Consider the following 57,671-nt stretch of genomic DNA (forward strand, 5'->3'; position numbering starts at 1 on the left):
GCGGGCTTCGCTCGCAAAACTTAGCCTATGCTTCCGATGCAGTTTTGCTTTCCTCGCCGGATTCCCGGCCGCGGGCTTCGCTCGCAAAACTTTTAGGAGGTTAAACGTGCCTAACGTATGGACCCATATGATATTCGGGCAGCGCTGCCTGCAGGCGCTCGGCGAAGAAGCGCTGATCGCGCAGCCGGAGCGGAGGCGCATGTTCAATATGGGCTGCCAAGGACCTGATTTTCTGTTCTATCATCATTTTCTGCCTTGGCAGAAAGACAGAACGATAAACAATTTGGGCAGCGCCATGCACGAACGGCATTGCGGACCCGCGTTGATGGACATGCTGGAGGCGGTCGACCATACGCCGGACTCGGATCCGTCCAAAGGCGCGGCGCTCGTTTATGCGCTGGGATTTCTGCTTCATCATCTATTGGACCGCGTCATGCATCCCTACGTATTCAGCCGTTCGGGCTTTCGCAAATGGGACCATCAGCGCTTTGAAGTCATGCTGGATACGCTTCTCGTTCGGAAGCTGCTGGGCGTAGAGACTTGGAAAACGGAGGTATGGCGCGAGATCGATATTGGGGGCGACCTGCCGGAGCCGATCGTGGACGCGTTCGAGCAAATTGCGGCGGTGCATTATCCGGAGACGGCGCCGCATATCCGTCGCGAGCAATGGGGAAGCGCGATGCGCGACATGATCCGGGCGCAGCGGTTGTTTCATGATCCTACCGGGATAAAGCGGGCATTGACGTTCAAGCAGATCGAGCCGTTCGTGTATAAACGCCAGCTGCCGAAGCTGGATATCTTGAACGAAGCGCGCCGCCCTTGGCTTGACCCGGCGGACGGCCGGACCAGGCACGACGACGACGTGTGGATGCTGTGGGACAAAGCGATGGAAGAAAGCGCGTCCGTCGTGAAAGCCGTCCTGCACTGGCTTCGCAGCGAAGAAGCGGAGCCGCAGGAGCCGGGCGGTGACGGCGCGCTTTCCAAGCATCGGCTTCGGGAAGCCGCGGAGCGCTTGATCGGCAACCGTTCCTACGAAACCGGACGGAGCTGCGACAGCGGCGCGTCCATCCGGTTCGAGGATCCGATTTGGGCGATCTGATCAGGAGACCCGATTGCCCCCGGCCCGGCGGTAACGAAGCCGGATCAACCGCAGGCGGTCGTAGAGCAGATCGAGCGAGGCGCCCTTTCCCTTCTCCGCTTCTTCGCCGTATACCTGATGCAGCACGGGTCGCAAATACCGGTCGCCGATCGCGTGCATCGCGTCCCATACCTGCTGCTGCTCGGCAGCCGGCATCTGCGCCAGCTCCTTCTCGATCAACGGCTCCAAATCGTAGCCTTCCGTGTCCAGCTTCTCGATTCGCTCCATCAAGTCCCGGCGCGGCAGGTCGATCTGCGCTTGAAGCTCCTCGATCGACTTCCCTTCTGCGATCGCGCGGAGCAGCTCCCGCTTCTCCTGCTGGCGATCCAGCAAGGCTTTGTATTTCATTTCCTTTTGTTTGAACATCCACTTCGTGTACGTCTTCGCGTCGAGCGTGTCGGCTACCCAATCGAGCGGAAATTGCGTTTCCCGTGCAAAGGCCGCCGTAATCGCCAGCACCTCCTCGCCGTAGGCCGTCTGCTTGGATTCGCCCCAGCCCGGAATCTGCAGCAGCTCCTCCGGCAGCCGGGGCACGAACGCGCTGATCATCCACAGCATCCGGTTCGTCGCGACCAGGTACGCCGATTTCTTGATGGCGACCGCCTTGGCGCGCCTCCAATCGCGAAGCGCGTTGAACAAATCCGCATCGCCGTTCATCTCTCCGTAGCACTGGACCATGGAATACAGCGTGCCGCTTCCTTCCGCGCTTTTGCGCTCCTCGAGCATCCCGTCGATCAGCGGCGAGAAGCCGTCTCCCATGTGGACGGCGATGCCGTGCCGGAACGCCGTCATCATCTCTTCCCAGGATCCTCCCTCGTACCAAACCGCCTGATCGCCGTCCCGGTTCCCCTCGGAATCCGTCCAGATGACCGACCAAACGCCGTTCTGTTCGCAAATCGACAGCTGCGCTTCGCGCGCCGCGCCGTCCTCCCCGCCCGCTTTCTCGAACGTGTTCAAAAATACGACCTGCATGCAGGCACCTCCATCGCATGTAATGATCAAACCCGAGCGCCGCGCGTACGCCGACTAGCGGCAACGGCGCGCGAACGCAAAAAAAGCACCCGCTTGACGCCAACGAATGGCGAAAAGAGGTGCTTCCTCACGTGCAACGATTTGATTGCTCACATCATAGCACAGCGCTTTCATGATGGCAATAGCCAAACGGACGGGTTCCTTCCGTCGCGCTTGTTGCCCGGTCCTCGAACCGGATGCTATGATAGACGAAATAAAGGAGGAACGCCCGCATGCAGCTGCCTGATTACGATTTTATGTCGGATACGACCGAACAAACGACGACGCGCTTCGTCACGTTCATCACCCCGAATTTGAAGCGCTTCGACTTGGCCATCATGACGACGAACCGCTTCTACGGCAAGAAGCTCATTACCGATCTGCAAAGCGGCCGCACCGCGATCATGGGCCAGGACGATCTGGACCAGGAAGGGTACTTGGAATTCACGTACAAGCTGAACGAAGAGGAAGCGGCGGATCTTCGCCAGTTTCTTGAATTCGTGGTCGGAACGGTGAATTTTACCGACTGATCGGGGTACACTGAAACGGGGACAACTACGATAAAACGCTGCCCTGGCGGGCGGCGGAGCGCGCTCCGCCGCCCGCACAAACAGAAGTAAGGCAGGGACGGCGGCCGATCGCTTGCTTGTATCGTAGGATCCCAAATCCGTTTCAGGAGGCAGCCGACTTGTTCAAAAAAGAAGATCGTCAATCGTATACGGATTTCAAATCAGTCGAATCCCAGCGCAACGACCTTGTCGCGGAAGAATTTCCCGAAGGCCCGTACGGTTCCGAAATCCAGTCTGCTTCGCTTGGAAAAAGCACGCCTTGGCGGATGGACATGCGCTCGCCGAACCGGTTCGATTACGAGAACCGCGAGCTGCACGAGGGGATCGGACGCGACTATCCCGGAGAAGACAGCTACCCGGATGCCATAGATGAGCCTTAATTGACCGCATGAAGTAACAGCCCGCTCGGAAAGGATGCCCGCTAACGGACATCCTTTGCCGAACGGGCTTTTTTGTCGGCCGACGACGCGCGGCATCAGTAGCGGAGCTGCTTGCCGAACAGCAGGGCGTTGCTGAGCGCCCGGCCCGGCTGCGTCACGGTACGTCCCTGGAACAACATGCCCGACGAAGCGCCTCCGTCGAGATTCATCGCCTGGCCGGCGCCGAGCTGAAGCATGATCTCCGCCCACTGCTTCATCGTCGCGCCGGGCACCGTCGCGATCAGAATCGACCCGTCCCTGCGAATGGCGATGCCGCTGCGCGCCCCGCCGCCGGTCAAGATCTTGGGATCGCGAAATCCCTCGGCCGCGGCATCGAGCGCGACTTTCCCGTCCGCGACGAGGCGCGGACCCGCGCCGACCGCGGTATGCACGCCGCTCCAATCGACGGAGGCGCCGATCAGATTCGTCGTGCGAAGCGTGTACGAGACGCTCGCGCCGACGCTGAAACGCTCGGCTTGCCCGGCCTCGCCGCCTTGATAGACGATCACGAATCCATCCGCCGGAATCGCGGCGTCTGCGCCGTGACGGATCGCGGTTACGACGCCGCGCTGCACGACGACGGCATTCTCGGCCGCGAAGCCGAGCGTCTTGCCGCGCTGCGGCGTGAAGAGGGTCGCGGCCGATTGGCCCGTCGGGAGCCGGTTCATGAAGTACGCGTACCATGAACGCGTTCTTCCGTCCGCCGCCGAGACCGTGCCGTTAATGCTCAGCCGCAGCGTATCCATGACGGCGCCGCCGTCCCATTTGAACCCGATCGTCGTGCCCGTGTTGCCGATATGCGCCGGTTGGCCGCCGCTGATGAGCATGCCGTACGGGTCCGGGATGCCGCTGTAGGAATCGAAGAAGGCGCCGTTGATCGCAATATCGGCCTGATAAGCCGATGCGATGCCCGCCAGCGACTGCGTCGTGCCGATTCTGCGGTTGGCGTAGCCCGCCGTGACCGGCATGCCCTTGGGAATCGTCACGGTTCGCACGGCGAAGCTTCTGCCGGCAATCTTGACCGTGCGGGCCTCGAGCTTCGGCTCGAACGCCAATTTGACCGGCATGGCCGGCTTGGCGACCGTAACCGGCAGCTTCAGCGCGCCCGCGTAGCCGGCGGATGCCGGGGAGACGCTGATCGTAAGCGTCGTCCGGCCCGGCGCGACCGGCGTCAGAACGCCGGCGGCATTAACCTTCGCGACCGCCGGGTTTCCCGTCGCGTAAAGCACTTGCACCGGCGCGGACAGCTTCAGCTTCCGCCCGGCCGGGAGCTGGACGCCCATTGACAGATCGATGGCGGCGGCGGGATAGGTCAGTTGGACGGTTTGTTGCTGCCCGGCCGAAGCGCCGCTTCCGGTCACGGCCTCAGCCGGCCGCGCCGATGGCGACACCGCCAGCATCGCCGCGAGCAGAGCTGCGGCCGCTATAGTCTTGCTATTCGTTCTCTTCATGCTGCGCGTAACTCCCTTGTTCGTGAATTTCGGCGAGTCCGGCGAACGCGGACGGCCGGATCATGGTGCTCCTTTCCTATTTGTCGGCCAATCGGGGGAAAATTTGAACGCAAGCGCGATTGTTTACAGGCCTTCCATCAACGTCGTTTCCTCCATCGTCCGGCCGCTTGGCGAGACGCGGTACGTCTTCACCTCGAAGGGCCTCAGCGACACGCGGCTTGCCATGCCGAGCGCCGGCAGGCATACTTCCGTCTCGCGCGCGATGCCCGTCGGCTCGTAGAGACGAAGCAGGTAATCGTCGCCTTGTTCCATCGCTTTGAAGGCGCCGAGCTGGACGGCATCGTCCTTCAGCTCGATCAACGGCAGCGCTCTGGCGCCGCGTCCCGACGGGAAGAACGACAGCGCGTACGGCGCCTCGCCGAGCTGGGTCGCTTCGCGGTCGACGCGCGCGAGCCGTTCCCGCGCCGTTCCGGCATTCAGCCAGAATCTGAATTCCCGCTCGCCTTGATCGATGCGCGGCGAGAAGCGGTCCTGCACGATCAGCGGGCGGTCCATGATCGGATGCGTCGTATACCCCGGACTGCGGAGCAGCGTCGGACGGATGACGCCTTCGCGAAAATCGGAGCCGTACGTGCCGTCGTTGATCAGCGTCACCGCCCCTCCGTCCGCGCGGGAGCAGGCGGCCGTCCATTTCTGCGCGACCGTTTCCTGGCCGTCCGCGTTCAGCTCCTGCACGCCGTAGACGGTCTGGCCGCAATAGCCCGGTTCCGCGAGCGTCGTCGGAATCGCCAGCTTCAGCAGCTTGTCTTTCTCGTTCCAGAAGACGCGCGCATGCACCTCGAGCTGGCTGCCCTGCTTCGGCAGCTTGTAGGTCAGCACCAGCTTCGATTGATTGTAGGCGAGCACGGCTTCGACGACCGTGCGCACCTCTCCGTCTTCGACGACGCGCACGGACGGGAGCAGCGCATGGCGCAAACCGGAGAAGTCCGAGCCCGCTCCGCGGTCCATCAGCTGGAACGAACCGATATCCGGCTCGAAGCGGTTCGCGTCCATTCGCCAGGGATCCTCGTTGTCCGCGACGACGACCGGCCGAAACGCGCCCGCCTGCAAATACGGAACGCCGTTCACGGCATACGCGTCCAATAACCCGGTGTGCGCGTTGATAACGGCTTCCAGCGTTCCGTTGGCGAAGACGATGCGCCCGTTCTCGATCAAAGACTTCGGCGCCGGACGTACCGGCAGCATCTCGATCCGGCAGTCGAAGCGGTTCATGGAAGACGGCGCCAGCTCCGCCCGGAACACGACGCGTTTGCGCCAGTCGAGGTTGATGTTGCTGTGCTCCTTCTCCGACTGGGAGGGAATGCGCATGCCGTCCCGGTATACGACCGGATTCGAGAATTCCGGCTTCCAGTTCTGATCGGCCAGCATGAATTCGCAGGCGAATTCCCCCGTAACCGGAAACGGATGCGGATTATAGACGAGAATCGGATATTCGCCCTCGGCGGCTTGGCGTTCGCCCGCTGCCAGCGCGAAGAACGCGCGCGCCTTTAGCCTGGAAACGGTTTCAAGACCATGGCCGAGCAGCCGCAGCGAGGCGTCTTCCGCCGGCTGGACGGAGGAGCCCGGCAGAATGTCGTGGAATTGTGCCGTCATCAGATCGTAAGCAGCCTCGCGAAGCTCGGCTTTCGGATAGGTCAGCTTGCCGGCGATGGCGGCGGACGAGAGCATTTTCTCCGTCGCGTACAGCTCGTTCTCGAGAAGACGATGCTTCTGCTTGATCCGGATCATGGAGGTGTAGCAGCCGACGAACCGCGGATTCAGGTCGCCCTCGTGCCCCGGCAGTTCGGCACCCCGCTCCAGCTCCGCGAAGTACGCCTCCGGTGTCGAGTGCGCGATTTCCACGGCGTCGCGCTCTTGGATCAGCTCTCCGATATCGTCCAGATCCCGCCTCGAAGGACCGCCGCCGTGATTGCCTACGCCCCAGAGAAAAACGCCCAGCTCTTTGCCGGCATTCGCGTCCAGCCACTTCTCGATCGCCTGGCGCGCTTGCCCCATCTGCGTGTTGTAGAAATGCGTCTGATGCGCCAGCACTTCCGAGCCGTCGAAGCCGATCCAGCGAAAGTCGCGGTCAGGTCCGGCGGTGCGGTCGTCCGGTCGCATGAACAGATAGGAATCGTAGCCCGCCTTAGCCATCAGCTGCACCAAGCCGCGCGAATGGCCGAACGAATCGAAGTTGATCGCCGTCGTCGGCCTCGCCCCGAACTTCTCGCCGAAATACGCGCGGCCGTGGAGCATTTGCCGGACGATGGATTCTCCCGAGGGCATGTTGCAGTCCGGCTGCAGGTACCAGCCGCCCATGATATGCCAGCGGCCCTGCGCGACGAGCGCCTGAATGGCCCTGAACAGCTCCGGCTCGTATTCCTCGATCCACCGGTACAGGATCACTTCGTTATGGTTGAACACATAGCCGTCATACTCCCTGCAAAACTCCGCCGCCGCGCGAAACGTCGATACCGCCGCAGCCGCTCCTTCCTCCCATTCCCACTGCCACACGGGATCCAAATGCGCGTTGCTGAGCAAATGAAGCTTTGCCATCGGAACAGCCCTCCCGAACACGATATGTTTGTTGCGAACAAATATTGTTCCTTTTAAACATACAATACCGTATCCATTATCCGCTGTCGATAGGGAAGTTCGCGTGTTTAACGCAGGAGCGTTCCGTCAACCGACCCATGTAAAATTATGGAACTTCCTTCTTGCAGCCCCGTATGAACCAATCAACGAAACGAAAAGGAGGAAGGCGGCATCATGGACGCTTCGACGGGTTTTTCGATCGTTTCTTCATTGGGCATCATCTTGTTTATCGTGTACGGGTTGTTTATTCTGCTCGGTTTATACGCGCTCTACCTGCTCATCAAGTTCTTGCTGCGCGGGATCGAAGCGCTGGATATCTATCTGAACGAGAAACGGAACCGGCGTCTCTAGCCGTCCGCAAGGAGATCGCTAATGGTGAACGGCGCGCCGTTTAACAGGTTGTCCTGCCTCGGCGGCCGCAAGACCGTTAACGGTCGTGCCGCATAAGGAACGGAGGGATGTCGATGCGCAAATTCCAGCTTATTTTCGCCGCGGGAATCGTGCTTCTGATCGGGCAAATCATCGTTCCTGCTACCGCTGCGTCCCCGCACCGGTCCCGTCGGCGAGCCGCACGGACTGGATTGGGAAGGGCTTGTTCAAGGCCTGTGCACCGTATTCATGGTCATCGGCGTGGGGTTTTTCGGATGGATGAACGAGCGGGATAAATAACAGGAGCCAAACCAGATGACGAAAAACATACACGACTTCAGGAGGCCGCCCGGCACTGCCTCCTATTCGCGCGCATAGGGGACGGGAAATTGTCGCCGCTTCAATGTCTGATTCAAGCAATCGCGCGCTAGCTTAACGACCGCGTAAACTGGCGCTACTACCTTCACGGACAAAAGCCTGTCAGCTCTACCGCTAACAGGCCACGGTGATTTGCCGTTCGAAATGTCTGCCGCATAGGCGGTTACCGGTACAGCGATCGCGATCGCCAGCGCCGCGCCTGCGAGTTTCCAATTTCTCTTCATCGATGAATCCCTTCCTTATTTCAGATTGCCTTCCCTACTTTCGAAGGCTGCATGGTTTAAGATACGGGAACATTCTGAAATGAATCTGAAACGCTCGGAAGAGTTATACGAAAAGTCGTCCCGATCTGCGGCTCGCTCCACACTTCGATCTTCGCGCGGTGCGCATCCGCAATTTGTTTGGCAATTGCAAGCCCGAGGCCGGTGCCTTCCGATCGGCGCGTCCGGGCTTTATCCATTCGGTAAAATCGTTCGAAAATACGTGGCAGATGTTCCTTCTCCATGCCGATACCGGTATCGGTTACGGTGAAGGACGTTTTCTGCGGCGTCGTTTCCAAAGAAGCGATGACTTTACCGCCCTCCCGGTTGTATTGGACGGCATTCTCGATCAAGATCAGGATGAGCTGCCGTATGCGGACCTCGTCCGCTTCGATGATCGCTTCAATCTCGTCATGGGCGTCCTTTCGGTTTCCCCATTCCAGTTGCACCTGCTTCGACTTCGCAATCGGTTCCAGTTGCTCCAGTACGTGACGAATCGCGGAGCTCAAAGAGAATCGCGAGACGACCAACTCCATTCGTCCGCTATCGCTCCGTGCAAGCACAAGAAGATTGTCGACAAGCCGGCTCATATGATGAATCTCCCTGCCTGACTTTGTCAGTACGTTGCGGTGGAAGTCAGGCAGCTTATCGCTCTGCTCGCCTAGTACTTCATAAGCGGATTTCAAAATACTAAGCGGCGTCCGCAGTTCATGTGAAGCATCTGACGTGAACTGCTCCTGCCTACGGAAGGCTTGCGCAATCGGCCCCATCGCTCGTCCCGCCAAAAAAAATCCCGCTGCTCCGCCGGCAGCAAGCAAGAGCAATGCGAACCCTGCAAAAGCCCATCGCAGTCGTGTCATGAGCGCGATATCGCTCGTCGCTTCTTGCGCTACGATAATCCGGAAGTCTTTGATTTCTCCCGCTGGGATGACAATCCCGCCCATTCGAAATGTTCTACCCTCCGCACGAACATTATGGAACTTATTGTCGACCGGTTTTGCAAAGAGGCTTGGCAAGAGCGCCGTGAATGGAAAGGTCTCCCCCGATGCAAGCTTGCTTTCCTGCGCATCGCTCTCCGGTATCGATTGGAAAATAATCTCCCCTTTCGGATCGAGCAGCCACGCCATTTGGTTCAATTGTAAGCCCGTCGGTGCAAAGACGTTATTGGGCTTCGTTTTATCGACCGAGGCGTCGAACAACGATTGCCCTTTTGGTGATTCGACCAGTTTCTGCAGCTCTGTTTCATATTGCTTGCTTAATGACAGGAGTTGATTGTCCTCGGTCGTCGTCAGCATATGCTGCACCATCCATAAGGAGAAGACTGCGGAGATGATGAGAATTATACCCACGGTCAACGAGAATTCTCGCGTCAACCGGGTTCGCGTTTGTTTGAACATGACTTCACTTCCCACCCGTTGTAAGTCGGTAGCCTGCGCCGTAGACACTTTGGATGCATTTTGCCTCATGAGGCCCATCCACTTTTTTACGAAGCAATTTGATCGTGGCATCGACGACGTTCAGCGTCACGTCCGAACCAAGCCCCCATACCTGATCGAGCAGTTGTTCGCGGGAAAGCACTTGTCCCGCATGCCGCATCAAGCAGACAAGCAATTGAAACTCGCGCCTTGTCAGGGCGATTGTCTCGCCTCTCCTTGCGACTTCGAATCGGTTCAAATGGGCCGTTAACTCACCCAGACAAAGCGTATCCGACGATCGGTAGCTTCGATCCTGCCTCCGGAACAAAGCGAACAACCGCGCTTCCAGCTCTTCGAATGCAAAAGGCTTAATCATATAATCATCAGCCCCTGCGCGAAGTCCTTCCACCCTGTCCTGCACGGCGTCTCTTGCCGTCAGCAGCAGGATAGGGGTATGGTTCTCCTTGCCGCGGATCTCCCGCACGAGTTCAAGACCCGTTATCTCGGGCAGCATCCAATCGAGCACGTATACGTCATATTCGCCAGCAGCGATGGCCTCTTTTACCTGCAGGCCGTCCTTCATCCAATCTACGACATGATATTGCCGCTTCAGTTGATGCTCGGTTAACTCCCCAAGCGTCTCATCGTCCTCAGCCAGCAGAATACGCATGATCCCCTTACCTCCTGTGTCGATTTTCATAGCACTTAAATATATCAATTAAATCTGAAATGAACATGAAAAAAGGCCACCTTGTCGCAGGTAACCTTTTCGCCGCAAATCGCATTTCATATCCTTTTGCTTTGGCCTAACCGCTCGCAAGTTCGCTCCCGTTAACTGATCATCTTCAATAACGAACTTAACCGATACTTATCGAATACAGTCGTCGCTGCTTCCAAGTCGACTTGCCACAAGCACTCTTCGAGGTTGCATTCGATAGGCACCTCGACGTTAATTCGAGCAAGCGTTCTTGAAAGATGCAGCATCTCCAAATCGGATTCTATCTTTGCTTTAATGCTTTTCGATAAATTGTCCAAGTTACTGAGAATGCCATCAATGGACTCGTATTCAATCAGCAGCTTTAGCGCCGTTTTCTCGCCGATCCCCCGAACGCCCGGATAATTATCGCTCGTGTCGCCGGTAAGTCCTTTCATCTCGATGACTTGGAACGGATGGATGCCCTTATCGACTTTCAGGAAATCCAAATCATAGACGGCATAGTTGCCTCTGCCTTTCTTCATGATCACGACATGAACACGGTCCGTAACCAATTGAAGCATATCGTGGTCACCGGTCAGGATATAAACGTGGCCCAGCTGACTTAGCTTTTGCGATACCGTCCCGATGCAATCGTCGGCTTCATAGCCTTCGAGGCCAATGTTAGGGATCTCAAGAGCCGCTACGATATCCTTAACAAGCGAAAATTGCGGTGCCAGGTCCATTGGCGCTTCGGGTCTGTTCGCTTTGTAGTTAGAGTAAAGGTCCGTTCGGAACGTCTTGCTTCCCATATCCCAGCAGCAGAGCACATGCGTCGGTTCAAACCGGTTCACGGCATCGAACAAGTATTGCATGAAACCGTAGACGGCGTTCGTGGGCGTGCCGTCCGCCATTCTCCGCGCGTCGTACGACTGGGCGAAAAACGCTCTGAACAGCAGCGCCATGCCGTCGACGATCAAAATCTTGTTTTCGTTCATCGGTGCGTCCATCCTATTCTCTCAAAATATACTACCATCATAGAATAGAAGGCTCCTTGCCGCAATGCTATCGCCGGATTGGATGCATTTACAAGGCTTCGCCGCCGTCCAGGACGCGGTCCGCGATTCTCTCGAAATAGAGCGCCGAGTCGGGCCGGTTCATCCGCGCTTCCCAAGCGGCCGCCCATTTGGATAAGCTTCCGATCAGCTCCTCGATATCGGTGCGGCAATCGACGAACCATTGATCGTAGATGCCGGTCATGAACGGTTCCGTGCCGATCTTCGGCAGCAGCGCTTTGACCGCTTCATACTTGGCGTATTCGTCTTCGATGAACAAGCTGCGCTTGAGCTCCTCCGCGTAGTCCAGCAAATCGCAGGAGACCGTCGCTTGCAGGCCAATGCGTTTCCCGCTGATCTGCAAGATCGAACCTCCGTCCGGCAGCTCCAGCAGTTTCTTCAAATGCCCCAGATATACCCTCAAATTATTCAAGGCGTTCGGCAGGTGCTGCTCCGGAAAAAGCGCGTCGCACAGCTCTTCCCGCGTACAGGACGCATGCATGCCCAAGTACGCCAGAATATTCTTCGCGTACCGTTTGTCCCAGCCGGCCGAGAGAGGAACGCCGTTCAGGCGAACCTCGAACGAATGGAACAACGAGATGGTCAATATCGGATTGGAACGCGGTTTAACCGGCGCTCCGCCTTGCACCGCGGAACGGATCACGGAGGGCAGGTGGCCGGACAAGCTCGACTTCGTCCGCGGAGACCGCTCCGACACCGAAGCCTTCCGAAGAAAATCCATGATCCATTGCGCCGTCAGCTCGGGTTGGTCGATGAAGATCGCGTTGGCGGCATTCGGCACGACCAGGAAGGTCCCGTTCTGAAAATAGCCGGCCGTGATCGATTGCAGCGTCGGCAAGTAGAGCTCGTCCCGCTCCCCCGCGAGCAGCAGCGTAGGGCAAGCGGCTTTATGCGTTCCGTCGATCGGACGATGATGCATCTGCATGATGAACAAGCTCAAGTAGAACTGTTCGTTCATCTCGTCGTAGGCGCGTCTGACCGCCTCGAAGAGCGCTCCTTCGCGATGAAGGGTCAGGAACGGAAGCAGCTCGCGGCGGGCGACCGTCTTCAGTCCTTCCCGCGCGACCAGATTCAAGTAATAGTCGAGCAACTGCTCGCCCTCGATCGCGGGATAGAAGACGACCATCGACAATAGCACGAGCGTCTTGACGCGCTCCGGATACCGATCGGCAAAAGAGGTTGCCAGAGAGCCGCCGAAGCTGCCCGATAATATGCACGTCCTTGATAGATAGCGCATCGAGCGCGCCGGCAAGCATGCCGCAGAGCAGATCCCACGACAGAAGCGATTCTTGCGAATTGCCGCCGTCGTCCGTATGCTCGTCCGGCCGCATATCCATGAGCAGCAGGTGATAGCTTTCGCTCAAACGGTCTTCCAGCTCTCCCCAAAGCGAGCTGTTGAAGCCGTTTCCATGCAGCAGCATGATCGTCTCCGCCGAAGGCTGATTCGACTGCCTAAGGCGATAAGTAATCATCGGTTTGGGGACGCGCTGGTCAGACAAGCTCAAGCCTCCTAATCGGAACGATTTCCAGGGCAGCCCCATGGAAAAGTTAGTTGTCGATCCGTCATTTGTAACGATTATGTAACGTACGATTTACTATTATTTTAGCATAAGGCGCAGCTTTTTCGACACATATAACATTATTTGGAAAACTAACCGCAGCTACCTTTTCTGAATCATGCCATGTCGATCGGCATTATGTTACGCGGGAGGAAACCATGGATACGAATACTAGGAATGATAACCCGGACGGACTGCGCGAACCGACCTGTACGGCGGAAGAATTCCACGCACTGCTCCAGACGATCGCCGCGAAAATATCGGAAGCGCAGGCGTTCGTCGAACAGGAACGATTCAAGGAACGTCCCCGTTATCCCGGAAGCCCGACGAAGCTTTAATGGAGCCCGCCCATATGACCATATGGCAGGTTCCTTTTTCGTTTCCGGTAAAGAAATATACGTCGATGACGCGAAGGCGTTCCATGTTCGTCGGCATTACGTTTTTCGGTGGATACGGAGAATGCTTCGGTCGATACGAAAAAGCCGATACGTCTCGAACCGTTCGGCATGGACGGCGATCTGCGATCAGCTTCGACCGCCGCGAAGCGAATCGTTGTCTTCCGAACTTGGCCCGTGAGTTCGCCGATCAAGGATGCCAACCTAAAAAAACCGTCCGACCTCATCTGTTTCCGGATGCAGTCTGACGGTTCATGCATGCTTTCTCGTTACCCATGTTCGTTATTCATGTTCTTGCTCATGCCAGGTCATTCAAGATGCGGCCGGCAATTAGAAGCGAATCATCGTTCGCCGCGAATAAACTCGCCGATGCGTATCGCAGCCTCCCGGAGCCGCTCTTCGCTTTCCACGAGCGCGATCCGGACATAGCCTTCGCCTTCCGCCCCGAACGCATCGCCGGGAATAACGGCGACGCCTGCTCTTTCGAGCATTTCCCGGGAAATTCGACGCGAATTCCAAGGATCGGCCAGCTCCCAGCGCATATCGGGCAATTTGGCCCATAGGAACATCGTCGCCTTCGGGCTGCCGACCGTCCAGCCTTGCTCCCGGAGCGCCTGGATGAACGCGTCCCTGCGCTTCTCGTATATAGGTCCGACTACTGGACCCGTTCCTCTCATATCTTCTGCCAGCGCGACAATTCCCGCTTCCTGTACGGGTAGAAACACGCCGTAATCGATATTGGCCTTCAGCTCGCGCATCGCCGCAACCGCCTCGCGGTTGCCGGCAAGGAAACCGATCCGCGCGCCGGCCATATTGAAGCTTTTGGACAGGGAATGAAATTCGACCGCGGCATCGATCGCGCCCTCTGCCTGAAGGATGCTCGGCGGCCGATAACCGTCGAAGGCCATTTCCGAATAAGCCAAATCATGCACGATGAGGACGCCGTGCCGCGAGGCAATCTCGACCGCATGCTTGAAGAAGGCCAAGTCCGCCACCGCCGATACCGGATTGCTCGGATAATTGAGCAGCATGAATTTGGCGCGAGCCCATACCTCCGCCGGTATGGCGGAGAAATCCGGCAAATAGCCGTTCTCCGCCCGCAGCGGCATCAGGTATGGCTCGATTCCCGCCAGCGCCAGGCCGGCCGCGTAGACCGGATAACCCGGATCCGGCAGCAGCGCGATATCGCCGGGGTTGCACAGCGCAAGCGCCAGATGCCCCAGGCCGTCCTGCGAGCCCATCAAGGAAACAAGCTCCTGCTCGGGATCGATCGCGATGCCGAACCGGAACGCCAGCCATTCGGCCGCCTGCTGGAGAAAAGCCGGCGTTCCCTTCGAGCCGGGATAGCCGTAGGCATCCTCCCGCAGCGCAGCCTGGCCGAGCGCGCGCCGGATCGCCGGCGAAGGCGGAAGATCGGGGCTGCCGATGCTGAGATCGATGACGTCCAGTCCCCTTGCGGCCGCGTTCCGCTTCCACTCCGCTACCTCCGCGAAGATCGACGATCCCAGCCGCGACAGCCGGTCCGCGCGCCAAGATTTCGTAGTCAACCGCTTCTCCCCCTCGTTTCAGCTCCAAATGCGGTCAAAATCTTCTTCTTTGAAACCGACCGTCACCTTGGTGCCGTCCGTCACGACGGGCCGCTTGATCAACCGTCCGTTGGATGCCAGCAGGGCGATCTTCTCCCCGTCCGTCAGGCCTGGAAGCTTGTCCTTCAAGCCCATTTCCTTATACGCTTCGCCGGAGGTGTTGAAAAACTTCTTCGCTTCCAGACCGCTCTTCTTCACAAGCTCCGTCAGCACCTCCACGGGCGGCGCGGCCTCGAAGACGTTGTGCGCCTCCAGCTCGTACCCTTTGCTCTTCAGCGATTTGATCGCCATGCGGCAGGTTCCGCATTTGGGATATTCATAGATCGTTAGCTTCTTCATCGTGATGCGTGCTCCTATCGTTTGGTTTCGATCATGACGAACGAGGCGCTTGCGTCAAGCCAACCGGTATGTCCCGCCGTCCGTGCGCCTCCTTCAGCGCAATGCTTAAAGCCGTTCGAGCTCGGACTCCAGCCGGCGCAGGTCATCCGGCAGCGAGGCCTCGAACGTCATCCGCTCCCGCGTGACGGGATGCGTGAACGACAGGATCGCCGCGTGAAGCGCCTGACGGTCCACGCCAGCCTCCAGCCGGCCCGAGGCCGCGGGCGCGGATCGGTCTGTGCCGGCATGCTCTGTCACGCGTGCCGCAGCCCCTTCCTCGGCTGCGGCGCCGGTCGCCGGTCTGTTGGCGTCCATCCCGTCCCCGGCCGCCGCGCCGGCGTAGCCGTACAGCTTATCCCCGATGAGCGGACAGCCGATATGCTTCATATGGACGCGGATCTGATGCGTCCGCCCCGTCTCGAGCTTCAAATTCACCTTCGCCGCCGCGCCGTTGCCGTAGATATTCTCCACCGCGTAATGCGTAACGGAAGGATACCCGTCCGGCGTCACGACCCGCAGATGCGGATTGTCCGTATCGCGGTCGATCGGCTCGTTCACCGTGGCCGCCGGCTCCGCGGGACAGCCGTACACGTAAGCCCGGTAGCGCTTGTCGACTTCGCCGCTCTGCAGCTGTTCCGACAACTGCTGGTGGACATAGGCGGTTTTCGCGATGGCCACCAGCCCCGACGTTTCTTCGTCCAGCCGATGGATCGGCCGGAACCGCACCCGTTCGCCGCGTTCCTTCCAGTGGCGAACGACGCCGTTCGCCAGCGTCCCCGTATAGTGGCCATGCGTCGGATGCACGATGAGGCCGGGCGGCTTGTTCACGACGAGCAGGTCGTCGTCCTCGTACACGATGTCGAGCGCCATCGGCTCCGGCAATATATCGTCCGACTCCTCCTGCTCCATCCGAAGCTCGAGCAGATCATCCTTCGCGACCCGGTCGTTCGTATAGACGCGCCGGCCGTTGACCGTAATGCCGTGCTCCGTCAGCTTCAGCCGCGACAGCAGCTTGCGCGAGACGCCGAGCCGGCGCTCCAGCACGGCGCGCACCGTTTTGCCGTCGTCCTCCTCGGCCACGCGCACCGCGAGCGGAGTATAATACAATGTCTCCACGCTCATGAATCGCGCTTCCGGAACACTTCCGCGCTGCGGACGTATTCCGTATCCTGCACGCCTAGCTTCGCGTTGGCCGCGCGCGCCGCCGCGAAGAAGTAATCCGACAGCCGATTCAAGTACATCATGACCGGCTCATGCACCGCGATGTCGGCGCTCAGCGTCACGGCGCGGCGTTCCGCCCTGCGGCACACCGTCCGGCATACGTGCAGCAGCGCCGATACTTCGCTCCCCCCCGGCAAGATAAACCGGGTAATCTCCGGCGCCGCCGCGCCATGCGCGTCGATCCAGCCTTCCAGGCGCGTCGAAGCTTCCGCCGTCAGCTTGAATTCCCGGCCGGCCGGATCGCGGAACGCCAGGTCGGACCCGCAGTCGAACAGCTCCTGCTGAATCTCCGCCAGCTCCGCGACCATTTCCCCCAGCCCTTCGCGCGCCGCCGCGGCTGCCGCTTGGCCGACGAAGCTGTTCAGTTCGTCGATGGTCCCGTACGCTTCGACCCGGCTGTCGTCCTTGCGCACGCGCCCGCCCTTGACCGACGTTTGCCCGCCGTCTCCCGTTCGCGTATATAGTTTCATTGGCGAATTCTCCTCCCGCAGCCTTGTAGTCTCGTTAAAACTACGTCCACTATAGCATAAAAAACCGGCGCGAGGCACAGCTCGGGCCGCTGCGCCATCTCCCGTCTCCGTTCGCTATGATCGCCACGGGACATGCCGCCCCGCGGCGCTTCGCATTACACCGAACGGCTGCCGCTCATCTTACCCTGCGCATGCCCCTTCCGATAGACGGCCAGCAGGACGAGACTGAACAAAAACGCGGCAAGCGACATGCCGGACAGGAGCAGATAGAAGCCATGGCCTTCGAGCCGCTGGTAGAGCCAGCCGCCGCCGTACGAAGCGACGATGCCCGACACGCCGAAGAATACGAGCGCCAGCACCGTCTGCCCCGTCGCCTTCCATTCGTCCGGCACGATCCGGTACAAATATTGAATCGCCGCCGAATAGAGAATCGGGAACGTGAACACCTGCAGCAGCTGCAAATACGTCATGGCATGGGGATCCGTGATCCAGGCCGACAGGAAAAACCGCAGGAAGTAGAAAAAGCTGGCGAAGGCGATAAGCGCCATCTCCCGCCCGCCGCGCATCCACCAGAAGCTTAGCGCGAAGACGAGAATCTCGCTGCCCGCGGCGAGAAACCAGGCTTGGCCGACAAGCTCGGATCCGCCTCCGAGCGCATGCAGGTGGACGCCCAGGTATGTATCATTCATCCGTGAGGGCACGGCCGCAACGAAGACGAGCACGAGAAACAGCAGCGTTTCGCGATGGCCCAGAAATCTGCCCAGGCTCTTGAACGAGACCGGCTTGCTCGCCGCCGGCGCGTCGCGCAGCATCAGGCAGACGACGAAGCTCACCGCGCCGAAGCCCGCGAACAGGAGACCGAGGCTGCTTTTCCCGAAATAAAGCATGACATAGCCGACGATCAGCGACATCACGGCGTAGCCCAGCGCGCCGAAGGTCCGTATCGAGCCGTAGCTGACCCGGGCCGCCTGCGAAGTCTGGAAGTTCAAGCTTTCCGTCAGCGGATCCATCGGCATCAGGAAGAAGAACAGCAGCATCGTGAAGAGCACGAGCACGAAGAAGCTCTCCGACGTGTAGAGAAAATACCCGACGACGGTCGAGCAGGCGATCAGCAGCAGCAGCACGCCCCGGATCGTCTTGGCCCGGTCGCTGATCATGCCCCAAAACGGCGAGGAGAAGATCGAGACGAAGCCGCCCGATCCGACGATGATGCCGATCCGCACGGCCGACAGCCCTTGGGCGTCCAGATAGACGGGGAGAAACGAGATGAAAATCGCCAACAAGGCAAAAAACAAAAAATTGTACGCGCGCAAGCCTGCAATGGCATTCATAATGATCGATAAGTTCCCTTCTATAACGGAGGCGCGAGGACAAAAGAAAAGAAGTCCCTGAAAGGACCTCTTCGCGAAAGGCTCTGCTCTTATGTTCAGCTCGACGTCGATGCGCCGCCCATCCTTCTTCGAAAACGCATGTATTCGTTGATCTTGGTATCCAGCATCCGGCTGAGGCCGATGACTTTCTCGGAACTGAACGTCGCTTCTTCCACGTAAGATTGTTCCATCTTCAAACGCAGCGCATAGATTTCGTCTTCCAATCGACGTATAGACGATGAGGACTTCAGCGTAAGACCCGTTTTAGCACAAGTCATTGCCATCCCTCCTGTCATCAATCAATGCCACCAACGACGCTTGTGCTCAGCGCGGGTTAAAGTTTTGATAAAGATTTCATAATTATAACAAAGAAACCCAAAAAAGAATATCGCTTTTTCAGTCTCCCTTTAACTTCCTGACGTACAGCCCCATCCGTTCGATCGCTTCCGTCAATTGGCTGACGGAGGTGGCGTAGGAGCAGCGCAGATGCCCTTCGCCGCCGAGGCCGAACACGTCGCCGGGCACGGCCGCGACCTTCTGCTCGTTGAGCAGCCCCGTCGCGAATTCCTCCGAGGTCAGCCCGAGTCCCGCGATGGACGGGAACGCGTAAAACGCGCCCTGCGGCTCGTGGCAGGCCAGACCGATCTCGCGGAAGCCCTTCACGACGAGCCTGCGGCGCTGGTTGTAGGACTCCACCATCCGGTTCTTCTCTTCCATGCCGTTGCGAAGCGCTTCGAGCGCCGCCACCTGCGCCATGTTGGAGGCGCACATGACCGTGTATTGATGAATCTTGAGCATCGCGGCGATCAGCTCCGGATGCCCGCAGGCGTAGCCGATCCGCCAGCCCGTCATCGCGAACGACTTGGAGAAGCCGCTGACGAGAATCGTGCGGTCCTTCATGCCCGGCATGGCCGCGAAGCTGACGTGCTTCGTGCCGTAAGTCAGCTCCGCGTAGATCTCGTCGGAGATGACGATCAGGTCGTGCTCTTCCACGACCTTCGCGATCGGCAGCCAATCCTCGGCCGTCATGATGCCGCCGGTCGGATTGCTCGGGTAACAGAGAATGAGCACCTTGGACTTCGGCGTGATGGCCGCGCGCAGCGATTCCGCCGTCAGCTTGAAGTCATCCTTCGCGAAGGTCTCGACGCCGACCGGCACGCCCCCGCTCAGCGACGTGATCGGGGAATACGAGATATAGCAAGGCTCCGGCACGAGAATCTCGTCGCCGGGCGCGATCAAGGCGCGAAGCGCCAGATCGATCGCCTCGCTGCCGCCGACCGTGACGAGCACTTCCTTGGCCGGGTCGTACGCGACGCTGAATTGATTGTGCAGGTAGTATGCGATCTCTTCGCGCAGCTCGGGCGTGCCCGCATTGGACGTATACTGCGTCTTGCCCATCTCGAGCGCGTAGACGCAGGCTTCGCGGACATGCCAAGGCGTGACGAAATCGGGCTCGCCGACGCCGAGCGTGATGATGTCCTTGCGTCCGCTCGCCAGGTCGAAGAACCGCCGGATGCCGGACGGCTTGATGGCTCTGACCGAAGGCGACAGGTACTCCTCCATCGACGCGCGCTTCGAAGGCGCGCTCCGTTGTTTCTCGTCGATAATCATCCGGAATGCACCCCTTACGGCGAGACGAGAAGACGGTGGTCGTCCTCATGCTCTTCGAATATAATGCCGTCCTGCTTGTATTTTTTGAGAATGAAAAAGGTCTTGGTGGAAAGAACGGCATCGATCGGCGACAGCTTGTTGGAGACGAAGGAAGCCACGTCCTTCAGCGTCTTGCCCTGCACTTCGACGAGCAGATCGTACGCGCCGGACATCAGATAGACCGATTTCACCTCGGGGTATAAATAAATCCGCTCCGCGATGCCTTCGAAACCGCGGCCGCGTTCCGGCGTGATCTGCACTTCGATAAGCGCCGTGACCTTCTCGTCTTCGACCTTGCTCCAGTTCACGACGGTCGCGTATTTGACGATGATATGATCCTGCTCCATTTCCGCAATGGCCTGTTTCACTTCATCCGCGGGCGCGTCGATCATCGTCGCGATCAGGTCCGCGGAGCGCCTTGCATCTTCCTTCAGCAGTTCGAGTATTTGCATTTTCCGTCCATCCATCGCCAAACCCTCCTGATCATAACTATAAAGACTATATTACAACGAATCCAAGCTTCCTGCAAAGCATTAAAGCGCTCGGGCTCGCCCTATCGGGACGCGCGATCGGCAGGAAGGCCCGCATGAAAAAAGACCCCGTAGGGTCTTTGCGCGGCGTTACATATACGGCTGGTTCTGGCCCGGCATATGCTGCTGGTTGCCTTGCTGCTGATACTGCGGAGGCATCTGGTTTTGCGGCTGGTGCATATGCTGCTGCATGTGCTGCTGATTTCTGAATCCGGACTGGCCGAGGCCGAGCTGCTGCAGGAACTGGTCCGTCTTCTGCTCCGTTTGCTGGTTCTGCTGCAGCTGCTTCTGGATCTCTTGGCGAAGCACCGGGGACGCCGCGCTGTACATATTGTTCTGTTCCATGATCTTGTAGAGATGACCCTGCATCTGCAAGGTGCTGTTCAGCAGGTTCGTGAAGAGCTGCCGCACCTGCTGGCAGCTGGACTCCGTCGCCGCGGTGGCGTATTCGCCCACGACGCGCTTCAAGTCCGACAGCACCGTATATGCCAAATCCTCGTCGGACAGAAGAGGGTGGCCTTGTCCTTGTTGTTGGTACATGTTCGTATGATCCTCCCGCTCGTAAAATGGCTTCGTTAATGCGACTGCGGCTGCGTAGGGGCGAGCTGCTGGTGTTGGGCGATGGCGTTAAGCAGCATTTGCGCGTGCTGCTGGTGCGTGTTAATCATTTGCATGCCGGCCTGCTTCAGCGCGGAATTGCTGGCGGAAGCCGCCATCACCGCGTTTTGCTTGATCAGCAGATCCTCGTTCGATATCGAATCCACCAGGTATTCCAGTTCTTTGGACGTCAACGGTTGCATCAAGGCAAACCCTCCTTTTTCCATGGATTTTAATCCTCGGATAGTATGCCCCCGTCGTCCTTTTCCTATGTAGCGCTTCTTCCCCGCAGGGAAGAAAACGAGGCGATTCGCCGGTTACGGAAGATGCACCGTCTTCACGTGGTCGAAGTGCAGATAGACGGAGTTTCCTCCCGCGGTCGACAGTTCGATGATGTTTTGGTCGATGCTTTTGAGCACGCCGATTTTGTTCGGGTTCTCGCCCAGGTCCAGGATGACGAATTCGCCGATCAGCTTGCGCAGCTGCTGGTCGAAGGTGCGGGCGAGCGTGATGGGAGACGGCTTCAGCGGAAATTGCTCCGGCGTCAAGGTATACGGCGTCACGTTCGGGTTGTACGGAATGAGAAATTTCAAATGCTGGAGCGATACGATCACCGAGTGGTACACGGGCGAGTAAAAGACGAAGAAATCGTTCATGACGCTCGTGAGATAGCCGTGGATGGATTGGTTGCCGGTGATGTAAATTTCGGAAAACATGCCCTTGGCGTTCATGAGCACCTTGCGGTAGGAGATGGGATCGTTCTGCGGTTCGAAGGGAAGATCCGGCACTTGGATTTCCTGTGTATCGGCTTTCGACAATCGAAGCTGCTGTACATGGATGAGGGGAATGTAGAGGAACTGCGTGCCGTTATGAATAACGAGTATGTCTTGGCCCATATCGATCAGCTTGCCTTGGATCGTAATCGACTTGCCTGAAATGTCCAGCTCGACGTAGCGGTCTAATAAAGGGTGGCGATGTTTCAATGAAATCGACCTCCTTTCATCCAGTTATTTGCGTCCAGGCAATTGGAGACTGAGCAGACTGGCCGGCTGCATGGCAATGAACGGAGCTGATTCGATATCGGTCAGCGACAATGTCCCGGCCGAGAGGACATAAGCATGCATGAAGGTTGGACATGATCGTACAGCAGCCCGCCGAAGGCGTCTACAATCACATAGATACCGAACGCAAACTTGAGGATAGCCGGGGTGTCGCCGCCGGGAATCTCCAGCGCGCCGCTGGGCCCGCATGCATGCGGGTCCGTTCGACGCTTCGATGCCCGCGGAAGTCCAGTCAGCCGGCGCCCGAAGGCCGGATTCGCTTGGAACCCGGCCCGGGCCGCCGCTGCGATAAGCGTTGCGCGGTGCCGGCAGCGGGGAAAAGCGGGCCGCCGGACGCTCTTGCTTGCATTCAGCCTTTTTTGCCCCGCGTGGAACCGGAAGTGCTGGAGGTTTTGCCGCTTTTTTTGCTGCTTTGGTTGCGGTTGTTCGCGCTGCGGTTGCCGCCGGAGGAAGATTTGTTGCCGGAGGATTTGCTGCCGCCGGAAGAGTTGGATTTGTTGTTATTGTTATTGTTGTTCTTGTTGTTATTGTTGCTGTTGTTGCCGCTGCTGCCTTGGCTGCCTTTGCTGGCGTAGATGCCTGCGGTTTTGACGGTTTTGATGTGGTAGAGCGGGATTTGCACCAGTTCGGGACCGACGACGAGCAGCAGCGATTCGTTGCCGACTTGCGCGATGAAGCCTTCGATCTTTTCAGGGCCGCCCCAGTTGATTTGCACGAATTTTTGCGTTAGCGCGCGGAGAACGCCCACGAAGCCGTTTGCCATGATGTATTGGCGCGTGCCGCGGGAACCGTGCGAGCCGCCGGATCCGGGAAGGTCGGTGACGCTTTTGACGTGGCTCGTGTTGACATAGACGTAACCGCCGGATACTTTAAGCACGAGATAGCCGGATTGTACGCCGATCAGCTTGCCTTGGAGCGATTCCGGACCGCCGCGGTTGATGCGGACGTTCATGCCGATTTGATTGCTCAAGAAGTTGGTTCCTCCTCCGTTGCCGCCGCTATGGTGACTTTTGTGGCTTTTGTGATCCTTGCAGCAGTGCGAGCCTTGATTGCCCATGCCTTGGTTGCCCATGCCTTGGTTGCCCAGCATGCCGTACGGTTTGTAGCTGATTGCATCGTTGCCCATGTTTCCCCAGTAAGAATTCATACCAAAATCCCTCCGTAGTCAATAGATTCTAACCTGCCCCATGAAAGACCAAAGGGTGCAAACACGATCCGATACCTGCTTACATAATAACGGTTCATCCTACTCGCTTCGGCATTCATCCCTCCATTGCTTGCCCCTGTGAAATCTATCATGGGAGACAATTTATAATGTATTTATATGTATCCTGTATCCATAGGGTACTAGATTGTTATCTATTTCTAATAAGTTGAGTCAATGACCCGGTGCGATTGATAGATTCGCGACATAGCCTGTATAGAATCTATGAAAAGGAGATGAAGCACATTGCCTAAACAAACACAGAGATCCAATAACGGACAAAAAGAAGGCACGCAAGGATCCCAAGGTTCCCGCGGTCAAGGTACGCGCGGCTCCAAAGGCTCCCGAGGCGAAGGTACTCGCGGCGAAGGTACTCGCGGTTCCCAAGGTTCCCGGGGCGAAAACAGCTCCCCGGGACAAGGCTCCAAAGGTTCCCGCGGCGAAGGTACGCGCGGCTCCAAAGGTTCCCGGGGCGAAAACAGCTCGCCTGGACAAGGCTCCAAAGGCTCCCGCGGCGAAGGTACGCGCGGCTCCAAAGGTTCCCGCGGTGAAAACAGCTCCCCGGGACAAGGCTCCAAAGGCTCCCGCGGCGAAGGTACGCGCGGTTCCCAAGGTTCCCGCGGTGAAAACAGCTCCCCGGGACAAGGCTCCAAAGGCTCCCGCGGTTCCAAAGGTTCTCAAGGTTCCCGCGGCGCACAAGGTACGCGAGGCTCAAAAGGCTCCCCCGGATCCCGCGGTTCCCAAGGCTCCCAAGGCGTACAAGGTACGCAAGGCTCTCAAGGCGTGCAAGGTACGCAAGGCTCTCAAGGCGTGCAAGGTACGCAAGGCTCCCAAGGCGTGCAAGGTACGCAAGGCTCCCAAGGCTCCCAAGGTTCTCGCGGCTCCCAAGGTTCGCAAGGTTCCCGCGGTTCCCAAGGCTCGAGAGGCTCCCAAGGTTCTCCCGGTTCCCAAGGTTCGCGCGGTTCCCAAGGTTCCCAAGGATCGCCTGGCTCCCAAGGCTCCCGCGGTTCCCATGGTTCGCAAGGCTCCCGCGGCTCCCAAGGCTCCCGTGGTTCCCAAGGTTCGCGAGGCTCCCGTGGCTCCCAAGGCTCCCTCGGTTCCCATGGTTCGCAAGGCTCGCGCGGCTCCCAAGGCTCCCGCAGCCACAATAGCGGCTGGGGCGGCAAATAAGGAGTGACCGATAGACGTTCGCCCGCATAGTGTAAATAAGCTGAAGCCTATCGAATGCGGTAGGCTTTATCTTTTGCCTAAGGAGATGGTCGAATGTCCGGGGAAGGGCTCCCTACGCGCAAAATAACGATTGATGAGGACGATCTGCGGCGCCTCCAGGCCGACGTCTGGAGCAATGAATTCGCGCCCGTGAAGCTGGAAATGGACGGCAAGACGATGGATGCGCAGCTGCGGTTTCGCGGCGGCCACACGCGGAATTACCCGAAGAAATCCTACGAGATCCATTACGGGACCAACGGGATTCTTCATTGGAATGCCGAATTCGACGATCCGTCCATGATCCGCAACGCGTTGTCCTTTCAATTCTTCAATATGATGGGGGTTCCGTCGCCGCGCACGAAGCATATGTGGCTGGAATGGAACGGGTATCCCCACGGTGTATACCTGGAGATCGAGTCGGTCGACACGGCCTTCTTCCGCAGGCGGAACATCGGCTCGCGGGCGCTTATCTACGCCGTCAACGACAAAGCGAATTTCAGCCTCATCGATCCCGATACCGAGCAAATCAAGGAGTCGCTTGTCGAGGGCTACCGCGTCATGAACGGCAACGTAACCAAAACCGAGCGCCGGCTGGTCCGTTTCGTGCGCAACGTCAACCGCCTGCCGAGAAAATCGCTCCGTGCCTTCATGGCCAAGCGGCTGGACATCGCCGTTTATTTGAAATGGCTTGCCGGTGCCGTGCTGACGGGGAATTACGACGGTTTTGACCAGAACTACGCGCTCTACGAGCATACCTCGACGGGGAAATATCGGATTATTCCTTGGGACTACGAGGGAACGTGGGGGAGGAACTGCTACGGCAGGCTTTGCGGCAGCGACTTGGTGGACGTAAAGGGCTATAACGCGTTGACGCGCAAGGTGCTTTCTTATAAAACTTGCCGGCAGGCTTACCGGAAAATCCTCGCCAAGCTGCTCGAAAGCAAGTTTACCTTGAGCGCCATCGAACCCGTGATCGAAGGCTTGTACGAGCAAATCACCCCCGCCATCCGGGATGATTTCACGCGAAAATGGCCCTTTCGCTCTTTCGAGGAGGAGCCGGAATTGTTTCGCAGCTACATCCAGGAGCGCAGGGCCATCGTGATGGAAGAATTGAAAACTTGGCGGGATTAAAGCGCGGCACAGGTCTGCCGCGAGTGCTTAGAACAATCCCATACTTAAATAACGCTCGCCGCTGTCCGGCGCGATGCAGAGCACGCGCCCGCCTTCTCCGATTCGGCGGGCCTGCATCATGGCCGCCCAGACGGATGCGCCGGACGAAGGTCCGAGCAGCAGTCCTTCCTCGCGGGCGAGCCGCCGCATCGTGTCCACCGCCGCATCGTCCGCGACCGGCACGATCTCGTCGTAGACGGACGTATTCAGAATCTTCGGCACGAATCCCGGACTCGTGCCGACCAGCTTATGCGGTCCCGGCTTCCCGCCGGACAATACCGGAGATCCGAGGGGTTCGACGACCGCGACGTACAAGCCGGGCAGCGCGGCCTTCAGCGTCTCGCCCGTTCCCGTGATCGTGCCGCCGGTCCCGGCGGAGGCGACGAAGACATCCAATCGCCCGTCCGTCTGACGGAGTATTTCCTGCGCCGTCGTCACCCGATGGATATCCGGGTTCGCTTCGTTCTCGAACTGGTTCGGGATGTAGCTGCCCGGCCGCTCCGCTTGGAGCTCCATGGCTCTTCGGATCGCGCCCGGCATCCGTTCCGCGGCCGGCGTCAGCTCGACCTCGGCGCCGTATGCCTTCAGCAGTCCGATGCGTTCCTTGGTCATGTTATCGGGCATGACGAGAATCAGCTTGTAGCCTCTCGCCGCCGCGTTCATGGCAAGTCCGATGCCCGTATTGCCGCTAGTCGGCTCGATGATGGTCGCTCCCGGCGCCAGCGCTCCTTGCGCTTCACCGGCCGCGATCAGCGCGAACGCCGCCCGGTCCTTCACGCTGCCGCTCGGATTGAACCGTTCCAGCTTCACCAATACCTCCGCCGAGCCCCTCTCCTTCATGCGCGAGAGCGCCACGACCGGCGTATCTCCGATCAGCTCCGTGATATCGTTTACGATCCGGGGCATGGTTTCTCCTCCTCCGCTATCCGCCTCGTGTCGAGGTTTCTTTCCTTCCTTCCGCGGCCTTTCCCAGCAGACCGCGCATCAACCACCAACCTAGAATCGGAAACGCGCCTACCGCGAGCATCAGTCCGGGCACGATGTAATCCGATTGCTCCATATAAGGAAGCACCAGCAAATACGCGGCGACGCCGACCATCCGGCCGGCCGTTAAGCCAGCCTCGCGCAAAATGACGAATTCTTCGCGCTGCTTGGCGCTGTCCTCCGTGCTGCCGATCAGGTCGAAGACCGTCGACGTCATCGGCAGGACGTACAGCGGCATGAATAACGCGGTCCCGATGCCGAACGCGAGCAGCGTCCGATAGGACAACGGCCAGAACAGCGGCGCGATGACCGCCGTGACCGCGACCGCCCCGATCAGCATCGCGGCCCGCCTGCGCCGCGGCTTCAGCAGGCGCCCGACCAGCCAGAAGCCGACAAGGCCCACGAGCGAGGTGATCAGCGAAAAGTTGCCGAGCTTGCCCTCGTTCTTCGTCGCCAGAAAGACAAGCAAACCCACAAAAAACATGTACACGCCTTCGCGCACGCCTTGGCAGACGATGGCGGGAACGGCGTACCGCCACGGGTTGCCCCGCTCGCGCAGCTGCCGTATGCCGTGCAGCCACTCGTACGTGCCGGTCGACTTGCGCTTCTTCAGCCAGAAGCTGAGCACGACCGCGACCGAGAAGATTACCGCGGACACCGTGAAAATAATATGGTAGCCGCGTTCTCCCTTGCTCATCGTAATGAGCCATCCGGAGATCCATGGCGCCACGATGCCCGCGCCCGAACCGAGCAGCCCCGCCCAACCGTTGAAGCGGTCGCGGTTGCCGGGCTCCGTCACCTCGAAATAGACGACGTTGAACGCGAGCCAAAAAAAACCGTTCCCCATGCCGATCATGATGCCGAGCGGTACCGCGTAATCGACCGAGGATTCGCCCAGCAGCAGCACGACGAAATAGAACAAGCCGGACAGCGCCACGCCGAGCCGGAGACTGTTCATTTTATTGTGTTCCTTGACCCATTTGCCCGCCAGCCAGAACGTAAGCCCGCTCACGAGGAACTGCGTGAAGTTGAACCAGCCGACGAGCGCGAAGGATTGACTCGTCTTCCATAAATAGATCGGCAAAAACGTGCCCGACAGCGCGTTGGCCGTGCCCAGCATGGCCTGAACGGCCAGCAGCAGCACGGCTTGTCCATCGAGCGTGCGGGTCGTATAGTCGCGCGTTCCTCCGCCTTCGTTCGAAACGGTCCGAAGTCCGGCGGAGCCGGCTTTGCCGGCATGCCGGCGCTTATGCGCCGTATTTCTGCCTTGCTCCAAGCGGCATCCCTCCTGCTAAGGCGATTGGTTTGCGTTCGCCGACGGAGCTTGATTGTCGGGGAATGCAGCAATCGCCTGCTTCAGCTAGGCGTAAGATGCCCTCAAGCGTGAGCCGGCATGCCGGCTTTCCCTATTTTCAATAACTTGCCAATCCTGCGACCGCTTAATGCTCCGAATCGGACTCGGTCAGCACCTGCACCAGCCGTTCCTGGTCATGAACCGACAGCCGGTTCTCCGTATGGAAGCACGACGGGCATACGTACAGGACCAGCGCGAACGGCGTCTCGACGACCGGCGCGCCCAGGGCGGCGGGAATTCTCGGCTTGAAATGGTCGCCGGTCACGATGTGCGTGCCGGCTTCCAGCATCAGCTCGCGGCAGGATGGGCATTCCGGCGCCTCGAGCTGGTCTTCCAGCACCCGCTCCATCGTCCCGTCCATCGCCATCCGGCGGCTGTTGTATTCCACGAAATCCGTCATGTCGTCGGGACCGTTCGCTTTCCAGCCGGTCTCTTCCTCTTCTTCCTCTTCGTCCGCTCCGCGTACCGGTTCGTCCTCGTCCTCGTTCAAATCCAATTGCAGCGTCCGATAACCCGACAGCTCGTTCTCGCAATGCGGACAGTAGCGTTCGGGTCCGATTTCCTCGTCCCAGACGATCTCCGTCTGGCACCATGGGCAAATGACCGGCCCGTCCTGCTCGTGTTGATGCTGTTGATCGCTCATGCAGCTTCTCTCCTCGTTCCCGTATTAGCTATTGCATCAAATAATAGACTCCGAATATCACGAACAGCGCAGCCAGCGCGAACAGCGTTCCCCATAAATATTTCATTCGTGCAGCAATCCCCCATATGGTGTACATAACCGCTTATGCGATCGTAGCGCCGATGACGTACGACAGCGAGATGGATATGATCATCGCGATAAAGCCGACCGCGCGGTTGTCGTTCTGGATCTCGTCGTCGATCCGGAACACCGGCGTCAGAAATTCGAACAAAAAATAAGCCGCCAACAAGAGGGCGTAGCCGAACACCGCCCAGACCATGCTTTGATAGACCGTCTCGTTGGCCTCGATGGAGAAGCGGAATAGATTGCAGATCCCGAAAATCTTGCCGCCGGTCGCCATCGCCACGGCCAAATTGCCCTTCTTGATTTCCTGCCAGCATTTATAGCGGGTGACCAGTTCGAAAACATATAAGAAGATCAGCAGCGCCAGCACCGCAACCGAAACGTACGCCAGCGATGCCGCGAAGGTATTGCTCAGCAATTGGTCGACTTCCGTATCCATCCCGAGGCCCCATCTCCTTACTTCAGTTCAGCGACGGTCACGCCGGAACCGCCTTCGCCGTATTTCCCCAGACGGTAGCTTTTCACGTGCTTGTGCCTGCGCAGAAAATCGCTGATGCCGGTACGAAGCACGCCCGTGCCGTTGCCGTGAATGATGAAGACTTGACCGAAGCCGGCAAGGAACGACTCGTCGAGGAACCGGTCCACTTCCAGCATCGCTTCCTCCAGGTTTGAGCCGCGCAGGTCGAGCTCCGAGCGCACGTTCTCGTCGCGCGTGCGCTTCAGGCTCGCGGCCAGCTTCGGCTGCTGCGTCTTGCCCGTCTCGGCGCGCTTGACCAATTCCAGATCGGCGATGGCCACCTTCATCTTCAGGATGCCGAGCTGCACGACCGCTTCGCTGCCTGTTCGCTCCACCACATGGCCGCGTTGGCCAAGGCTGTACACCATGACCTCGTCGCCGTTCTCGATTTCCTGCGGCTTCGCGGCCATTGCTTTGCTCTTCGCCGCCTTGCGGGCTTCCGGCGTCGCTTCGTCCAATCTGCGGCGGGCTTCCGTCAGCTTATGGTCCTTGACGGCCGCGCCTTCCTCCTGCGCGAGCTTGCGCAAGTCGGCGATGATGTCTTCCGCTTCGCGTTTCGCCCGCAGCATCACCTCGCGCGCATCCTCCTGGGCTTTGGCGAGCAGCTTCTCGCGCTGTTCCTCGAAGCGCTGCAGCTCCGCTCCGTGGCGGGCGCGCTGCTCCTCCAATTGCTTGCGGAGCGCTTCGGCGGTCTGACGCTCGTTCTCGGCGCCGATGCGGTTTTCTTCCAAGGACGCGATCATCGTTTCCACGCGAATATCCTCTTCGCTGACTTCGCCCTTGGCGTGGTCGATAATGCTCCGCTGCAGGCCAAGCCGCTCCGCGATGGCGAAAGCGTTGCTTCGTCCCGGAACGCCGATCAGCAGCCGGTACGTCGGGCTGAGCGTCGCGACATCGAATTCCATGCTCGCGTTGATGACGCCTTTGCGATTGTACGCGTACGCCTTCAGCTCGCTGTAATGCGTCGTCGCGACGATTCGGCAGCCCAGCTTATGCATATGTTCGAGAATGGCGATGGCGAGCGCCGAGCCTTCGGCCGGGTCGGTTCCCGCGCCGAGCTCGTCGAGCAGCACGAGGCTCTTCGGCGTCATCGTCTTCAAGATTCGAATGATGTTGGTCAAATGGGAGGAGAACGTGCTCAAATTCTGCTCGATGCTTTGCTCGTCCCCGATATCGGCATACAGCGCGTCGAACACGCAGAGCTGGCTTCCTTCTTCGGCGGGCACGAACAAGCCGGACATCGCCATCAGGCTGAGCAGCCCGATCGTCTTGAGCGATACCGTCTTACCGCCCGTATTCGGTCCCGTCACGATGATGGCCGTATAATTGTTGCCGAGCTCCACGTCGATCGGCACGACCTGCTCGCGCGGAATGAGCGGATGCCGTCCTTTGCGCAGCTTGATATAACCCCGATCGTTCATGCGGGGCTGCGATGCGCCCATGACATGGGCCAGCCTTGCCTTGGCGAAAGCGAAGTCGAGCTTGCCGAGCAAGTCCAAATCGATCATGAGGTCGTCGGCGTATTCGGCTGCCAGCGCCGTGAGCTTCTGCAGGATTTTCTCGATCTCGCGCTCTTCGGCGAGACGCAGCTCGCGCAGTTTGTTGTTCAGCACGACGATCGCTTCCGGCTCGATGAAGAGCGTGGCGCCGGAGCCCGACTGATCGTGAATGATGCCGCCGAAATTCGAGCGGTATTCCTGCTTTACGGGAATGACGTATCGGTCGTTCCGAATCGTAATGATGGCGTCCTGCAGCATCTTCTGCACGGAGGAAGAACGAATCATGCTCTCGAGCTTCTCGCGCACGCGGGATTCGCCCGCGCGCAGCTCGCGGCGGATGTTCGCCAGCTCGACGCTGGCGCTGTCCATCACTTCGGCTTGATCGTCGATGCATTGGAAGATGGCGTCCTCCAGCGGTTTATGCTCCGTGAGCTGCTCGGCCATCGCCGCCAGCGACGGCACCGGATCGTCGTCGTGCAGCTGCAGCACGTGCCGCTTCACGCGGCGGCCGCCCCGAACCGTTTCGGCGATTTCCAGCAGTTCGGCCGGATTAAGCGTGCCGCCGATCTTCGAGCGCAGCAGCGACGGCTTGATGTCCGCGATGCCGCCGAACGGCGCGCTTCCTTTCAGACGGTCGGCTTTGTACGCTTCGTCCGTCACTTGCTGCGCATGCTTGACGTTTTCCAGGTCCGGACTCGGATGAAGCGCTTCGACTTCGGCCTTGCCGAGCGCGGTCGCGGCATGCTGCGCTAATTTATATACGATTTTGGCATAATCGAGCGTGTGTAAAATTTTGCTGTCCAAGCGAGCACAACTCCTCTCGTTTCCTATTATAGCCGAAGCGCAGTCCGTTCGCTACGCCGCCCGTTTCCATGAATGGCACCGCCGAAAAAGGTAACACTACATGTACACGGGAAGTATAACGCTTCTTGGATTGCCGGCTTTCGCTTCGCGGGCTCGCCGTTTGACGACGCCGAACCCTGGCCGGCCGCTTCGCCACTATACTTTACAGGAGGTTAATCGATATGCATTTTCTGGGTCATGTCGTTCGATTCATCGTATCGGCGATCGTGCTTATGATCGTAGGATACATCGTTCCTCAATTCAGCGTCGGCGGGTTCTGGAGCGCGCTGCTGCTAGCGGTCGTCATCGCCATACTTGGCTGGATCGTAGAAGGCATTTTCGGCAAAAGGGTCACGCCGTTCGGACGCGGCATCGTCGGATTCCTGATGAGCGCGCTTGTTATCTGGCTGGCGCAGTTCATCGTCGGCGGCGTGTCGGTCACGTGGCTCGGCGCGATCCTGGCCGCGCTCGTCATCGGCATCATCGACCTGTTCATCCCGGTCAGCACGCCTTACGAAGCGGGCCGCGACAAAGACCGCGCTTAGCGGAATTACGGGATTCAATAGATCGTCACAGTAATTTCGTCCCGTTCGCGTTATACTGGAATTGTTTATCAATTCCATGTAAGAGAAGGGGAGTCACGTTACGTGAAAAAATTACTGTTCATGTCCATGATGCTTGCCGCTGCGATCTTCGTCTTGGCCGCATGCGGTTCGAAGTCCACTTCCAATACCGACGGCGCTTCGAACGGCAACGTCCAGGAGACCGGCTCGGCCGCTTCCGCCAAAATCACGATCAAAGCGAAACGCTTCGAGTTCGACGAGCCCGTCTACAAAGTAAAAAAAGGCGAGCCGACCGAAATCACGCTCGTATCGGAAGACGGCGTGCACGGCGTCGAAATTCCGGATATGGACATCAAGCTCGATTCCGGCAAGCCTAAGGTCGTCACGTTCAACGACGCGGGCACGTTCGAATTCCACTGCGACATCATGTGCGGCACGGGCCATTCCAAGATGGTCGCGAAGTTCGAAGTCGAGTAGATTTAAATCGAAACCGATTTTGCGAACCGCCCGGTTCCGGCAGGCCGACTGCCCGGAAACGGGTTTTCTTTTGGCCGCGTTGAGATACAGAAAAGGACCGCGCACCGACGGAGCGGCTTCGCTTGAAGCAGCTCGCCGTCGGGCGCTGTCCTTTTTTCATGGTACGGCTATTCCGGGCTAGCTCTTTTCGATCAATTCGAGCCAGTCGTTGAATTCGGTTTGAAGCTTCCGGTATTCCGTCACCAGCTTGCCATGCTCGACCTGAAGCTGTTCATGCACGGAACGGAGCTCCTGCTTATCCTGCACCGCTTCGTTCAGCGCCGACTCCAGTTCCGCGAAGCGCTCGTCGATCTGCTGCGACTGCTGCTTCGCATGCCTGGCTTCCTCCTCTACGCTCCGGAGCTGCTCGAGCAGGCCGGCTTCCGATTCCGCGTGCGCCGCGGCTTGCCGCTGCGCCAAGACCAGCTCGGACTCCGCCGCTTGGGCTTGACGCTCCAGCTCCGCGGCGGCATCGTCGGCAATGCGTTCCGCTTCCGCCATCTGCCGGCGCGCCTCGCGCATGAGATCGGCCGCACGCTCTTCGGCGGCTTGCAGCCTGCTGGCAAGTTCTTCGTTGCGGCTGCCCAGCAATGCCAATTCCTGCCTTACGACGTCTCGTTCTTGACGGAGCTCCAGCTGCAGCGACATATAGTCTTCCGCGCTCTTCCGCGCCTCTTGAAGCTGCGCGTTCAGTTCGTCAAGCTGCCGCTCCTGTTCCTGGGCAGACGCCGCGCGCCGCTGTTCGTTGCGCTGGAGCTGCTCCGCGTGCTGCCGCAATTGCCCGGCGGCATATTCCTGCTCGCGCAGCTCCTGCTGCAGCCGTTCGATCGTCGAACGCTGCGTCTCTTCCAGCTCGGCTGCTTCCATTAATAGCAGCTCGCCGTTTTCCTGCGTATCCGCGAGCTGGCGACGCATGCTCTCGAGCTCTGCGAGGGCGGTGCCGAGCTGCGCCTCGAGCTGCTCGCGTTCCCCGGCGAGCACGGCGCTGCGGGTCTCCAGCTCCGTCCGCAGCGATTGTTCGCGCTCCGCCGCTTCTGCGTAAGCCGCATCCAGCTGGCGGCGATGATCCTCTCTCAGCGCGGCCGCTTCGGCGGCGCCTTCCTCCAACGCCTGCTCCAAGAGCGCCTGCGAATCCTCCCGCTCGCGCGCAAGCTTCGCCGCCGTTTCCTCCAGCGCCGCGTTCAGCTGCGTCAGCTGCTCCCGCAATGCGGTCTCGGCGGCGCCGGCCTGCGCCGTTTCCGCGAGGAGCCGCTCCTCCCGCTCGCGCGCCTCCTGACGGATGGCATCTGCCTCCGCCGAAGCCGCCGCAAGCGTTTGTTCCAGCCGTGCCGTCAGCTCGGCCCGCGCTTCCGCCAATTGCTCGGCGGCCGCGGATGCCGTCGCTTCCTGCAGCGATCGCTCGCGGCGCAGCTCTTCTTCATGCTTGTCCTGCGTTTCGATCATCTCGAGCAATGCCGCTTCGCGTTCGAGCTCCAGCTCGGCATGCGCGGATTCGCGCTGCTGCGCGAGCTGCGCTTCCATCGCCCTGCGGTGTTCCGCGAGCTGCGCTTCCATCGTTTCGCGAAGCTTCGCATGCTCCTGCGCGGCCGCTTCCCTCAGACGCTCGAGCTCGGCGGACGCCAACGCTTCGGCTTCCCGCAATGCCTGATCGCGCACTTCCCGCTCTTCCGCCGCTTTCGCTTCCGCGGCTTGCAGCGCCTGCTCGTGCGATCTGCGCTCCGCGCCCGCCCGCGTCGCCGCGGCGAGCAGCATCTGCTCGTAACCGTCGCGTTCTTCCGCGGCCTTTGTCTCCGCCGCTCTCAATTCGGCATGGAAAGCCTCGCGTTCGGCGGTCATCGCCTCCAGTTGGCGCGAGAGCGACTCGCGTTCGGCTGCAGCTCCGGCTTCGGCTTCCCGCAGCATCTGCTCGTGCGCCTCCAGCGCTTCCAGCTCCGACAGCTCCCGGTTCTCGCGTTCCTGCTCGAGCCGCGACTCCAGCTCCGAGCGCAGGCGAGCCAACTCGGCCTCAGCCTGTTCCTTCGCGGCGGCCAGCTCCGAAGACGCCATTTCCCTGGCCCGCTTCAGCTCGGCTTCAGCCGCTTCGCGCTCCGCCGCAGCCCTCGCCTGCGCGGCTTGCAGCGCGGCTTCCAGCGACTCGCGTTCGGCTGCCGCCTGCGCTTGCGCTTCCTCCAACTGGCGCGAAAGCGACTCGCGTTCGGCTGCGGCTCCGGCTTCCGCATCCCGCAGCATCTGCTCGTGCGCTTCCAGCGCTTCCAGCTCCGACAGCTCCCGGTTCTCGCGTTCCTGCTCGAGCCTTGACTCCAGCTCCGAGCGCAGGCGAGCCAACTCGGCCTCAGCCGCTTCCTGCGCGGCGGTCAACTCCGAATAGGCCATTTCCCTGGCCCGCTTCAGCTCGGCTTCAGCTGCTTCGCGCTCCGCCGCAGCCCTCGCCTGCGCGGCTTCCAGCGCGGCTTCCAGCGACTCGCGCGCGGCTGCCGCCTGTGCTTGCGCTTCTTCCAGCCGACGCGAGAACGCCGCGCGTTCGGCTGCCGCGCTTGCTTCCGCGTCCCGCAAGGCTTGTTCGTGCGCTTCCTGCGCTTCCAGCTCGAACAGCTCCCGGTGATCCCGTTCCTGTTCAAGCGTCAGACGCTGCTGCGCCAGCTCGGCTTCAAGCCTTTCGCGAAGCTGCCCCAGCTCGGCAGCGGCGGCTTCCCGCGTGCGGACCAGCTCGGCTTCAGCCGCTTCGCGCTCCATGGCGCGCACCGCGGCGGCTTCTTCCAGCGCTCTTGCGCGTTCCGCCACAGCCGCTTCGAGTTCGCCAGCAGCCCTCGCTTCCACTGCTTGCAGCGCTTCCTGCGCAGCCTGGGCGGCCAAATCCTGGCGCTCCCATTCCTGCTCCAGTTCCAAGCGCTGCTCGGCCAAGCGCGCTTCCAGCTCTCCGCGCACCTGCGCCAGCTCGGCCTCGGCGCTCTCCCGCGCACGTGCCCAATCCGCCTCCGCCGCCTCGCGCTTACGCGCGTGCTCCGCCGAAGCTTCTTCTAGCGCGCGGGCATGCTCGGCCGCGGCCGCTTCCAACTCCGACAACCGCTGAGCCTCGGCGGAACGCTTCGATTGTTCAAGCGCTTCTTCCGCCTCCAGCGTCTCGAGCAGCCGGCTCTCGCGTTCCTGCTCCAATACCAGCCGCTGCCGTTCAAGCTCTTGCTCGAGCGACTCGCGCAGCCCCTTCAGCTCGGCTTCCAGCGACTCGCGCACCGCCGCGATTTGCGCGGCCGCCGCTTCGCGCTCCGCGGCTAACCGCTGCGCCGCTTCCGCGCGCGCGCGCTCCATGGCCGCTTCTCCGTCGCGCGCCGTGCCGGCATGACGCTCCTGCTCTTCGGCCAGCTCGTTCCGGGCTTGCAGCAGCTCTACTTCCAACGCTTGGCGCGCGAGCGCCAGCTCATCGGCGGCGGCCAAGCGCGCCTCCGCGAGCTTCGCTTCCGCCTCGCGAAGCGCCTGTTCCATCCGTCCTTGCAGCATCGCGCTCAGCCGTTCCATCTCTTCCAGCGCGGATTCGCGTTCGAGCTCGCGTTCCAGCTCCAGCTCCTCGCGCACGCGCGCGAGCTCCGCTTCCGCGGCTTCGCGCCGCGCGCCTTGCTCGGCGATCAACCGCGCCCGGTCAGCCTGCGCCGCTTCGCGGGAAGCCTCGTGCGCGGCCTGCGCCCGATCCAGCTCCGCTTGGGCAGCAAGCATCTCTTGGAGCTGCTGCTCTTCCAGCTCGCTTCGCATCCGAGCCATCTCGGCTTGCGCCGCGGCCTCCGCTTGCGCAACCTTCGCTTCGGCTTCGCGAACCGCGGCTTCCATGCGGCCTTGAAGGCCGGCGCTCGTCCGCTCCAGCTCCAAGCGCGCCTGTTCGCGCTCCGTCTGCAGCTCCTGCTCCGATCTCCGCCGCTCCGCTTCCAACTCGTCCTGCAGGCCGTCTAGCACGAGCTTGGCTTGCTCGAGCTCCGCGACCGCCGCTTTGCGCCGCTCTTCCGTCTCGTGCATCCGCTCGTTCTCGACGCGCAGGCGGAAGACGTCCTCCGCCATCTGCACCGAAGCCAGCATCGCGAGCTTCGGCAGATCGAGGCGCGGGTAGCCCTTGGCGAGCTTGTGCAGGTTCTCGTCCACGAAAGCGGCGATCCGCTTGATATATTCCGGGTTGTTATGGCCCGTCAGTTTGAATTGGTTACCGTATATGTCAACCGTCACACGTGTCCGATCGGCAGCGTTCATGAGGGTATCCTCCTATTGTTCCGGGTAAATATTTCATTGCTGCTCATTTCGACATTCATTTCATTCAGATGATCCGTTTCCGCCAGTCTCCGTATGCTCCTGCTGCTGATTCTTCTGCCGCAAACCCAAACCGAATGCCCGTCTGTCGCAAACGCTTACGCCACGGCCGCCTCCGGTATCCACCAATTCAGCCCGGGGGGATAAAAAAGCCGCATCGAAATTCGTTCGCAAGGAACTAATTCGATGCGGCTATTGGCATCTCCTGCCTATTTACGCAATTCCGCCGCAAAAGATTGTTCTAATTTCGCGACCACCTTGCCGTGCAGCTCCGCGACTTCTTCGTCCGTCAGCGTGCGTTCCGCATGCCGGTATACGAGGGAGAGCGCAACGCTCTTCTTGTCCGCGCCAAGCTTCTCGCCGGTATAGATATCGAAGATGCGGATCGACTCCAACAGCTCGCCCGCCGTTTCGGCCGCGGCATCCGTCAGCTTGCCCGCTTCCACCTCGCGGTTCAGCACGACGGCGATATCGCGTTCCATGGCCGGGTAGCGAGGCAGCGATTTGTACGCGATCGCGAAATCGGCGTCTTCGTAGATCGGCGCCAGTTCGATCTCCAGCACGTACGTATCGCTTAGGTCGTGCTCGATTTGAACGGCCGGGTGCAATTGGCCCAGATATCCGATCGTGACCGGACCCCGCTCGCCGTCGAACACGACCGCCGCGGTGCGTCCCGGATGCATATGCTCCGGCTGCGCGGCCTCGTAACCGATCGATCCGCTGACGCCGAGCACGTCCGCCAGCGTTTCGAGGATGCCTTTCAAATCATAAAAATCGTACGCTTCCGCTTTGCGGTTCCATTCCGCGCGGCTGCGGCTGCCCGTCAGCAAAATCGCCAGGCGGTGCTTCTCCTGCGGGAGACGGGTAAGCGTCTCTTCGTCCGTATGGAAGACGCTGCCGATCTCGAATATCGCGGCATCGTCGGTTTTGCGGTTGCGGTTGTAGGCCGCGGTTTCCAGCAGCTGCGGCAGCAGGCTCGTGCGGAGCACGCTGCGGTCCTCGCTCATCGGAAGCGCCAGGCGCACGGGAAGCACGCCTTCTCCGTTGAGCGACGGGAACAGCTTCGTCCGGTCCGGATGCGTGAACGAATAGCTGATCACTTCATGCAGGCCGGCGTCCGTCAGCCGCTTGCGCAGCTCGCGGCGGATCGCCTGCGGCTTCGTCAGCGCGCCCGGCGTGGCCGCGCCCTCGATGGCCGTCGTCGGAATGTTGTCGTAGCCGAACAGGCGCGCCGCTTCTTCGATCAAATCGACGTCGCGGGTAATATCGCCCCGGCGGCTCGGCACGTCCACGGTGAACACCCCGTCGCCCGAGAGCTGGAACGGGAACTGCAGGCGGCTGAAGATCGTCTCCAATTCCAGCTTGGAGAGGCTCGTGCCCAGGTAGCGGTTAATCTTGGCGATGGATACGGTCACGACCGTCTTCTCCGCCGGCGCCGCGATTTCTTCCACGACGCCGTCGAGCACGTGGCCGCCGGCGTACTGCGCCATCAGCGATGCCGCCCGGTCGAGCGCGGGAATGACGCGCGCCGGGTCGACGCCTTTCTCGAAGCGCACGCTGGATTCCGAGCGCAGGCCGACCTGACGGGACGTCTTGCGGATCGTGCCGCCTTCGAAACGGGCGGATTCCAACAAGATGTTCACGGTCGAAGAAGTCACTTCGGAATGCGCGCCGCCCATGACGCCCGCAAGCGCGAGCGGCTTCTCGCCGTCCGTGATGACGAGCATATGCGGCTCCAGCCTGCGTTCCTGGCCGTCCAGCGTCGTCATCGTTTCGCCTTCGTTCGCGAGGCGAACCAGGATGCGGCCGTCCGGAATTTTGTCGGCGTCGAAGGCATGCAGCGGTTGGCCGTACTCCAGCATGACGAAGTTCGTGATGTCCACGACGTTGCTGATCGGACGGATGCCAGCGGCCATCAGCCGGTTCTGCATCCACAGCGGCGACGGGCCGATATTCACGCCTTTGATATAACGCGCGGCGTAATGCGCGCACTGCTCCTTCGCTTCGATGCGTACCGATATGTGGGCGGAAGCTTGCTCCGCGGAATCGCTCACCCGGGTATCGGGAAGCTTCACTTCGCGGCCGGTCAGCGCGCCGACCTCGTACGCGACGCCCAGCATGCTGAGGCAGTCCGAGCGGTTCGGCGTCAGGTCGAGCTCCAGCACTTCGTCGTCGATGCCGAGCACGTCCAGGATGGACGCGCCGATCTGCGTGCCCTCCGGCAGCACGAGAATGCCTTCCTGCAGCTCTTTCGGCAGCAGCTTATCGTTCAGTCCGAGCTCTTTCGCGGAGCAGATCATGCCTTGGGATTCCACGCCGCGCAGCTTGGCCTTCTTGATGGCGAAATCGCCCGGCAGCACCGCGCCGATCGTCGCGACCGGCACGAGCTGGCCGGCGGCCACGTTCTTGGCGCCGCAGACGATCTGCAGCGGTTCCGCTCCGCCGACGTCGACCGTGGTGACGTTCAGCTTGTCGGCGTCGGGATGCTTTTCCTTCGTCAGCACGCGGCCGACGACGACGCCGGTCACGCCTTTGTTGCGGGATTCCACGACATCGATCTCGATGCCGCCGCCCGTCATCAGCTCCGCCAGCTGTTCGCCGGTGTAGCCGTGCAAATCGATATAGTGGCTCAACCATTTATAAGATACGTTCATCGTATTAGCCTCCCTCTCACATTCGGACAAACTGGCTCAGGAAGCGCAGGTCGTTCGTATAGAAATGACGAATGTCGTCAATGCCGTATTTCAGCAGCGCGATCCGCTCGACGCCCATCCCGAACGCGAAGCCGCTGACTTCCTCCGGATCGTAGCCGCCCATCTCCAGCACGCGCGGATGCACCATGCCGCAGCCGAGGATCTCGAGCCAGCCGGTATGCTTGCACATCCGGCAGCCGTGGCCGCCGCACTGCACGCACGTGACGTCCACTTCGGCGCTCGGCTCGGTGAACGGGAAGAAGCTCGGGCGGAGGCGAATCTGCGCCTGCTTGCCGAACATGAGCTGCACGAATTGCAGCAAGGTGCCCTTCAGATCGCTCATGCGGATGTTCGGTCCGATGACGAGACCCTCGATCTGATTGAACTGGAACGAGTGCGTCGCGTCGTCGTCGTCGCGGCGGTATACCTTGCCCGGGCAAATGACCTTGACCGGCTTGCCGTTCATCGCCTTCATCGTGCGTACTTGCACCGGCGAGGTATGCGTCCGCATCAGGATCTCGTCCGTCACGTAGAAGGAATCCTGCATGTCGCGCGCAGGGTGATTCTTCGGCAGGTTCAACGCTTCGAAGTTGAAGAAGTCGGTCTCGACCTCCGGACCCTCGGCGATGGAATAGCCCATACCGATGAACGCGTCCTCGATTTCCTGCGCGACCTTGTTCAGCGGATGCACCGCGCCGGCCCCGAGCTTGTTGCCCGGCAGCGTGACGTCGATCGTTTCCGCGCGAAGGCGATTCTCCGTCTCCGCCTGCTGGAACGCCGCCTGCTTCGTCTCGATGACCGCCTCGATGGCGGCGCGCACGTCGTTGCCGACCTGCCCGATGACCGGACGCTCTTCGGCGCTCAAGCCGCCCATGCCGCGGAGAATCTCCGTCAGCGCGCCCTTCTTGCCCAAATATTTGACCCGCAGGTCGTTCAGCTGCTGCGGACCGTCGACTCCCTGCAGCTCCTGCAGCGCCTCGGCGCGCAGTGCTTCCAAACGCTCTTTCATTCCATCCAGCCCCTTCTGCGAAAATAAAAAAACGGTCCTCTCTCCCCGTAAGGGACGAAAGAACCGTGTTACCACCCTAATTCAAACTGCCCGGCCGTGATGATGCCGAATAAGCAATTCCTCATGCTTCCGGGTATCGGCCGGACGACCGGAGCTTCCTACCTCATGCCGCCTTGTCGGCCGCACCCGTTCAGAAGCCTGCTCGGAAGCGAACTTCCGCAGCCTGATTTCCCAAAAACGCTCTCAATCTACGGCGTCTTCTCCCTGTCAAGAAAGCACTGCGTACTCTTCTTCCTCATCGCATTGACGTATATGCCTCCTATTATACGAAATTTCCATATCCGTCCGCAAGTCCGTCCCGCATCGCGCAGCCGCCTATTTTCCCGCGTTAGCGTTTCTTCCTTGCCAGCGCGGCGATAAGCGCAAGCGCGCCCAGCACGACGGCCGCGATCGACAGGCCGAGAGTCACGTTTTCCTTCGTGCCGCCGCTGCCGTTATCCGCTTCATCCGAAGCCGCCGAACCGGCATCGCCGGCAGCCGGAGCCCCGTGCCCGTCGCCCTCTCCCGTGCCCGCCACGACCGTCGTGACCGAAGCCGGGTGATCCGATCCGGCGGCGCCGACCCATTCCACGACGGACTTGTCGCTGTAGGTCTGATAGGCTTTCCACACCAGCTGCGTCGCATCGTCCGCGACTTTGCCGGAGACGCGGAAATCGGTGAATTCCGTCTGCGCGAGTCCGCTGCCCTCCGCCGTCCACGTGATGGACTTGATCGCTTTCGTATCGGCCGCTTGCTCCAGCTCGTATTTCCAGCCCGCCTTCGGCTCCACGCGGCTCACGGCCACGCCTTCCGGCACCGTTACTTTCACGCTCGTCGTCGTCACGTTCTCGCTCTCGCTCGGCACCCGGACGGAGAACACCTCGTATCCGCCCTGCGTCGTCTGCGGCGGCTGCACCGTCACGTGCGCGCTGGCCATCGATGCGAACAGCAACAAGGACATCGCGACCGCCCCGATAACCCCGAGTTTCTTGCCGTTATTCATCATGCGTTTCATCATATCGACGAACATCCTCCTCGTGAGCAAATGATCCCCCATTTGCCGCTTCAATAATCATTGCCTTCTGAGCGAGTATACCGCAGCGGCGAGACGGCGGCATGACTCGAACGGGCTATGCATTGTTACGAAAAGGTGTCTCGGCGGCGGACGGCCCCGGCTATTCCTTCAAAAGCCCTTTCTCCAGCGCGTAACGCGTCAGCTGGACCCGGTTATCCAGGTGCAGCTTCTGCAAGATGTTCTTCAAATGATTCTTGACCGTGTGCTCCGAAATGCCGAAGGTTTCGGCGATTTGCCGATTGGAGCCGCCGCCGGCCACCTGCTCCAGCACTTCGTGCTCGCGCTGCGTCAGCGCCGTATGCCCTCTCTCTTCCGCTGCAGGGCCGGCCGGTTTGACGGTCGGCAGCTCCCTGCCCGGCCGGTTCTTCCCCGCGCCGCCCGCGCCGTTGAACTCCTGCAGCATGCGGTAGGCCAGCTCCTTGGACATCGGCGCCTCGTCGTGCGCGACGGCCCGCAAATATTCCAGCCAAGAAGAAGGCGACAGGTTCTTGAGCAGATAGCCCTGGGCGCCGCGCTTGATCGATTCGAACAGATCGGCGATATCGTCCGATACCGTCACCATGATGATCTTGATCCGCGGATCGATGGACTTTATCAGCTGCGTCGCTTCGAGTCCCGTCATGACGGGCATGTTGATGTCCATCAGCACCAGGTCCGGCGCCAGTTCGGCGGCAAGCATAACCGCCTGCTCGCCGTTCGCTGCCTCGCCGACGATATGGAATTCCGGCGCATCGCCCAGGATATCGCGCATCCCCTCGCGTCCGTGAGGATGATCGTCCGCCAGCAGCACCTTGACCGTTCCGATTCCGTTCATTCTCCTCGTGCTCCCTTCGCGACCTCGACGATCGTGCCGCCGTCATGCGGCCATGGGCCGTCGGCCGTGACTGCCCGGCGGACCGCGAACCGCCAGCCCATCTCTTCGGCCCGCCCCTGCATCATCCGCACGCCGTAACGGCCTTTGGCCATCAGCTGCTCCGGCTCCGCTCCCACGCCGTCGTCCCGGATCATACAGCGGAACGTCTCGCCTGCCGCCCCTTCTCCGGGCACGGCCCTTACGGTGAGGCGAGAGGCATGGGCGTGCTTCTGCACGTTCAGCATCGCTTCGCGCACGATGGCGAGCAGCTCGATCTTTTCCTTGCCCGTCAGCTTGGCGTCGGTCAACTGCCAGTCGAGCTCGACGTCCAAGCCGCCAAGCGCCAGTTCGGCGGCCATTTCGCGCACCGCCTGCATCCATTGCACGTCGGTTTTGGACGGCTCGCTCCGCAGGCTCGCAATCGACTGCCGAACGTCCTCGTACACGTGCTTGACCGTCCGGCGAAGCTGCCGCGCCGTTTCCGCGACATGCTCGGGATCCTTCGCGTGCTCCAATTTGTCGAGCTTCACGGACAGCAGGAACAACGACTGCGAGATGCCGTCGTGCAGCTCGCGCGCCAACTGCTCCCTCTCCACGAACGCCGCTTCGGCGGATTTGGACCGCTGCAGCGTTTCCTGCGTTTCCTCCAGCATGCGGAACAGCTTCATGAGCAGCGTTGCCGTGACCGTCATGACGATGACGGGGGCAAGCGCGTTGCCGAGGTCCATGGACAAGTAGGGAAGCAGGAAGGTATGGCGCAAGTACTCCCAGAGCGCGATCGTCAGCGTCGGCGTCCACAGGATAAGCCATTTGATGCGCTTGTACGTCATCCCCCAGCCTCCCTCCGTCGTTTGATTTACGCCGGCATCCGTTTAATCAGTAATTGCGGAATTCAACGGTCTGCACGCTCTCGTTGTCGTCCTTGTCCCTGACCCGAATCTCGGCCTGCCAACGGCCGGCGAACGGAATGTACGGCCCTTCCGCATGATAGGCGGTCTTCACGAACCCTTCGAAATCCGTCAATTCGGTGTCCTCGAACGTCTTGAGCGGCACGTCGATCGGCCCGAGCTCCTTGCGGTCCAGCGAAAACAGCCGAAGCTCCGCGGATTTCGCCGCGCCGACGGCATCCGGCAGCCACACCTTGACGGTCAATTCGTTGACGCCCGCCTTATTCGGCGTTACCCGGAAGGACAAGTGCATTTTGTCGCCCATTTGGTGATAGGTGACGGGTTCGTTGGCCGGCAGCGGGCTTACGTACGTAAACAACGCCGCCACGACGATGATCAGCGCCATCAAGGCCGCGTCCGCGCGAAGCAGCGGCGCCGTCGGCAGGTCTCCCCTTCTAATTCGCATATGAAGCGTGCCGCCGACCCCGAGCACCAGCACGACGAGGCCCGTCTTGATCAGCAGCAGCGTTCCCCAGGAGGTGTAGAAGAGATAGCTCAGCTTCGGCAGGAACAAGAGCGTCAAGCCGACGCCGGATAAGACGAGGAGCATCAGGGAAAGCAGCGCCGCCCTGGAGAACAGCACGGCAAAACGTCCCGCCTCCTTGCGATCCTGCCGCCACAGCAAGAACAGCAGCGTCAATCCGCCTACCCATACGGCCGCGGACGCGAGATGAACGAAATCGAAGAGCACGGATGCCGACTTCGGCGAGAATACCGCCGCGTGTCCGCTCCAAGCTTCCACGGCCAATATCGCCGCGGCCCACAGGGTCCTCGCGACCGGATGCAGCCGCACGAGCGCGAAGCCGGCGAGCGACAGCGCGATCAGCGCGATCCATTCCTTGCCGATGGCCGTTTCCAGGAAGAGCTTGCCGTAATCGCTGGTCGGATAGCCCTTCAGGATCTCTCGCGCGTGGACGAACACGTACAGCAGGACCGCCACGAGCAGCGTTTGGAGCGCGATCCGCTCCCATTTCTTCTGAATGCCCGGCAGGACGGCCCCCCGCTTCCTTGCGAGCAGCGGCCAGATCATCAGCCCTGCCGTCCACAGCAGCGCCGCATAATATAAAGCACGCACGGCGTAGATAATGAATTCGTTGGTCGTCAACTGGGTGGAGACGCCGTGTCCCTCGTGCCCCAATTCCTTATGCGGATCGAATGCGGCGGCATCGACGCCCTGCGGCGGATTGCCCACGACGAAGACGTAGGACCCGCTGATGGGATGCCCGTCCGCCGAAACGATCGCGTACGACACCGTGTAGACGCCTTCCCCGAGCTTCGGCAGGGCGAGCGTCAACGATTTATGGTCGGCGCTCGTCTTCGGATCCGCGTCCGTCACCCGGCGCGACTTGTCGTCCAGCACCTCCAGCGAGCCGACCTTGGCTTCGATTGCTTCATTAAAGGCGAGCTCTATCTCTTTGGGGCTCTGCTCGTATTTGGTATTCGGCTCCGGCACGGTGCGCTCCAGCTCCGCATGCGCGAACGCGGCCTTCGGTCCGGCGAACAGCATGCAGCACAACCAGAGGCCAAGCGCCGCCGCCTGGACGATGAAACGAAACGGTTTTTCTTTTCTGTACCTGCGGCCGATCAACATCTTGCGTCTTCACGTCCCTTCCTACTCTTCAATGTGCCCGGATCGCAAACCGATAACTAAACCTAAGTGTACTAGAGCCGCATTGCCAGCACCAACCGAAATTTCAACTTTTGTTTGAACGAATGCCTTTCGCGTTCCGGCCGAACAAGTCCCTATTATTGTCACCACACAACGGCTCCCGGAAGTGATATACTGTTTATTCGCCCTGCTTGCTTTTTTTATTTTTTTACGCGGCCGCGCATGCCGCCGAAGGATCGTTTGCGAAAGGGCGCCGCTGCGAGCTTTCATTGATTTTTCATTAAGAAATGTCGCTCTACAGGGGTCCCGGATGTCGAATTGTTTAGCTTGACTATCACTATATCTCGGTGTAACGTAGGAAAGTACTTACAACATATTGTGTATTACGGGTTGTCGGACGACAACCTTCGACAAGGAGTGGCTCTGCCCGTGGATATCATTAAAAGGAATGGACAGAAAGAAGAACTTATCTTTTCCAAGCTGAAGAAAGTGATTGATTTCGCGTGTGTCGGTTACGGCGACTGCAATCCGCTGGAGCTCGAAACGGCCCTGCTTCCTTACTTCCGCAACAACATAACGACGAAAGAAATCCAACGTACGCTGACGCAAGTTGCGGTTGAGAAAACAAGCATCGAAGAGCCGAACTGGCAATACGTTGCGGCCAAGCTTCTCGTGTACGACCTCTATAAAGAATCCGCCATCAACCGCAAATACGGTTATTTCGGTTACGGCGACTTCTACTCCCTCATCACGTATCTGACCGATAAAGGCTTATACGGCAGCTACATACTGGATCATTACACCCGGGAAGAAATTCGCGAGCTCGGCAATTACATCGCGCCCGAACGCGACTACTTGTTCAACTATATCGGTCTGAAGACGCTGTCCGACCGTTACCTCATCAAGAGCTTCAACGGCGACGTGCTCGAGCTGCCGCAAGAGCTGTTCATGGGCGTGGCGATGCATCTGGCCATGAAAGAGGAAGACAAACTGGGCTGGGCCCGCAAATTCTACGACGTGCTGAGCCGTCTGCAAATGACGGTCGCCACGCCGACGCTCGCCAACGCGCGCAAACCGTTCCACCAGCTGTCGAGCTGTTTCATCGATACGGTTCCCGACAACCTGTGGGGCATCTACAACGTCGATTCCAGCTTCGCCCAAGTATCCAAATTCGGCGGCGGCATGGGCATCTACATCGGCAAAGTCCGCAGCCGCGGCTCCAACATCCGCGGATTCAAAGGCGTCGCCGGCGGCGTCGTGCCTTGGATCAAAAACTACAACAACACGGCCGTCGCGGTCGATCAGCTCGGCGTGCGTTCCGGCGCCGTCGCCGTCTATCTTGACGTTTGGCATAAAGACATTTTCGATTTCCTGAACCTGCGAACGAACAACGGCGACGACCGGATGAAGGCGCACGATATTTTCCCGGGCGTGTGCATCCCCGACCTGTTCATGCGCAAAGTGCGGGATCGCGAAAACTGGTGCCTGTTCGATCCGCACGAAGTGCGCAGCTTCATGGGCTGGTCGCTCGAGGACGCTTGGGGCGACGAATGGGAAAGCCGCTACGAAGAGTGCGTAGCCCATCCTTCCCTTTCCCGCGAAGAAGTGCCTGCGATCGAGATCATGAAACGCATCCTGACCAGCTCCTTCGAAACGGGCACGCCGTTCGTGTTCTACCGCGACGCGGTCAACCGCGCCAACCCGAACAAGCATAAAGGCATCATCTACTGCTCCAACCTGTGCACCGAGATTTGCCAAAACATGAGCCCGACGGAATACATCACGACGACGCACGAGGACGGCATCATCACGACGCAAATCAAATCGGGCGACTACGTCGTCTGCAACCTCTCTTCGCTCAACCTCGGCCGCACGCGCTCGAAGGAAGAAATCGAAGAGGTCGTCAGCTGCCAAATGCGCATGATGGACAACGTCATCGACCTGAACCATTATCCGATTCCGCAAGCGGAAATCACGAACCAGAAATACCGAGCGGTCGGCCTTGGCACGAGCGGCTACCATCAATGGCTGGCGCTGAACGGCATCGCGTGGGAATCCGAAGAGCATCTGGACCGCGCCGACGAGCTGTACGAATGGATCAACTACTGCGCCGTCAAAGCCTCGATGGAAATCGCCAAGGAAAAAGGCGCCTTCCGCGTATTCGAAGGCAGCGAATGGCAGACCGGCGCTTATTTCGAGCAGCGCGGTTACGAAGCCCCTCACTGGCAGAAGCTAAAGAAAGACGTCGCCGAGCACGGCGTCCGCAACGGCTGGATGTTCGCCATCGCGCCTACGGCTTCCACGTCGCTGATCGCCGGCTCGACGGCAGGCATCGATCCGATCTTCAGCAAATTCTTCGTCGAAGAGAAGAAGAACGCGGTCATCCCGCAAACGGCGCCGAACCTGAACGACGAAACGTTCTGGTTCTATAAGGAAGCGCACCATATCGATCAGCATTGGAGCATCCGCGCGGCAGGCCGCCGTCAGCGCCATATCGATCAAGCGCAATCCTTCAACCTGTACATCACGCCGGATTATTCGGCGAAGCAATTCATGGACCTGTACATGTCCGCGTGGGAAAACGGCTTGAAAACCGTTTATTATTGCCGCAACAAAAGCTTGGAAGTCGAAGATTGCGTGAGCTGCAGCTCTTAAGAAATCCGAGACGTTGAAATAAAGTTGCCCTGCGGGACAGTATGAGTTTCCAATCGCTGTTGTAGTCGGATTATTTTTATAAGTCATTCAACGGTGATAATCCGACTACAAAGGCGACCGCTAACGCTTTTTCAACTTCAAACTGCTCTCCGGGCATAATTTCAACGAATCGGCAATTCTAAAACCGCTGCAGCACTTATAGGAGCAGGAAAAGAAGGAGGCAGGCCATTTAATGGAACTGCAGAAGAAAAAATTGTTTAACGAAGAAGGCGACCGCGATTGGGGCAAGCGTCGCATGATCGGCGGCAACACCACGAACCTCATCGAACTGAACAACGTAAAATACGACTGGGCCACCAAGATGTACCGGACGATGATGAACAATTTCTGGATTCCGGAAGAAATCCCGCTCGCCCAGGATGCCAAAGACTACAGAAACCTGTCGCTCTCCGAGCGTAACAGCTACGATAAGATCATTAGCTTTCTGATTTTCCTTGATTCGCTGCAAACGGCGAATTTGCCGAATATCAACGAGTTTATTACTGCACCCGAAGTTAATCTCTGCCTGACTGTACAGACATTCCAGGAAGCAGTGCACAGCCAATCCTATTCTTACATTTTGGACAGTGTTTGTGCGCCAGAGGTGCGTGACCAAATTTACAACTTGTGGCGCGAGGATAAGAACCTGCTTAAGCGCAATCGGTTCATTACGGACCTTTACGAGAATTTTATCGCCAATCCGTCTTCGCAGAACCTGATCAAGACGATTATGGCCAACTATATTTTGGAAGGCATCTATTTCTACAGCGGCTTCAGTTTCTTCTATGCGCTTGGACGCCAAGGCAAGATGCTTGGCACGGTCTCCGAAATCAAGTACATTCAACGCGACGAGCTGACTCACTTGGCCTTGTTCCAAGGCATTTTCCGCGAGATCCGCAAGGAAAACGCCGAAATGTTCACGCCGGTGCTCATCGAAGAGCTGCGCCAAATGATGCGCACGGCGGTCGAGCACGAGATCGAATGGGGCAAATACATTACCAACAATCAGATTCCCGGCCTGACGGACGAGATTATCGATTCGTATATCAAGTTCCTGTCCAATGAACGGCTGCGCAAGCTGAACCTGGACATCTTGTACCCGGAAATTACCGAGCACCCGATGAAATGGGTCGAGAGCTTCAGCAATATGAACGGCATGAAAACCGACTTCTTCGAGCAGAAGGTCACCAACTACAGCAAATCGTCCAACCTCAACTGGGGCGATCTGTAAGACCGCATTTTGCTCTACGCGATAGACCGCCTCCATCCTTTTGGATGGAGGCGGTTTTTTGTTCTTCGCTTCTTGTTTGCTGCACTTAAGTTGCCTCTTATTGAGGGAGTCCGCCTCAGGTACGCAAAAGAAAAACAAGCGGTCAGGAGATTCCCAAACCGCTTGTTTGCATGGTTTCTAGTTCATTGGACAGCCGCGCCAGCGACATGCGCTCGATCAGCCTCGTTTGGATTCGGATCGTGATCGGTTTCTTGCCGCCCCTTCCGAGCATTCGATCGAACAACGCTTGGACCGCCCGCTGCACCAATTCGTCTACCGGCTGCGCGACCGTCGTGAGCTGCACCGGCAGCATCATCGCCAGCTGCGAGTCCGAGAAGCCCGATAACGAGAGCTGCTCGGGTACGGCTTTATTCAACCTTTGCGCGGAGAAATAGACGGCGGCGGCCAAGTAATCATCTCCGCTCGCAACGGCCGTTAATTTGGGATTCTTCCTCAGAAACCGTTCGAGCTCGGGATTCTCGTCCCTGTAATTCGTGTAGTTGTTCGCCAGCTCCACGATATGGATATACTGGCTATGTACGGGAATATCATGATCGATGAGTGCTTTCATATACCCCTTATACCGATCGTCGATGCTGCTCACGCCTTGAAACGGATTAGAGACGAAGCCGATGTCCCGATGCCCCGCTTCAATAAAGAGCTTGACCATATCGTACATGCCCTGGAACGAATCGTGCACGACGAAATCCATCGCCGCCCCGCTGAACATCCGATCGACGAGCACGATGGGGCAACCCGCTTCACGCAGCTCAAGCGCGACCGGGCTGCAGTGATTCCGGCCTCTGGCAAACAACAGCACGCCGTCGACGCCGTCGCCGTGCAGCTGCCTCAGGCAGGCATCCTCGTCGTTCAAATCCTTGCTGAGCTTGATGATCAGCTCGAAATCGAAGGAACGCGCAGCCGTCTCCAACGCGGATACGATACGCGACGTATAATCATCCAATACCGGGAATACGAAGGCAATCCGTTTCCGTGATTCCGAAGGCTGATCGTATGCTCCATCGCTGCCGGAAGTCGGCCCTTCCTGCTCAGGAGCCGCGCAGTCGGAGTCTGCGCTCGCTTCCGCCATAAACGTCCCTTTGCGCTTGAGCCGATAGACGCAGCCTTGGCGCGCAAGCATATCAAGCGCCAGCTTCGCGGTCATTCGGCTGATGCCGAATAACGAAGCCAACTCCCCTTCCGAGGGAACGGGATCGTGAGGCTTCAACTGGCGTGCTTTAATGATTCGTTCAACCTTTGCCGCTGTTTCCACGTACAGGATTCGGCGGTTCGTACTCTTACTCAATCCCAATCACCTTCAGCCTTGCCATTAGAATATTCAAATCGTACTCGCTAAACGGTGCTTTCTCAAGCCGTCATGCGTTGAAGAATTTGTAAAGCACGGAGCCCGTTGATATATAAAATCCATATTTGCCGATCACGTTTCAGGAAGTACGCGCTTCATGGTACAATATAGATCAGATTGGACGTCCCGACAGGAAGAAATTACCGCCGGGCATTAACGAAGCGGGTATGAAGCAGACTATAGCCTGAGGGCCAGAACTTCCGGAAGAGCCTTCCTTTCTCGACTTGACGGGCTCGATGCATCGGGCGCGCGCCTGCCTTAGACAAGCATACGCCAAGCAATGAACACCAGCCACGGCAATTCTTCACACTGCTAAGGAGTCAGGTTTCCTGTCTCATCGCCCTGCCGGAAACCAATACTGCAGCACCCATAACGACCGCTCAGACTAAAGTCCAGTTCCAAAACTGGACTACGGCCGATATCACACTTTCCGGACATCCATGTACACTTGATGAAGAAAGATCGTGGAAATGAGGGGTATTTTGCATGTCTCAACAAATTTATGTCATTAACGCATCGCTAGCGGTTCTGCTGCTTCTGCTTGCACTGTGCGCAGGGTTCGTGTCGGGGTGCCTCGCATTCCGCAAAACCGAGGAGTCCCTGCAGCGGACCTCCATCGTAACGCTCGCCCTGCTCGGCGCCATGACGCTGATCTCGATCGGAAAAGTGACCATGCTCATCGCGACGTATTCCTACCGCAGCTGGTTCGTGCTGGATTCGGCGCTGCTGTTCTTATCGCTGATCATGGCGCCTACGGCCGCGATCGCCGTATTCTCCCTGCCGAGACTGCTTCAGCTCGCCAAGCTTCGGCCCAGGGAAACGGAGTCGGCGGTGAGCCGCACGAAACGCCGGGCAGCCTCGGAGGTTAGACTGGTCGTACCGATCCAAGTGCTGGTGATCGAAGCGCTGCTCTATGCCGCCATCAACGTCTTCCCGCTCGGCATGGAACTGCGGATGCAGATTCTCGTCATCGGGCTGCTGGTATTGATGTCGCCTGCACTGCTCATCTGGCGGCAATCCATCCGTCACCGACGCATCCATCGGGATGACGGCACGTCGATGATCCATTTCATCAACCGGGTCGTCTTCATCACGATGGCGTTCATGCTGCTCGCATTTGGCATTATTCATACGATGAAAAACGCAAAGACGCTCCGCACGGATGCGGAGCGCAATGAAATGCTTCAAATCTCGTTCTCGCCGGCCTTCTCGGGCAAATGAACGCCAGCTCTTATTCGTATTCCTTCTTCCCTCTGCGGGCCAAGTAGTCCGGCCAATACGTTTCCTCGATGGCCGGACAGCCTCGCGGGCTTTCCCAAACGTACACCCAACCGCGATATTCCGAAGCTTCCAAATCCTCGGCCCACACGCGATCGTAATCGTTCTCTTCTTCGATGCCGACAAACTGTTCCAGCTCATCCATTTCCCGCAATCCGCGTTCATCGACCGTTATCCACAGCCCGCATACGCTGGCACCCTTCGCCTGTGCTTCGGCATCCCGAACCAAGGCGGGATACGGACCGTAATCGACAAGCCTGCCCGCGATGACGCCCGGCTGCGTCAGCCGGATGTACGGGGCCGCGACATGATGATTGCCGTGACCCGGAAGCAGCGAACCGTAAATGAAAACAGCAAACGTCTTTTCCGGCATCGGCATCGGACTCCCTCGGCTATCGGTTAAGCGGTCTGGCTGCGATGCCGGAACCAATTCTCGAACAAATTGGCCGGGATCGGCTGCGTATAATAATAACCTTGCGCTTCTTCGCAGTCGCGTTCGCGCAGGAACTGGATTTGTTCGTCGTTTTCGACGCCCTCGGCCGTTACCTTCAGCTTTAGATTTTTGGCCATGGTCGTAATCGTGGATACGATGGCCGCATCGCTGGCGTCCCGCGTCAAATCGTTCACGAAGCAGCGATCGATCTTCAGCTTGTCGATCGGGAACCGTTTGAGCGAGCTCAGCGAGCTGTAGCCCGTGCCGAAATCATCGATGCTGATCTGCACGCCAAGCTCTTTCAGACTGGAGAGGGTATCGGCCGCGAATTCCACGTCGCTCGTCATGCTTTCCGTGATCTCGAGCTCCAGGTATTGCGGCGGCATGCCCGACTGCTGCAGGATGGCTTTGATCCGGTCCGCCAATTGATGCTGCCGAAATTGGCGCATCGACAGATTGACCGACATCATCATCGGCGGGAGCCCGGCATCCTGCCAAGCCTTGTTTTGCCGGCAAGCGGCGCCGAGCACCCACTCCCCAAGCTGCAAGATAAGCCCGTTCTCTTCCGTCAGCGGAATGAATTCGCCCGGCGGCAGCAAGCCCCGCTTCGGATGATGCCAGCGCACCAAGGCTTCGACGCCGACCACTTTATTGCTGGTCAGATTCACGAGCGGCTGATAAGCCAGCGCGAACTGTTCCTCGTCGATGGCGCGGCGCAGGTCGCTTTCCAGGCGAAGCCGGTCATGCGCCTTGCGGTTCATCTCCGGCTCGTAGCTGGAATATTCGTTGCGGTGCGCTTTCGCCGAATAGAGCGCGGTATCCGCGTTCTTCAGCAGCACGTCGACGCTTTCCCCATCCTGCGGGTAGAAGGAGATGCCGAGGCTGATCGTGATATGGTACTCCGCCTCGTCCAGCACGAACGGAGCGTCGAACAACCCCATGAGCTGCTTCGCCTGATGCTCGATTCGGTCCGTTTCCGCATCCATATCCGGCACGAGCATGACGAATTCGTCGCCGCCCATCCGGTAGACGCGTTTGGACGGATCCGCCGCTCGTCGCAGCCGGTCCGATACGGCCTGCAGCATCCGGTCGCCGAAGGAATGCCCCAGCGCGTCGTTGATCGTTTTGAACCGGTCGATATCGAAGAGGAACACCGCGACCCGGCTGCCGCTCTGCTGCGCGCGCTGCAGCTCGTCGTTGAGCTGCTCCTTCAGCAGCCGGCGGTTGGACAACCCGGTCAGCTCGTCGTGGAACGCGAGAAAATTAATCCGGCTTTCCGTGCGCTTGTATTGTTGGTACGGTTCCTCGATCGTGACGTAGTAGATGCCCTTCATCAGAAAATAAATGCCCGCCAGCTTGTAAACATGCGCGATCAGCATATCGCTGTCGTGCTGGTTGGCGCTCAGCAGGAACTGCACGTCCGCTACGGTGAAGAATACGAGCGACTGAATCATCGTGAGCAGCGCCTGCGGCCTTTCGTTGCGGTTGCGGTAAAGCACCGAAGCGATCGTGCCGAGATACGCGAACGCGATCAGGGAGCGCGTCTCGAAACGGAACAGCTCCGCGGCATGGCCGACGAAGATGGAAGACGGCGCAACGGAGAGATCCGCCAAATAAAAGTAGAGGACGGACACGAGGCAGGCGAGGCCGATGGCGGTCAGGAATGCGGGCAGCCGGCGGCTTGCCGGAACCGGCTCGTCGTTCTTGCGGAAGATCAGGAACAGGCCGATGGATCCGGCCGTCTGGGCAGTCTCCGCGAAGAGCTGCGACAACGACGTGTCGCCGATCAGCCGGTAAAACGGCATCCCTTCCGCGGTCAGGACGTGCAGCAGGTCGAACAAGCCGACCGCGCCGAACAACGCGGCCGTGTACAGGCGGTGTTTCGATAGCGAGTTGACGAAAAACAGCCAGCCCAGCACAAGCATCGTAAAGCTCGCGGCAAAGCCGAACAGTTCCATGCCGGAATGAAGAAACAAGTAAGCGCGCTCCGGTATCGGCCAATACAGCCCGCGATGCAGCAATCGCAAGAGAACAAAGCTAATAATGGCGGCGAGTGCGATTCCGATCGTTATTTTTTCCGCCCGTTTTATTGACATGATGTCCTCCTTCAACGAGTTAACCGATGATACATGCATGCGCTATTTCTGATCGGGTAAGACGATGAATCGCCGTTCATGAGAAAATGTCGTTATCGGATATATCGGTATTCGCGGCTCCTTTCTTTATCGTTCGGGAGCAGGTGTGACGCTTATGTAAGGCCGAGGCGGCGGCCGGCGGCTCCAGTCCCGCCCGAAGCCGAGATGAAGCCGCCGTGCCTGCGCCAGGGTAACTTCCGTGAAGGTGTCGCAGTCCCGCGGATCGCGCTGCGCTGGCAGGCGGATCGACACGGTCGACAGGTCAAACGCGGGGCAACCGCGCGGAAGAGGAGAATAACCGCTGCGGCGTATGTCTATATTCTCTAATATTATCCATTTTTCGACAGATTGGCGCCAAATTGGAAGATCCTGCTGTTTGAAGCGAATCCCTTCTAGTTTGTACCATTCCGTGTCACTTGTCCAGCCTCTTTCTAAAGCTTCGCTAAAACTTTTTTTCGACAAAATCACCGCCGTTACGCGGCATAACGGTTGATGACCTCGACGAGCAAATCGTTCAGCGCCTTGACCTCGTATTCGCCGACGGCCGGCTCCAGATGATCGTTGCCGATTCCGCTGTGATCCGTAAGGAATAAATAAGTGCCTCCCGTGGCCGATGCGATGAAACGCATCAAATATTCCGTATTCACGTCGACGCCGCTGGAAGCGATCGGAACGATCCGAATGCCCTCCGCGGCCGCTTCTTCCGTCAACGCCTGAATTCGCTTCGTGACCTTGCGATCATGATGCGGCGGCGCGTCCATCACGAGGAACAGCAGCCTTGCGCGCGCTTCGTCGCTCCAGTCGTGCTTCTCGATCGCATTGGCCAGCGCTTCGTCCACGGCCTCCGGAAAGTCCCCGCCGCCCGCGGCATCCTGCTCCGCCAGCTGGTCCTCCACCTTCTCGATATCGCCGGTGAACGGGAAGGCTCTGACGACATATTCGTCGTTACGGTCGCGATAGAAGTTCGCGCTCACGCGGATGCCGAGCTGCTGCCCGTTGTCCCGGTCCACGCGCTTCACGACGTCCTTCAGCTCCGTCTTCAAATAATCGAGCTCATCCTTCATCGAGCCCGTCGTATCGACCAACAGCATCAGGTCGAGCGCGTCGGCCGCTTTGACGGGCTTCTCCAACTCGACCTTCAGCGCCTCCCCGCGCGGGACAGGGACGTTCTCGAACCGTTTCGTCTGCCCGCCGAACGTCACGGCGATCCCGTACTTCTCCTGCGCGCCCTGCTCGTCGAACATGCCGGCGTACGCGTACGCGACGCCCTTATTGTCGGTGCGCGCCTCCCAGACCGTCTCCCCGTCCCCGCCGGACAGCGTGACGGTCGCATCCGACACGGGCTTGCCGCCGGCCGTTACGTCGACCTCCAAGCGGTTCTGCGGAAACATCGACCAGTACGACTGGTTATCCCGGCCTTCGCCGCTCTCCAGCAAGCGTACCCAGGCCTTCCAAGCGATCGCGTCGTCCCATTCGCCCGCGGTCAGCTGGCCAGGCTTGGAATCGTCGTATTGGGAGGCTTCCCCTTTCTCCGGCACCGCCGGCGAATCGCCGCGGTCGTCTGCCGCGGGCTCGTGCGCGTCGGACGAGTCGCCCGTGCCCCCGTCATCGCGCGTGCCCGTATCCGCGTTCGAATGCGATGACGAGTCCTTGCCGGAATTCGCGTTCGAACCGCCATTCGTCGCGGCGTCGTCAGTAGCCGCGGAATTGCCCGTGTTCGCCGCGTCGTTATTCGAGTTCGAGCTGCATCCTCCGAGTACCAGCGCGAGTCCGATCAGCGCCGCGGCTGACATCTTCAGCGCTCCCTTCTTTCTTGCCCCGGCTTCGTCTTTTCTGTTTGTTCGCGAGTTGCGTTCGTCGACCATTTCCGATTCCCCCTTTAATCTGCTTGGACAGCCAATATTTGTAAGACCGCCTCAATCCATTGACGAAGTTCGGCGGCCATTTGTTGCAATCCCGTTAAGCCCGCATTACAATTGGGGAATACGTTTTTTCCGCGAATATTCGCGCCATGCGCGCAATCAAAACAACCCGAAGAAGGCGATTGGCCCGCATGCCCGCATCGGGCGGGAAATGCAGCCCCTCGCTCGCGTTTCTTCCAAAGAAGGAGGCGGCATTCGCCCTGGAAACCTATCCATTGGCAGCGTTGTCCATCGAACACGGCGATACGACGACGAATTTGTCGTTCTTGTCCGCCCGGCTCGTCGTCGTATCCGACGCCGGCTACAAGCTCTGGTACGTCGAGATCGACGGCATGGCGCAGCGCGAGCTGCTTCGCGGGTTCAACGAAACCGACCAGATCGGCGTCGGCGTGAACGGCGTCACGGCAGGCGGGCGGCCGTTCCATGGGAGCGGCTATTTTCACCCCAACGAGCAGCACCATGCGGCGGCAATCCGCGGCGACGGCGAGCTGCCCGGGTTCTAACAGCGCCGTTCCGCCGAAAATTGCAAGCAAAAAACAGCTCCGGCTCGTTCCCAGAAGGAACGAGGCCGGAGCTGTTTTTGATGGCGGCGATAAGCGGTGAACGCGTCGGTCATTGCGGGGCGATGCCTTTGAAGAAGAGCTCGAAGGTCATCGTCATGCGGGTGTCGAGCGGCTCGTCCCCCGTTTCCATCGACCAGATGATGAGCGTGCCGAAGTACGATTGGAACGCCTGCTGCGCCAGCATCTCCGCCGGCATGTCCTTGCGGATCTCCCCGTTCTCCTGAGCCCGGTGCACGAGCGGCAGCACCGCTTCGGACAAATCCGCCAGCAGCTTGTTATGGGCGGCGAGCGCCGCGTCCGTGCCCAGCATGGCCTGGAAAAGCGCGCGCGTCAACGACTTGTTCATTTCGAAGCGCTTCACGAGCTCGAAGATCAGCAGCTGCAGCCGGGGAACGAGCGGACCCGGGGTGCCTTTCAGCTTCTCCACCTCGCTCATGGCAAATACGCCCTGAAGCTCGCATAGGAGATCGTCTTTGGAAGAAAAATAGTTGAAAAACGTGCCTTTGGCAACGCCGGCCAGCTTGGCGATCGCTTCGACCGTCGTGGATTCGTAGCCGTGCTCCGCAAACAAGGCCAGCGCCGATTCTTTGATTCGCAGGCGCGTCTGTTCTTTCTTAAGCTCGCGGTTCATGTTGAGGTCCT

At 59.4% G+C, this 57,671-nt stretch carries 48 protein-coding genes; 12 read left to right on the forward strand and 36 right to left on the reverse strand.

Going from position 1 to position 57,671, the window contains the following annotated elements:
• Positions 1–106 precede the first annotated feature (106 nt).
• Positions 107–1,099: a zinc dependent phospholipase C family protein gene (locus GT019_RS22060; protein ID WP_161745488.1), complete on the forward strand. Its 993-nt coding sequence runs from the start codon at positions 107–109 to the stop codon at positions 1,097–1,099.
• Here the strand turns inward: GT019_RS22060 and GT019_RS22065 are convergent, their stop codons facing one another.
• On the reverse strand, positions 1,100–2,110 hold the full coding sequence (locus GT019_RS22065; protein ID WP_161745491.1) for an HRDC domain-containing protein: 1,011 nt from the start codon (positions 2,108–2,110) through the stop codon (positions 1,100–1,102). It lies immediately after the preceding gene.
• A 272-nt stretch (positions 2,111–2,382) separates the two neighbouring features.
• Here GT019_RS22065 and GT019_RS22070 point away from each other — a divergent pair, with 272 nt between their 5' ends.
• Together GT019_RS22070 and GT019_RS22075 are read left to right on the forward strand one after the other, a co-directional pair.
• Positions 2,383–2,679 (forward strand): DUF3055 domain-containing protein, encoded by a 297-nt coding sequence (locus GT019_RS22070; RefSeq protein WP_201755513.1) that lies wholly within the window; start codon positions 2,383–2,385, stop codon positions 2,677–2,679.
• 158 nt (positions 2,680–2,837) lie between these two features.
• Positions 2,838–3,098 carry a hypothetical protein gene (locus GT019_RS22075; RefSeq protein ID WP_201755514.1) on the forward strand — a complete coding sequence of 87 codons (261 nt, stop codon included), beginning with the start codon at positions 2,838–2,840 and terminating at the stop codon, positions 3,096–3,098.
• Positions 3,099–3,193: 95 nt separating this feature from the next.
• Here GT019_RS22075 and GT019_RS22080 read toward each other — a convergent pair whose 3' ends face one another.
• Positions 3,194–4,588, reverse strand: a complete 1,395-nt coding sequence (locus GT019_RS22080; protein WP_235948946.1) for a phosphodiester glycosidase family protein — start codon at positions 4,586–4,588, stop codon at positions 3,194–3,196.
• 123 nt (positions 4,589–4,711) lie between these two features.
• Positions 4,712–7,183 carry a glycoside hydrolase family 38 N-terminal domain-containing protein gene (locus GT019_RS22085; RefSeq protein WP_161745493.1) on the reverse strand — a complete coding sequence of 824 codons (2,472 nt, stop codon included), beginning with the start codon at positions 7,181–7,183 and terminating at the stop codon, positions 4,712–4,714.
• Positions 7,184–7,396: 213 nt separating this feature from the next.
• Between GT019_RS22085 and GT019_RS31620 the strand changes: the two genes are divergently transcribed.
• Positions 7,397–7,573 carry a hypothetical protein gene (locus GT019_RS31620; RefSeq protein ID WP_201755516.1) on the forward strand — a complete coding sequence of 59 codons (177 nt, stop codon included), beginning with the start codon at positions 7,397–7,399 and terminating at the stop codon, positions 7,571–7,573.
• Positions 7,574–8,249: 676 nt separating this feature from the next.
• On the opposite strand, the gene GT019_RS22090 is transcribed toward GT019_RS31620, so the two are convergent.
• The 4 genes from GT019_RS22090 to GT019_RS22105 all read right to left on the reverse strand — a co-directional run bounded on the left by GT019_RS22090 (position 8,250) and on the right by GT019_RS22105 (position 12,651).
• On the reverse strand, positions 8,250–9,626 hold the full coding sequence (locus GT019_RS22090; RefSeq protein WP_161745495.1) for a sensor histidine kinase: 1,377 nt from the start codon (positions 9,624–9,626) through the stop codon (positions 8,250–8,252).
• A 4-nt stretch (positions 9,627–9,630) separates the two neighbouring features.
• Positions 9,631–10,314 (reverse strand): response regulator transcription factor, encoded by a 684-nt coding sequence (locus GT019_RS22095; RefSeq protein ID WP_161745497.1) that lies wholly within the window; start codon positions 10,312–10,314, stop codon positions 9,631–9,633.
• 161 nt (positions 10,315–10,475) lie between these two features.
• Positions 10,476–11,336, reverse strand: coding sequence for a 5'-3' exonuclease (locus tag GT019_RS22100; protein ID WP_161745499.1), 861 nt, complete (start codon positions 11,334–11,336; stop codon positions 10,476–10,478).
• Between the two features lie 88 nt (positions 11,337–11,424).
• The gene (locus GT019_RS22105) at positions 11,425–12,651 is read right to left on the reverse strand and encodes an alpha/beta fold hydrolase (RefSeq protein ID WP_161745501.1); all 1,227 of its coding nucleotides are present in this window, start codon (positions 12,649–12,651) and stop codon (positions 11,425–11,427) included.
• A 480-nt stretch (positions 12,652–13,131) separates the two neighbouring features.
• Between GT019_RS22105 and GT019_RS22110 the strand changes: the two genes are divergently transcribed.
• Positions 13,132–13,311, forward strand: a complete 180-nt coding sequence (locus tag GT019_RS22110) for a hypothetical protein (protein ID WP_161745503.1) — start codon at positions 13,132–13,134, stop codon at positions 13,309–13,311.
• Positions 13,312–13,709: 398 nt separating this feature from the next.
• Here the strand turns inward: GT019_RS22110 and GT019_RS22115 are convergent, their stop codons facing one another.
• From GT019_RS22115 to GT019_RS22170, 12 genes are all read right to left on the reverse strand, one after another.
• Positions 13,710–14,915: an aminotransferase class I/II-fold pyridoxal phosphate-dependent enzyme gene (locus tag GT019_RS22115; RefSeq protein ID WP_161745505.1), complete on the reverse strand. Its 1,206-nt coding sequence runs from the start codon at positions 14,913–14,915 to the stop codon at positions 13,710–13,712.
• An 18-nt stretch (positions 14,916–14,933) separates the two neighbouring features.
• Positions 14,934–15,293, reverse strand: a complete 360-nt coding sequence (locus GT019_RS22120) for a Spx/MgsR family RNA polymerase-binding regulatory protein (protein WP_161745508.1) — start codon at positions 15,291–15,293, stop codon at positions 14,934–14,936.
• Between the two features lie 105 nt (positions 15,294–15,398).
• Complete coding sequence (locus GT019_RS22125; protein ID WP_161745510.1) at positions 15,399–16,454, reverse strand: RluA family pseudouridine synthase; 1,056 nt, start codon at positions 16,452–16,454, stop codon at positions 15,399–15,401.
• Positions 16,451–17,023, reverse strand: coding sequence for a cob(I)yrinic acid a,c-diamide adenosyltransferase (locus tag GT019_RS22130; protein ID WP_161745512.1), 573 nt, complete (start codon positions 17,021–17,023; stop codon positions 16,451–16,453). Before GT019_RS22130 ends, GT019_RS22125 begins: the two co-directional genes overlap by 4 nt.
• Before the next feature lie 155 nt (positions 17,024–17,178).
• Complete coding sequence (locus GT019_RS22135; RefSeq protein WP_161745514.1) at positions 17,179–18,354, reverse strand: MFS transporter; 1,176 nt, start codon at positions 18,352–18,354, stop codon at positions 17,179–17,181.
• 95 nt (positions 18,355–18,449) lie between these two features.
• Positions 18,450–18,671, reverse strand: coding sequence for an aspartyl-phosphate phosphatase Spo0E family protein (locus GT019_RS22140; RefSeq protein WP_235948963.1), 222 nt, complete (start codon positions 18,669–18,671; stop codon positions 18,450–18,452).
• A 118-nt stretch (positions 18,672–18,789) separates the two neighbouring features.
• Positions 18,790–20,004: an aminotransferase class I/II-fold pyridoxal phosphate-dependent enzyme gene (locus tag GT019_RS22145; protein ID WP_201755522.1), complete on the reverse strand. Its 1,215-nt coding sequence runs from the start codon at positions 20,002–20,004 to the stop codon at positions 18,790–18,792.
• Between the two features lie 14 nt (positions 20,005–20,018).
• Positions 20,019–20,510 carry an Lrp/AsnC family transcriptional regulator gene (locus GT019_RS22150; RefSeq protein ID WP_161701827.1) on the reverse strand — a complete coding sequence of 164 codons (492 nt, stop codon included), beginning with the start codon at positions 20,508–20,510 and terminating at the stop codon, positions 20,019–20,021.
• Positions 20,511–20,663: 153 nt separating this feature from the next.
• Positions 20,664–21,113, reverse strand: coding sequence for a spore coat protein (locus GT019_RS22155; protein ID WP_161745518.1), 450 nt, complete (start codon positions 21,111–21,113; stop codon positions 20,664–20,666).
• A 35-nt stretch (positions 21,114–21,148) separates the two neighbouring features.
• On the reverse strand, positions 21,149–21,373 hold the full coding sequence (locus GT019_RS22160; protein ID WP_161745659.1) for a hypothetical protein: 225 nt from the start codon (positions 21,371–21,373) through the stop codon (positions 21,149–21,151).
• Between the two features lie 114 nt (positions 21,374–21,487).
• A complete protein-coding gene (locus tag GT019_RS22165; RefSeq protein ID WP_161745520.1) occupies positions 21,488–22,153 on the reverse strand; it encodes a DUF2642 domain-containing protein in 666 nt (221 codons plus the stop codon).
• Positions 22,154–22,580: 427 nt separating this feature from the next.
• Positions 22,581–23,378, reverse strand: a complete 798-nt coding sequence (locus tag GT019_RS22170) for a hypothetical protein (RefSeq protein ID WP_161745521.1) — start codon at positions 23,376–23,378, stop codon at positions 22,581–22,583.
• A 1,320-nt stretch (positions 23,379–24,698) separates the two neighbouring features.
• Here GT019_RS22170 and GT019_RS22175 point away from each other — a divergent pair.
• Positions 24,699–25,775, forward strand: coding sequence for a CotH kinase family protein (locus tag GT019_RS22175; protein WP_161745523.1), 1,077 nt, complete (start codon positions 24,699–24,701; stop codon positions 25,773–25,775).
• A 27-nt stretch (positions 25,776–25,802) separates the two neighbouring features.
• On the opposite strand, the gene cysK is transcribed toward GT019_RS22175, so the two are convergent.
• From cysK to GT019_RS22200, 5 genes are all read right to left on the reverse strand, one after another.
• On the reverse strand, positions 25,803–26,720 hold the full coding sequence (cysK, locus tag GT019_RS22180) for a cysteine synthase A (RefSeq protein WP_161745525.1): 918 nt from the start codon (positions 26,718–26,720) through the stop codon (positions 25,803–25,805).
• Positions 26,721–26,736: 16 nt separating this feature from the next.
• Positions 26,737–28,074, reverse strand: coding sequence for an MFS transporter (locus GT019_RS22185; protein ID WP_235948966.1), 1,338 nt, complete (start codon positions 28,072–28,074; stop codon positions 26,737–26,739).
• A 163-nt stretch (positions 28,075–28,237) separates the two neighbouring features.
• Positions 28,238–28,795 carry a hypothetical protein gene (locus tag GT019_RS22190; protein WP_161745527.1) on the reverse strand — a complete coding sequence of 186 codons (558 nt, stop codon included), beginning with the start codon at positions 28,793–28,795 and terminating at the stop codon, positions 28,238–28,240.
• Positions 28,796–28,937: 142 nt separating this feature from the next.
• Positions 28,938–29,357 (reverse strand): DUF350 domain-containing protein, encoded by a 420-nt coding sequence (locus GT019_RS22195; RefSeq protein ID WP_161745529.1) that lies wholly within the window; start codon positions 29,355–29,357, stop codon positions 28,938–28,940.
• 17 nt (positions 29,358–29,374) lie between these two features.
• Entirely contained in the window at positions 29,375–31,738 is a 2,364-nt protein-coding gene (locus tag GT019_RS22200; RefSeq protein ID WP_161745531.1) for an endonuclease MutS2, read from the reverse strand.
• Positions 31,739–31,959: 221 nt separating this feature from the next.
• Here GT019_RS22200 and GT019_RS22205 point away from each other — a divergent pair, with 221 nt between their 5' ends.
• Both GT019_RS22205 and GT019_RS22210 read left to right on the forward strand, forming a co-directional pair.
• The gene (locus GT019_RS22205) at positions 31,960–32,322 is read left to right on the forward strand and encodes a phage holin family protein (protein WP_161745533.1); all 363 of its coding nucleotides are present in this window, start codon (positions 31,960–31,962) and stop codon (positions 32,320–32,322) included.
• Positions 32,323–32,424: 102 nt separating this feature from the next.
• Positions 32,425–32,817 carry a cupredoxin domain-containing protein gene (locus tag GT019_RS22210; RefSeq protein WP_161745535.1) on the forward strand — a complete coding sequence of 131 codons (393 nt, stop codon included), beginning with the start codon at positions 32,425–32,427 and terminating at the stop codon, positions 32,815–32,817.
• A 177-nt stretch (positions 32,818–32,994) separates the two neighbouring features.
• On the opposite strand, the gene GT019_RS22215 is transcribed toward GT019_RS22210, so the two are convergent.
• From GT019_RS22215 to GT019_RS22245, 7 genes are all read right to left on the reverse strand, one after another.
• The gene (locus GT019_RS22215) at positions 32,995–37,086 is read right to left on the reverse strand and encodes a hypothetical protein (RefSeq protein ID WP_161745537.1); all 4,092 of its coding nucleotides are present in this window, start codon (positions 37,084–37,086) and stop codon (positions 32,995–32,997) included.
• 266 nt (positions 37,087–37,352) lie between these two features.
• Complete coding sequence (pheT, locus tag GT019_RS22220) at positions 37,353–39,797, reverse strand: phenylalanine--tRNA ligase subunit beta (RefSeq protein WP_161745539.1); 2,445 nt, start codon at positions 39,795–39,797, stop codon at positions 37,353–37,355.
• Between the two features lie 16 nt (positions 39,798–39,813).
• Positions 39,814–40,845 carry a phenylalanine--tRNA ligase subunit alpha gene (pheS, locus tag GT019_RS22225; protein WP_161745541.1) on the reverse strand — a complete coding sequence of 344 codons (1,032 nt, stop codon included), beginning with the start codon at positions 40,843–40,845 and terminating at the stop codon, positions 39,814–39,816.
• Positions 40,846–41,233: 388 nt separating this feature from the next.
• Complete coding sequence (locus GT019_RS22230; protein WP_235948969.1) at positions 41,234–41,902, reverse strand: YcnI family copper-binding membrane protein; 669 nt, start codon at positions 41,900–41,902, stop codon at positions 41,234–41,236.
• Positions 41,903–42,059: 157 nt separating this feature from the next.
• Positions 42,060–42,773, reverse strand: coding sequence for a response regulator (locus GT019_RS22235; RefSeq protein WP_161745543.1), 714 nt, complete (start codon positions 42,771–42,773; stop codon positions 42,060–42,062).
• Positions 42,770–43,642, reverse strand: coding sequence for a sensor histidine kinase (locus GT019_RS22240; RefSeq protein WP_161745545.1), 873 nt, complete (start codon positions 43,640–43,642; stop codon positions 42,770–42,772). The genes GT019_RS22235 and GT019_RS22240 overlap by 4 nt, the downstream gene beginning before the upstream one ends.
• A gap of 46 nt (positions 43,643–43,688) precedes the next feature.
• A complete protein-coding gene (locus GT019_RS22245) occupies positions 43,689–45,350 on the reverse strand; it encodes a copper resistance CopC/CopD family protein (protein ID WP_235948988.1) in 1,662 nt (553 codons plus the stop codon).
• Between the two features lie 447 nt (positions 45,351–45,797).
• Here GT019_RS22245 and GT019_RS22250 point away from each other — a divergent pair, with 447 nt between their 5' ends.
• Entirely contained in the window at positions 45,798–48,023 is a 2,226-nt protein-coding gene (locus GT019_RS22250; protein WP_161745547.1) for a ribonucleoside-diphosphate reductase subunit alpha, read from the forward strand.
• A gap of 232 nt (positions 48,024–48,255) precedes the next feature.
• The gene (locus GT019_RS22255; protein ID WP_161745549.1) at positions 48,256–49,293 is read left to right on the forward strand and encodes a ribonucleotide-diphosphate reductase subunit beta; all 1,038 of its coding nucleotides are present in this window, start codon (positions 48,256–48,258) and stop codon (positions 49,291–49,293) included.
• Between the two features lie 142 nt (positions 49,294–49,435).
• On the opposite strand, the gene GT019_RS22260 is transcribed toward GT019_RS22255, so the two are convergent.
• The gene (locus tag GT019_RS22260) at positions 49,436–50,638 is read right to left on the reverse strand and encodes a substrate-binding domain-containing protein (protein WP_161745551.1); all 1,203 of its coding nucleotides are present in this window, start codon (positions 50,636–50,638) and stop codon (positions 49,436–49,438) included.
• 546 nt (positions 50,639–51,184) lie between these two features.
• On the opposite strand from GT019_RS22260, the gene GT019_RS22265 reads away from it, so the two are divergent.
• A complete protein-coding gene (locus tag GT019_RS22265) occupies positions 51,185–51,919 on the forward strand; it encodes a phosphoethanolamine transferase domain-containing protein (protein ID WP_161745553.1) in 735 nt (244 codons plus the stop codon).
• Positions 51,920–51,929: 10 nt separating this feature from the next.
• Here GT019_RS22265 and GT019_RS22270 read toward each other — a convergent pair whose 3' ends face one another.
• The 3 genes from GT019_RS22270 to GT019_RS22280 all read right to left on the reverse strand — a co-directional run bounded on the left by GT019_RS22270 (position 51,930) and on the right by GT019_RS22280 (position 56,337).
• Positions 51,930–52,349, reverse strand: a complete 420-nt coding sequence (locus tag GT019_RS22270) for a gamma-glutamylcyclotransferase family protein (RefSeq protein ID WP_235949001.1) — start codon at positions 52,347–52,349, stop codon at positions 51,930–51,932.
• Positions 52,350–52,375: 26 nt separating this feature from the next.
• Complete coding sequence (locus GT019_RS22275; RefSeq protein WP_161745557.1) at positions 52,376–54,505, reverse strand: putative bifunctional diguanylate cyclase/phosphodiesterase; 2,130 nt, start codon at positions 54,503–54,505, stop codon at positions 52,376–52,378.
• Positions 54,506–55,017: 512 nt separating this feature from the next.
• The gene (locus GT019_RS22280; protein ID WP_161745559.1) at positions 55,018–56,337 is read right to left on the reverse strand and encodes a VWA domain-containing protein; all 1,320 of its coding nucleotides are present in this window, start codon (positions 56,335–56,337) and stop codon (positions 55,018–55,020) included.
• 260 nt (positions 56,338–56,597) lie between these two features.
• Here GT019_RS22280 and GT019_RS22285 point away from each other — a divergent pair, with 260 nt between their 5' ends.
• Positions 56,598–56,969, forward strand: coding sequence for a hypothetical protein (locus GT019_RS22285; RefSeq protein ID WP_235949005.1), 372 nt, complete (start codon positions 56,598–56,600; stop codon positions 56,967–56,969).
• Positions 56,970–57,078: 109 nt separating this feature from the next.
• Here GT019_RS22285 and GT019_RS22290 read toward each other — a convergent pair whose 3' ends face one another.
• On the reverse strand, positions 57,079–57,660 hold the full coding sequence (locus GT019_RS22290) for a TetR/AcrR family transcriptional regulator (RefSeq protein WP_161745561.1): 582 nt from the start codon (positions 57,658–57,660) through the stop codon (positions 57,079–57,081).
• Positions 57,661–57,671: the final 11 nt, after the last annotated feature.

It is taken from the genome of Paenibacillus glycinis, assembly GCF_009909185.1.
Lineage (GTDB): Bacteria > Bacillota > Bacilli > Paenibacillales > Paenibacillaceae > Paenibacillus_Z > Paenibacillus_Z glycinis.

Bases quoted from the DNA above. Each gene is read 5' to 3' on its own strand.
- GT019_RS22065 (WP_161745491.1), bottom strand. From the start codon at position 2,110: ATGCAGGTCGTATTTTTGAACACGTTCGAGAAAGCGGGCGGGGAGGAC.
- GT019_RS22070 (WP_201755513.1), top strand. From the start codon at position 2,383: ATGCAGCTGCCTGATTACGATTTTATGTCGGATACGACCGAACAAACG.
- GT019_RS22080 (WP_235948946.1), bottom strand. From the start codon at position 4,588: ATGAAGAGAACGAATAGCAAGACTATAGCGGCCGCAGCTCTGCTCGCG.
- GT019_RS22085 (WP_161745493.1), bottom strand. From the start codon at position 7,183: ATGGCAAAGCTTCATTTGCTCAGCAACGCGCATTTGGATCCCGTGTGG.
- GT019_RS31620 (WP_201755516.1), top strand. From the start codon at position 7,397: ATGGACGCTTCGACGGGTTTTTCGATCGTTTCTTCATTGGGCATCATC.
- GT019_RS22090 (WP_161745495.1), bottom strand. From the start codon at position 9,626: ATGTTCAAACAAACGCGAACCCGGTTGACGCGAGAATTCTCGTTGACC.
- GT019_RS22095 (WP_161745497.1), bottom strand. From the start codon at position 10,314: ATGCGTATTCTGCTGGCTGAGGACGATGAGACGCTTGGGGAGTTAACC.
- GT019_RS22100 (WP_161745499.1), bottom strand. From the start codon at position 11,336: ATGAACGAAAACAAGATTTTGATCGTCGACGGCATGGCGCTGCTGTTC.
- GT019_RS22105 (WP_161745501.1), bottom strand. From the start codon at position 12,651: ATGCGCTATCTATCAAGGACGTGCATATTATCGGGCAGCTTCGGCGGC.
- GT019_RS22110 (WP_161745503.1), top strand. From the start codon at position 13,132: ATGGATACGAATACTAGGAATGATAACCCGGACGGACTGCGCGAACCG.
- GT019_RS22120 (WP_161745508.1), bottom strand. From the start codon at position 15,293: ATGAAGAAGCTAACGATCTATGAATATCCCAAATGCGGAACCTGCCGC.
- GT019_RS22125 (WP_161745510.1), bottom strand. From the start codon at position 16,454: ATGAGCGTGGAGACATTGTATTATACTCCGCTCGCGGTGCGCGTGGCC.
- GT019_RS22130 (WP_161745512.1), bottom strand. From the start codon at position 17,023: ATGAAACTATATACGCGAACGGGAGACGGCGGGCAAACGTCGGTCAAG.
- GT019_RS22135 (WP_161745514.1), bottom strand. From the start codon at position 18,354: ATGAATGCCATTGCAGGCTTGCGCGCGTACAATTTTTTGTTTTTTGCC.
- GT019_RS22140 (WP_235948963.1), bottom strand. From the start codon at position 18,671: ATGACTTGTGCTAAAACGGGTCTTACGCTGAAGTCCTCATCGTCTATA.
- GT019_RS22145 (WP_201755522.1), bottom strand. From the start codon at position 20,004: ATGATTATCGACGAGAAACAACGGAGCGCGCCTTCGAAGCGCGCGTCG.
- GT019_RS22150 (WP_161701827.1), bottom strand. From the start codon at position 20,510: ATGGATGGACGGAAAATGCAAATACTCGAACTGCTGAAGGAAGATGCA.
- GT019_RS22155 (WP_161745518.1), bottom strand. From the start codon at position 21,113: ATGTACCAACAACAAGGACAAGGCCACCCTCTTCTGTCCGACGAGGAT.
- GT019_RS22160 (WP_161745659.1), bottom strand. From the start codon at position 21,373: ATGCAACCGTTGACGTCCAAAGAACTGGAATACCTGGTGGATTCGATA.
- GT019_RS22170 (WP_161745521.1), bottom strand. From the start codon at position 23,378: ATGAATTCTTACTGGGGAAACATGGGCAACGATGCAATCAGCTACAAA.
- GT019_RS22175 (WP_161745523.1), top strand. From the start codon at position 24,699: ATGTCCGGGGAAGGGCTCCCTACGCGCAAAATAACGATTGATGAGGAC.
- cysK (WP_161745525.1), bottom strand. From the start codon at position 26,720: ATGCCCCGGATCGTAAACGATATCACGGAGCTGATCGGAGATACGCCG.
- GT019_RS22190 (WP_161745527.1), bottom strand. From the start codon at position 28,795: ATGAGCGATCAACAGCATCAACACGAGCAGGACGGGCCGGTCATTTGC.
- GT019_RS22195 (WP_161745529.1), bottom strand. From the start codon at position 29,357: ATGGATACGGAAGTCGACCAATTGCTGAGCAATACCTTCGCGGCATCG.
- GT019_RS22205 (WP_161745533.1), top strand. From the start codon at position 31,960: ATGCATTTTCTGGGTCATGTCGTTCGATTCATCGTATCGGCGATCGTG.
- GT019_RS22215 (WP_161745537.1), bottom strand. From the start codon at position 37,086: ATGAACGCTGCCGATCGGACACGTGTGACGGTTGACATATACGGTAAC.
- pheT (WP_161745539.1), bottom strand. From the start codon at position 39,797: ATGAACGTATCTTATAAATGGTTGAGCCACTATATCGATTTGCACGGC.
- pheS (WP_161745541.1), bottom strand. From the start codon at position 40,845: ATGAAAGAGCGTTTGGAAGCACTGCGCGCCGAGGCGCTGCAGGAGCTG.
- GT019_RS22230 (WP_235948969.1), bottom strand. From the start codon at position 41,902: ATGATGAAACGCATGATGAATAACGGCAAGAAACTCGGGGTTATCGGG.
- GT019_RS22235 (WP_161745543.1), bottom strand. From the start codon at position 42,773: ATGAACGGAATCGGAACGGTCAAGGTGCTGCTGGCGGACGATCATCCT.
- GT019_RS22240 (WP_161745545.1), bottom strand. From the start codon at position 43,642: ATGACGTACAAGCGCATCAAATGGCTTATCCTGTGGACGCCGACGCTG.
- GT019_RS22245 (WP_235948988.1), bottom strand. From the start codon at position 45,350: ATGTTGATCGGCCGCAGGTACAGAAAAGAAAAACCGTTTCGTTTCATC.
- GT019_RS22255 (WP_161745549.1), top strand. From the start codon at position 48,256: ATGGAACTGCAGAAGAAAAAATTGTTTAACGAAGAAGGCGACCGCGAT.
- GT019_RS22265 (WP_161745553.1), top strand. From the start codon at position 51,185: ATGTCTCAACAAATTTATGTCATTAACGCATCGCTAGCGGTTCTGCTG.
- GT019_RS22270 (WP_235949001.1), bottom strand. From the start codon at position 52,349: ATGCCGGAAAAGACGTTTGCTGTTTTCATTTACGGTTCGCTGCTTCCG.
- GT019_RS22275 (WP_161745557.1), bottom strand. From the start codon at position 54,505: ATGTCAATAAAACGGGCGGAAAAAATAACGATCGGAATCGCACTCGCC.
- GT019_RS22280 (WP_161745559.1), bottom strand. From the start codon at position 56,337: ATGTCAGCCGCGGCGCTGATCGGACTCGCGCTGGTACTCGGAGGATGC.
- GT019_RS22285 (WP_235949005.1), top strand. From the start codon at position 56,598: ATGCCCGCATCGGGCGGGAAATGCAGCCCCTCGCTCGCGTTTCTTCCA.
- GT019_RS22290 (WP_161745561.1), bottom strand. From the start codon at position 57,660: ATGAACCGCGAGCTTAAGAAAGAACAGACGCGCCTGCGAATCAAAGAA.